The sequence below is a fragment of the Variovorax sp. GW460-12-1-14-LB1 genome (assembly GCF_059423605.1).
In genome coordinates, this window is record NZ_JBWKYF010000016.1 from 1 (window position 1) to 55,942 (window position 55,942).

General features: G+C 68.8%; 55 protein-coding genes and 2 pseudogenes (1 of these 57 cut by a window edge). 35 read left to right on the forward strand and 22 right to left on the reverse strand.

Features of this window, described 5'->3' with window-relative positions; all coding sequences use genetic code 11:
- The 5 genes and pseudogenes from AC07Y4_RS10770 to AC07Y4_RS10790 form a co-directional block, all read left to right on the forward strand.
- Positions 1-297, forward strand: a pseudogene (locus AC07Y4_RS10770) (methyl-accepting chemotaxis protein); the annotation flags it as partial.
- Positions 298-422: 125 nt separating this feature from the next.
- Positions 423-2,375, forward strand: a complete 1,953-nt coding sequence (gene flgK, locus AC07Y4_RS10775) for a flagellar hook-associated protein FlgK (RefSeq protein WP_487863329.1) — start codon at positions 423-425, stop codon at positions 2,373-2,375.
- A 33-nt stretch (positions 2,376-2,408) separates the two neighbouring features.
- On the forward strand, positions 2,409-3,620 hold the full coding sequence (flgL, locus tag AC07Y4_RS10780; protein WP_487850302.1) for a flagellar hook-associated protein FlgL: 1,212 nt from the start codon (positions 2,409-2,411) through the stop codon (positions 3,618-3,620).
- Positions 3,621-3,768: 148 nt separating this feature from the next.
- Positions 3,769-4,392, forward strand: a complete 624-nt coding sequence (locus tag AC07Y4_RS10785) for a pentapeptide repeat-containing protein (RefSeq protein ID WP_487850303.1) — start codon at positions 3,769-3,771, stop codon at positions 4,390-4,392.
- Positions 4,393-4,576: 184 nt separating this feature from the next.
- Positions 4,577-5,635 (forward strand): hypothetical protein, encoded by a 1,059-nt coding sequence (locus tag AC07Y4_RS10790; RefSeq protein WP_487850304.1) that lies wholly within the window; start codon positions 4,577-4,579, stop codon positions 5,633-5,635.
- A 23-nt stretch (positions 5,636-5,658) separates the two neighbouring features.
- Here the strand turns inward: AC07Y4_RS10790 and kdsA are convergent, their stop codons facing one another.
- A complete protein-coding gene (gene kdsA / locus AC07Y4_RS10795; RefSeq protein ID WP_487850305.1) occupies positions 5,659-6,510 on the reverse strand; it encodes a 3-deoxy-8-phosphooctulonate synthase in 852 nt (283 codons plus the stop codon).
- 104 nt (positions 6,511-6,614) lie between these two features.
- Between kdsA and AC07Y4_RS10800 the strand changes: the two genes are divergently transcribed.
- Positions 6,615-7,151 (forward strand): GNAT family N-acetyltransferase, encoded by a 537-nt coding sequence (locus tag AC07Y4_RS10800; protein ID WP_487850306.1) that lies wholly within the window; start codon positions 6,615-6,617, stop codon positions 7,149-7,151.
- 61 nt (positions 7,152-7,212) lie between these two features.
- Positions 7,213-7,815: an SMI1/KNR4 family protein gene (locus AC07Y4_RS10805; RefSeq protein ID WP_354343142.1), complete on the forward strand. Its 603-nt coding sequence runs from the start codon at positions 7,213-7,215 to the stop codon at positions 7,813-7,815.
- A 10-nt stretch (positions 7,816-7,825) separates the two neighbouring features.
- On the opposite strand, the gene AC07Y4_RS10810 is transcribed toward AC07Y4_RS10805, so the two are convergent.
- Entirely contained in the window at positions 7,826-8,683 is an 858-nt protein-coding gene (locus tag AC07Y4_RS10810; protein ID WP_487850307.1) for a LysR family transcriptional regulator, read from the reverse strand.
- A gap of 83 nt (positions 8,684-8,766) precedes the next feature.
- Between AC07Y4_RS10810 and AC07Y4_RS10815 the strand changes: the two are divergent.
- Positions 8,767-9,141, forward strand: a pseudogene (locus tag AC07Y4_RS10815) (tautomerase family protein); the annotation flags it as partial.
- Positions 9,142-9,279: 138 nt separating this feature from the next.
- Here AC07Y4_RS10815 and AC07Y4_RS10820 read toward each other — a convergent pair.
- Complete coding sequence (locus AC07Y4_RS10820; RefSeq protein WP_487850308.1) at positions 9,280-10,464, reverse strand: alpha/beta fold hydrolase; 1,185 nt, start codon at positions 10,462-10,464, stop codon at positions 9,280-9,282.
- Between the two features lie 238 nt (positions 10,465-10,702).
- On the opposite strand from AC07Y4_RS10820, the gene AC07Y4_RS10825 reads away from it, so the two are divergent.
- Entirely contained in the window at positions 10,703-11,758 is a 1,056-nt protein-coding gene (locus tag AC07Y4_RS10825) for a sensor histidine kinase (protein WP_487850309.1), read from the forward strand.
- Positions 11,755-12,549, forward strand: a complete 795-nt coding sequence (locus AC07Y4_RS10830) for a LytR/AlgR family response regulator transcription factor (protein WP_487850310.1) — start codon at positions 11,755-11,757, stop codon at positions 12,547-12,549. The genes AC07Y4_RS10825 and AC07Y4_RS10830 overlap by 4 nt, the downstream gene beginning before the upstream one ends.
- Positions 12,550-12,582: 33 nt before the next feature.
- Here the strand turns inward: AC07Y4_RS10830 and AC07Y4_RS10835 are convergent, their stop codons facing one another.
- The 14 genes from AC07Y4_RS10835 to fliF all read right to left on the reverse strand — a co-directional run bounded on the left by AC07Y4_RS10835 (position 12,583) and on the right by fliF (position 24,591).
- Complete coding sequence (locus AC07Y4_RS10835; protein WP_487850311.1) at positions 12,583-13,461, reverse strand: hypothetical protein; 879 nt, start codon at positions 13,459-13,461, stop codon at positions 12,583-12,585.
- 57 nt (positions 13,462-13,518) lie between these two features.
- Positions 13,519-14,316, reverse strand: a complete 798-nt coding sequence (fliR, locus tag AC07Y4_RS10840) for a flagellar biosynthetic protein FliR (protein WP_159278082.1) — start codon at positions 14,314-14,316, stop codon at positions 13,519-13,521.
- Complete coding sequence (gene fliQ / locus AC07Y4_RS10845) at positions 14,313-14,582, reverse strand: flagellar biosynthesis protein FliQ (RefSeq protein ID WP_062469313.1); 270 nt, start codon at positions 14,580-14,582, stop codon at positions 14,313-14,315. The genes fliR and fliQ overlap by 4 nt, the downstream gene beginning before the upstream one ends.
- The gene (gene fliP, locus AC07Y4_RS10850; protein ID WP_062469318.1) at positions 14,579-15,337 is read right to left on the reverse strand and encodes a flagellar type III secretion system pore protein FliP; all 759 of its coding nucleotides are present in this window, start codon (positions 15,335-15,337) and stop codon (positions 14,579-14,581) included. The genes fliQ and fliP overlap by 4 nt, the downstream gene beginning before the upstream one ends.
- On the reverse strand, positions 15,334-15,816 hold the full coding sequence (fliO, locus tag AC07Y4_RS10855) for a flagellar biosynthetic protein FliO (protein ID WP_487850312.1): 483 nt from the start codon (positions 15,814-15,816) through the stop codon (positions 15,334-15,336). Before fliO ends, fliP begins: the two co-directional genes overlap by 4 nt.
- Positions 15,813-16,241 (reverse strand): flagellar motor switch protein FliN, encoded by a 429-nt coding sequence (gene fliN, locus AC07Y4_RS10860; protein ID WP_062469325.1) that lies wholly within the window; start codon positions 16,239-16,241, stop codon positions 15,813-15,815. Before fliN ends, fliO begins: the two co-directional genes overlap by 4 nt.
- Entirely contained in the window at positions 16,234-17,235 is a 1,002-nt protein-coding gene (gene fliM, locus AC07Y4_RS10865) for a flagellar motor switch protein FliM (protein ID WP_062469328.1), read from the reverse strand. Before fliM ends, fliN begins: the two co-directional genes overlap by 8 nt.
- Before the next feature lie 30 nt (positions 17,236-17,265).
- Entirely contained in the window at positions 17,266-17,781 is a 516-nt protein-coding gene (fliL, locus tag AC07Y4_RS10870; protein ID WP_159274388.1) for a flagellar basal body-associated protein FliL, read from the reverse strand.
- Positions 17,782-17,898: 117 nt separating this feature from the next.
- Positions 17,899-19,233 carry a flagellar hook-length control protein FliK gene (locus AC07Y4_RS10875; protein ID WP_487850313.1) on the reverse strand — a complete coding sequence of 445 codons (1,335 nt, stop codon included), beginning with the start codon at positions 19,231-19,233 and terminating at the stop codon, positions 17,899-17,901.
- 19 nt (positions 19,234-19,252) lie between these two features.
- The gene (gene fliJ, locus AC07Y4_RS10880; protein WP_495274522.1) at positions 19,253-19,711 is read right to left on the reverse strand and encodes a flagellar export protein FliJ; all 459 of its coding nucleotides are present in this window, start codon (positions 19,709-19,711) and stop codon (positions 19,253-19,255) included.
- The gene (gene fliI / locus AC07Y4_RS10885) at positions 19,708-21,135 is read right to left on the reverse strand and encodes a flagellar protein export ATPase FliI (protein WP_487850314.1); all 1,428 of its coding nucleotides are present in this window, start codon (positions 21,133-21,135) and stop codon (positions 19,708-19,710) included. The genes fliJ and fliI overlap by 4 nt, the downstream gene beginning before the upstream one ends.
- Before the next feature lie 4 nt (positions 21,136-21,139).
- Positions 21,140-21,913, reverse strand: coding sequence for a flagellar assembly protein FliH (gene fliH / locus AC07Y4_RS10890; protein WP_487850315.1), 774 nt, complete (start codon positions 21,911-21,913; stop codon positions 21,140-21,142).
- On the reverse strand, positions 21,900-22,901 hold the full coding sequence (gene fliG / locus AC07Y4_RS10895) for a flagellar motor switch protein FliG (RefSeq protein WP_062469343.1): 1,002 nt from the start codon (positions 22,899-22,901) through the stop codon (positions 21,900-21,902). The genes fliH and fliG overlap by 14 nt, the downstream gene beginning before the upstream one ends.
- Positions 22,894-24,591 (reverse strand): flagellar basal-body MS-ring/collar protein FliF, encoded by a 1,698-nt coding sequence (gene fliF / locus AC07Y4_RS10900; protein WP_487850316.1) that lies wholly within the window; start codon positions 24,589-24,591, stop codon positions 22,894-22,896. The genes fliG and fliF overlap by 8 nt, the downstream gene beginning before the upstream one ends.
- Before the next feature lie 280 nt (positions 24,592-24,871).
- Between fliF and fliE the strand changes: the two genes are divergently transcribed.
- From fliE to AC07Y4_RS11020, 24 genes are all read left to right on the forward strand, one after another.
- Positions 24,872-25,189 carry a flagellar hook-basal body complex protein FliE gene (gene fliE / locus AC07Y4_RS10905; protein WP_159274393.1) on the forward strand — a complete coding sequence of 106 codons (318 nt, stop codon included), beginning with the start codon at positions 24,872-24,874 and terminating at the stop codon, positions 25,187-25,189.
- A gap of 166 nt (positions 25,190-25,355) precedes the next feature.
- Positions 25,356-27,002 (forward strand): FliC/FljB family flagellin, encoded by a 1,647-nt coding sequence (locus AC07Y4_RS10910; RefSeq protein ID WP_487850317.1) that lies wholly within the window; start codon positions 25,356-25,358, stop codon positions 27,000-27,002.
- A gap of 162 nt (positions 27,003-27,164) precedes the next feature.
- A complete protein-coding gene (locus AC07Y4_RS10915; RefSeq protein WP_487850318.1) occupies positions 27,165-27,524 on the forward strand; it encodes a flagellar protein FlaG in 360 nt (119 codons plus the stop codon).
- A gap of 54 nt (positions 27,525-27,578) precedes the next feature.
- Entirely contained in the window at positions 27,579-29,027 is a 1,449-nt protein-coding gene (gene fliD, locus AC07Y4_RS10920; protein WP_487850319.1) for a flagellar filament capping protein FliD, read from the forward strand.
- A gap of 14 nt (positions 29,028-29,041) precedes the next feature.
- Complete coding sequence (gene fliS, locus AC07Y4_RS10925) at positions 29,042-29,461, forward strand: flagellar export chaperone FliS (RefSeq protein ID WP_070061560.1); 420 nt, start codon at positions 29,042-29,044, stop codon at positions 29,459-29,461.
- Positions 29,461-29,826 carry a flagellar protein FliT gene (locus AC07Y4_RS10930; protein ID WP_223301366.1) on the forward strand — a complete coding sequence of 122 codons (366 nt, stop codon included), beginning with the start codon at positions 29,461-29,463 and terminating at the stop codon, positions 29,824-29,826. The genes fliS and AC07Y4_RS10930 overlap by 1 nt, the downstream gene beginning before the upstream one ends.
- Positions 29,827-29,857: 31 nt before the next feature.
- Positions 29,858-31,087, forward strand: coding sequence for a flagellar hook-length control protein FliK (gene fliK, locus AC07Y4_RS10935; protein ID WP_487850381.1), 1,230 nt, complete (start codon positions 29,858-29,860; stop codon positions 31,085-31,087).
- A complete protein-coding gene (locus tag AC07Y4_RS10940) occupies positions 31,084-31,368 on the forward strand; it encodes an EscU/YscU/HrcU family type III secretion system export apparatus switch protein (protein ID WP_062469365.1) in 285 nt (94 codons plus the stop codon). Before fliK ends, AC07Y4_RS10940 begins: the two co-directional genes overlap by 4 nt.
- 350 nt (positions 31,369-31,718) lie before the next feature.
- Positions 31,719-32,087, forward strand: coding sequence for a flagellar transcriptional regulator FlhD (gene flhD, locus AC07Y4_RS10945; protein ID WP_370680118.1), 369 nt, complete (start codon positions 31,719-31,721; stop codon positions 32,085-32,087).
- Complete coding sequence (flhC, locus tag AC07Y4_RS10950) at positions 32,084-32,674, forward strand: flagellar transcriptional regulator FlhC (protein ID WP_070061562.1); 591 nt, start codon at positions 32,084-32,086, stop codon at positions 32,672-32,674. The genes flhD and flhC overlap by 4 nt, the downstream gene beginning before the upstream one ends.
- A gap of 62 nt (positions 32,675-32,736) precedes the next feature.
- The gene (gene motA, locus AC07Y4_RS10955) at positions 32,737-33,597 is read left to right on the forward strand and encodes a flagellar motor stator protein MotA (RefSeq protein WP_070061563.1); all 861 of its coding nucleotides are present in this window, start codon (positions 32,737-32,739) and stop codon (positions 33,595-33,597) included.
- Positions 33,598-33,610: 13 nt separating this feature from the next.
- Positions 33,611-34,519, forward strand: a complete 909-nt coding sequence (motB, locus tag AC07Y4_RS10960) for a flagellar motor protein MotB (protein ID WP_487850320.1) — start codon at positions 33,611-33,613, stop codon at positions 34,517-34,519.
- Positions 34,520-34,571: 52 nt separating this feature from the next.
- A complete protein-coding gene (gene cheA / locus AC07Y4_RS10965; protein WP_487850321.1) occupies positions 34,572-36,593 on the forward strand; it encodes a chemotaxis protein CheA in 2,022 nt (673 codons plus the stop codon).
- Positions 36,594-36,615: 22 nt separating this feature from the next.
- Entirely contained in the window at positions 36,616-37,902 is a 1,287-nt protein-coding gene (locus AC07Y4_RS10970; RefSeq protein WP_487850322.1) for an EAL and HDOD domain-containing protein, read from the forward strand.
- A gap of 91 nt (positions 37,903-37,993) precedes the next feature.
- Complete coding sequence (locus AC07Y4_RS10975) at positions 37,994-38,821, forward strand: CheR family methyltransferase (protein WP_139704680.1); 828 nt, start codon at positions 37,994-37,996, stop codon at positions 38,819-38,821.
- A complete protein-coding gene (gene cheD / locus AC07Y4_RS10980; RefSeq protein ID WP_062469392.1) occupies positions 38,818-39,411 on the forward strand; it encodes a chemoreceptor glutamine deamidase CheD in 594 nt (197 codons plus the stop codon). Before AC07Y4_RS10975 ends, cheD begins: the two co-directional genes overlap by 4 nt.
- A gap of 2 nt (positions 39,412-39,413) precedes the next feature.
- Entirely contained in the window at positions 39,414-40,505 is a 1,092-nt protein-coding gene (locus tag AC07Y4_RS10985) for a protein-glutamate methylesterase/protein-glutamine glutaminase (protein WP_487850382.1), read from the forward strand.
- A 37-nt stretch (positions 40,506-40,542) separates the two neighbouring features.
- Positions 40,543-40,935 (forward strand): chemotaxis response regulator CheY, encoded by a 393-nt coding sequence (cheY, locus tag AC07Y4_RS10990; RefSeq protein ID WP_056582361.1) that lies wholly within the window; start codon positions 40,543-40,545, stop codon positions 40,933-40,935.
- A complete protein-coding gene (cheZ, locus tag AC07Y4_RS10995; protein WP_487850323.1) occupies positions 40,932-41,576 on the forward strand; it encodes a protein phosphatase CheZ in 645 nt (214 codons plus the stop codon). Before cheY ends, cheZ begins: the two co-directional genes overlap by 4 nt.
- Positions 41,577-41,710: 134 nt before the next feature.
- Complete coding sequence (flhB, locus tag AC07Y4_RS11000) at positions 41,711-42,853, forward strand: flagellar biosynthesis protein FlhB (RefSeq protein WP_487850324.1); 1,143 nt, start codon at positions 41,711-41,713, stop codon at positions 42,851-42,853.
- Complete coding sequence (flhA, locus tag AC07Y4_RS11005) at positions 42,850-44,958, forward strand: flagellar biosynthesis protein FlhA (protein WP_159274400.1); 2,109 nt, start codon at positions 42,850-42,852, stop codon at positions 44,956-44,958. Before flhB ends, flhA begins: the two co-directional genes overlap by 4 nt.
- On the forward strand, positions 44,955-47,279 hold the full coding sequence (gene flhF / locus AC07Y4_RS11010) for a flagellar biosynthesis GTPase FlhF (RefSeq protein ID WP_487850325.1): 2,325 nt from the start codon (positions 44,955-44,957) through the stop codon (positions 47,277-47,279). The genes flhA and flhF overlap by 4 nt, the downstream gene beginning before the upstream one ends.
- A gap of 5 nt (positions 47,280-47,284) precedes the next feature.
- Positions 47,285-48,088 carry a MinD/ParA family ATP-binding protein gene (locus tag AC07Y4_RS11015; protein ID WP_487850326.1) on the forward strand — a complete coding sequence of 268 codons (804 nt, stop codon included), beginning with the start codon at positions 47,285-47,287 and terminating at the stop codon, positions 48,086-48,088.
- 25 nt (positions 48,089-48,113) lie between these two features.
- Entirely contained in the window at positions 48,114-48,848 is a 735-nt protein-coding gene (locus AC07Y4_RS11020) for an RNA polymerase sigma factor FliA (protein ID WP_487850327.1), read from the forward strand.
- A 6-nt stretch (positions 48,849-48,854) separates the two neighbouring features.
- Here AC07Y4_RS11020 and AC07Y4_RS11025 read toward each other — a convergent pair whose 3' ends face one another.
- Genes AC07Y4_RS11025 through AC07Y4_RS11045 form a run of 5 tightly spaced genes read right to left on the reverse strand, consistent with a single transcriptional unit; the run spans position 48,855 to position 55,160 of the window.
- Positions 48,855-49,718: an isocitrate lyase/PEP mutase family protein gene (locus tag AC07Y4_RS11025; RefSeq protein WP_487850328.1), complete on the reverse strand. Its 864-nt coding sequence runs from the start codon at positions 49,716-49,718 to the stop codon at positions 48,855-48,857.
- A gap of 29 nt (positions 49,719-49,747) precedes the next feature.
- Positions 49,748-50,938 carry a 2-methylaconitate cis-trans isomerase PrpF gene (gene prpF / locus AC07Y4_RS11030; protein WP_487850329.1) on the reverse strand — a complete coding sequence of 397 codons (1,191 nt, stop codon included), beginning with the start codon at positions 50,936-50,938 and terminating at the stop codon, positions 49,748-49,750.
- 2 nt (positions 50,939-50,940) lie between these two features.
- Positions 50,941-53,535: a Fe/S-dependent 2-methylisocitrate dehydratase AcnD gene (acnD, locus tag AC07Y4_RS11035; RefSeq protein WP_487850330.1), complete on the reverse strand. Its 2,595-nt coding sequence runs from the start codon at positions 53,533-53,535 to the stop codon at positions 50,941-50,943.
- A 60-nt stretch (positions 53,536-53,595) separates the two neighbouring features.
- Positions 53,596-54,753: a bifunctional 2-methylcitrate synthase/citrate synthase gene (gene prpC, locus AC07Y4_RS11040; protein WP_487850331.1), complete on the reverse strand. Its 1,158-nt coding sequence runs from the start codon at positions 54,751-54,753 to the stop codon at positions 53,596-53,598.
- Positions 54,750-55,160, reverse strand: a complete 411-nt coding sequence (locus AC07Y4_RS11045) for an acyl-CoA thioesterase (protein WP_354343194.1) — start codon at positions 55,158-55,160, stop codon at positions 54,750-54,752. Before AC07Y4_RS11045 ends, prpC begins: the two co-directional genes overlap by 4 nt.
- 120 nt (positions 55,161-55,280) lie before the next feature.
- Between AC07Y4_RS11045 and AC07Y4_RS11050 the strand changes: the two genes are divergently transcribed.
- Positions 55,281-55,942, forward strand: the 5' end (the start) of a protein-coding gene (locus AC07Y4_RS11050; RefSeq protein WP_487850332.1) for a short-chain fatty acyl-CoA regulator family protein. It continues 766 nt past the right edge of the window; only the first 662 of its 1,428 coding nucleotides appear in the window; it begins with the start codon at positions 55,281-55,283; the stop codon falls past the right edge of the window.

The window sequence follows — 55,942 nt, forward strand, 5'->3', positions numbered from 1 at the left end:
ACGCAGATGGACCAGGTGACGCAGCAGAACGCGGCGCTGGTCGAAGAAGCTTCGGCCGCCGCGCAGTCGCTGCAGGAACAGGCCGGCGCCCTCGTGCAGGCCGTGAGCGTCTTCAAGCTCGACGCGAACGCGGTCGCAACGACCCGCGCCAGCTTCACGCGCATCACGCCGATCCCCAAGCCGCCGAAGCCGACGCCCAAGCCGCGCGCCAAGGCGCTGCCCACGCGCCGTGAACCGAGTGGCGCACCGCAGCTCGCCATGGCCGGCGATGCCAAGGGCGACTGGTCGGAGTTCTGAGCAAGTCGGTATGAGCGCACACGCCCTCAACTTTGGGCGCGCGCTGCCGATAACCAGCGAGAGGCATCGCGCGCGATGCCACTCCCCCACACCCCTTTGACAGGTAAAGCCTTATGTCCGGAAGCATGTTCTACACAGGTCTGAGCGGCCTCGCGGTCGCCCGCACCGCGCTGATGACCACGGCCCACAACACCGCCAACGTGTACACGGCCGGCTACAGCCGCCAGATCGCGCAGATCGCCTCCGCCGGCGGCATTGCCAGCGGCTCGGGCTTCATCGGTTCGGGCGCCAACGTGACGACCGTGTCGCGCAGCTACGACCGCTACCTCACGGCGCAGCTGGCCACCGCGCAGTCGCAGTCGGCCGCGCTGGCCACCAACGGCGTGCAGGTCAACCGCATCGACCAGCTGCTGGCCGACAAGACCTCGGGCATCGCGCCGCTGATGCAGAGCTTCTTCACCAGCGTGCAGGGCGCGGCCAACACGCCGGCCGACCCGGCCGCGCGCCAGCAGATGATCAGCGCGGCGCAGTCGCTGGCCAGCAAGTTCCGCGCGACCGACCAGTACCTGTCGGACCTGGACACCTCGGTCAACGAGCAGATCGTGGGCAGCGTGAGCCAGATCAACACCTACGCCGCCAAGATCGCCAGCCTGAACCAGCAGATCAGCCAGATGAGCGCGGTGGCCGGCGGCCAGGCGCCGAACGACCTGCTCGACCAGCGCGACCAGCTCGTGAGCGAGCTGAGCCAGGTGGTCGACGTGCGCGTGCTGCAGCAGGACGACGGCAAGTACAACGTGTTCATCGCCACCGGCCAGTCGCTGGTGGTGGGCGACCATGCCTCGAAGATGGCGGCGGTGACGTCGTCGGCCGACCCCACGCGCCAGGTGGTGGCGCTGTCGGGCTTTGCCGGCAACACCGTCGAGCTCGACGACAGCGCCTTCACCGGCGGCGTGCTCGGCGGCCTCATGGCCTTCCGCAAGGACACGCTGATCCCCACGCAGAACGCCATCGGCCGGCTCGCCATGTCGGTGGCCGACGCGGTGAACGCGCAGCACAAGCTGGGCGTGGACCTGAACGGCGCGCTGGGCCAGAACTTCTTCTCGCAGGCCGTGCCGGGCACGATCGCGAACGCTGGTAACACGGGCAACCTCGAGCTCGGCGCCACGCTGACCGATGCGTCCAAGCTCACCACGAGCGACTACAACGTGAGCGTCACCGACGTGGGGGGCACGCTCACCTACACGGTCACGCGGCTGTCGGACAAGACGCCGATGGGCAGCTTCACCACCTTCCCGATCAGCTTCGACGGCGTGAGCCTCACGGCCGCGAGCGGCACGGCGCAGGCCGGCGATTCGTTCCTGGTGCAGCCCACGCGCACCGGCGCGCGCGACCTCGAGGTGCTGGTGCGCGACCCGGCCAAGGTGGCCGCCGCCTCGCCCGTGATCACCGGCAACACGGCGGGCAACAAGGGCAGCGGCGCACTGGGCGCCGCCACGGTCGATGCCGCCTACCCGGGCTCGCCGCTGGCCGGCAATGTCACGCTGAGCTTCAACGCGGGCACCGGCACGCTGTCGGGCTTTCCGGCCGGCTCGGCCGTGACCGTCACGCGCGCCGACGGCACCGCCACCAGCTACCCGGCCGGCACGCCCGTGCCCTACACGGCCGGCGCGAAGATGAGCTTCGACGGCATCACCGTCGCCATGACGGGCGCGCCCGCGCAGGGCGACACCTTCACCATCGGCAAGAACACGGGCGGTGTCTCCGACGGCGGCAACGCGCTGCTGCTGGGCGCGCTGCAGCGCAAGACCACGATGTCGAACGGCACCGCGACCTTCAACGGCGCCTACTCGCAGCTGGTGAGCGACGTCGGCAATCGGGCCATGTCGATCAAGGTGGCCGCCGTCACGCAGGACAGCGTGACCGGCCAGATCAAGGCCAGCCAGCGCGCGATTTCCGGCGTGGTGCAGGACGAGGAAACCGGCAACCTGCTGATGTTCCAGCAGATGTACCAGGCCAATGCCAAGGTGATCCAGACCGCCTCGGCCATGTTCGACGCCATCCTCGGCATCCGCAGCTAATCGTTCACCTCCGCACAGATTCCAGGACCCGCGATGCGCATCAGCACCCAATCCTTCTACGAACAGAGCCTGCAGTCGATGGGCCTGCAGCAGCAAAAGCTGTTCAAGGTCCAGCAGCAGCTGGCGACCAACTCCAAGTTCCTGACGGCCGGCGACGATCCGGTGGGCGCGGCGCGCGCGCTCGGCGTGAGCCAGACGCTGGCGGAGGGCGCCCAGTTCACCACCAGCCGCCAGCGCGCGGCGCTGGCGCTGTCGACCGAAGAGAACGCGCTCGACTCGGTAACGTCGATCCTGCAGCACGTGAAGACCCTGGTCGTGCAGGCCGGCGGCGGAGGCCTGTCGGACGCCGATCGCGGCTCGCTTGCCACGGCCATCCAGAGCAGCCTGGAGCAACTGGTGGGCGTGGCCAACAGCGACAACGGCAGCGGCCAGTACCTGTTCGCCGGCTACAAGAGCGGCAGCCCGCCCTTCGTGATGGCTGCCGGCGGCGGCGTGCAGTACGTGGGTGACCAGGGCGAGCGGCTGATGCAGATCGACGTGGCGCGCCAGATGTCGACCTCGGACGACGGCCGCAGCATCTTCCAGTCGGTGCAGGGCGGTGCGGGCTACGTGACCTCGGGCTCACCTGCCAACACCGGCTCCGGCGTGTTCGGCGCCGTGAGCATCACCGACGCCACCGCACCGAATTACGGCAAGGACTTCACCATCCGCTTCACCGGCACCGACTACACGGTGATGACCAAGGACACGCCGCCCGTGGTGGCCGCGAGCGGCCCGTTCACCGCCGGCACCCCGATCTCGTTCGGCGGCGTGCAGATCGCCATCAGCGGCACGCCGGCCAACGGCGACAGCTTCGACGTGTCGACCGCGCAGAACGCCGGCACCGACATCTTCGCGGCCCTGGGCGAACTGGTGACGGCGTTGCGCGCACCGCTGAACGGCGGCGGCGCGGCGGCCCAGGCGCAGTTGCGCAACGCCTTGAGCACCGCCAACGTGAAGGTCACGAACGCACACGACAACGTGCTCACGGTGCTGTCGTCGGTGGGCTCGCGCCAGGTCGAGCTGCAGGCGCTCGACAGCGCGGGTGCGATGAACAAGCTGCAGGAAGAAAGCTACCTGTCGTCGATCGAGGACCTCGATCCGTACACGGCGATTTCCGAGTTCTATCAGCGGCAGTCGTCGCTGCAGGCGACGCAGATGACGTTTGCCAAGCTGAACAGCATTTCGCTCTTCAACTACCTGTGAGGGTGGGGTGGCCAGCGGCTGCGTGCTGGCCACTGGAGGGGGAAAGCCGATCGTCGCGATGGACGCGGGCAGAATGCGTCGGCTGGCTGCCGTCGATCGTCCGCCTGGCAGCCGCGCACCACACCCACCTTCCTCGGAGAATCGATCCATGGCCGAACGTGCATATGGGGCACCGGCACCTGCGACCCAGACCACGCTGGCTGGAGAGCGCTGGTACGGGAAAGACATCGACCGGCAAACCTACACCGCCGTCCTGTTCAACGATCTGGACATGACGGAGGCCAGGAACACCGGCTCGGTGTTCACCGACTGCACGTTCCGGAGCGCGCGCTTCAATTCGTCGGTCCACACGGAGGCGGCCTTCGTCAATTGCACGTTTGTCGCCTGCAAGTTCTTCGATGCCAGCTTCATCGATTGCAAGTTCATCGGCAGCATGTTCGATGGCTGCATGTTTGAGGTGATGAAAGTGGTCGGCGGCGACTGGTCGTTTGCCGGCCTCCCGGGGGCGGACCTGCGCAAGGCGTCGTTCCATGGCACACGGATGCGAGAGGTCGACCTCACGGGCGCACGATGCGACGGCGGCGTGCTTCGCGATGTCGATCTGTCGGGGGCCTGGCTGCACAGCGCCAACTTCTCGCGGTGCGACCTGCGTGGCAGTGACCTGAGCGCACTCGAACCGCAGCACGTACAGCTCCAAGGCGCAGTCATCACCGCCGTGCAAGCCTTGACCATCGCCGAGGCGCTGGGAATGGACGTCAGGCCGGAGGAATAGAAACGAGACAGCGCGGGTACGATGAACACGACGCAGGGAGCAAGCTAGCTGCCGTTGGCGCGTGATTGCTTCTCCACTTGCGTTTTGCGAGGCGGGCCACCGGTTCCCGTGGCCTCCCACAAAAGCGGTATTTCGTTTGCGAATCGGCCGGCTAGATTCAGGCGCCATCCTGGAGGAGAAAAGCATGCGGATCGTTCGCACCCTGGCCCTGAGCGTCTTCCTGCTGGGCACGGCCTTGCCCGCCCTGGCTGCGAACGACGGCACCGACAGCCATTGCGTCATCGGCAAGGACAGCACGCTTTTCAACCAATGCAACTACAGCGTCGACGTCGGCTTCTGTGTCGAGAACCCGCGACAGACCAAGCACTTCTTCGACAGCTCCGAGGCCTTCCAGTGCCCCAACGGCGGACTCAGCACGCTGGGCCCCGGCAAGAAGGAGGGCAACCTCCTGCACGGCACCGTGCACTGGTGGGCCTGCGCGACCAAGCACCGGGGCACGGGCCGGTGGCGGTACGTGGAAGGACGTGGCTACCGGGGGTACTGCTTCTCCGAGAAGGAGGCGAAGGCAGGAAATACAGCGCCCTCGCAGCGAACGCGCGCCTCCTCCGAAGAATGCAAGGCGCTGCAGCAACGCGCCACGCAGGCCTCGGGCCCCGGCGCGGACCGGGTCCACAACTACACGATGATTGAGTACCTCGATCGCAGCTGCGGCAACCTGACACCCGAAGACCGCGCGGCCACGCGCAAGGTCTATCAGCAGGAGTACGTGCGGCTCGTCTCGGAATGCAGGCATTCGGGCGCCAGGAACTGCGACTCGGCCGCCATGCCGAACGAGGCCGCGGCGCCGGAGCGCCCGACGGTCCAGGCGGGCAGCGTCCCCGCAGCGAGAGCATCCTCGCGCAGCGAACCCTCCGTGGACATGCTGATGTCGCGCTGCTCGGACGCCCTGCGGACCGCCATCGACACCTTCTACCAATCAGAGGTGGAGGCCGACCGCTACTACCGCCGCACGCACACCGGGTCGCGCGAGCGCGTGCAGGGCTGGATGACGGAAAAAGCCAGGGTCGAATACGCCGCAGGCGCGCTGGCGGTTCCGCCCCAGTCGCTGGCCGAGTACCACGCCGGGGCGCTGCAGGAGGCGGCGAGCCGGACCCGGCCGATGGGCAATGGCCTGCACGATCCCCATCGCGAACAGGCGCTCCTGCGGGCCTGCTACATGAAGGCCCGGCTCGACAGCCGCTAGAGGCCCGTGCGGGAGCGTCCTGTTCAGGCGCGGATGTGAAGGGGCGCGAACGACTTCACCAGGTCGTCCAATGCCTTCAGCTGCGTGAGGAAGGGCTCCAGCTGGTCCAGCGGCAGGGCGCTGGGACCGTCGCATTTCGCCTGCGCCGGGTCGGGGTGCGCTTCGAGAAAGAGGCCCGCCAGGCCCACCGCCAGGCCCGCGCGCGCCAGCTCGGCCACCTGCTCGCGACGTCCGCCCGAGGCGATGGCGTTGGCCTCGCGTTGCTGGAGCGAATGCGTCACGTCGAAGATGACCGGCAGGTTCCCGGTGACCTTCTTCATGGTGCCGAAGCCGAGCATGTCGACCACGAGGTTGTCGTAGCCGAAGCAGGTGCCGCGGTCGCACAGGATGACGGAGGAATTCCCCGCCTCCTTGAGCTTCTCCACGATGTTGAGCACCTGCGTCGGGCTCAGGAACTGGGGCTTCTTGACGTTGATGACCTTGCCGGTTTGGGCGAGCGCGACGACCAGGTCGGTCTGGCGGGCGAGAAACGCAGGCAGCTGCAGGACGTCGACCACTTCGGCGACGGGTTTCGCCTGCCAGGGCTCGTGCACGTCGGTGAGAACGGGCACGCCGAACGCCGCCTTCACGGCCTCGAAGATCTTCAGGCCCTCTTCCAGGCCGGGGCCCCGGTAGGAATGGATGGACGAGCGATTGGCCTTGTCGAAACTCGCCTTGAAGACATAGGGAATGCCGAGCTTCTGCGTGACCCGGACGTACTCTTCCGCGGCACGCAGGGCCATGTCTTTCGACTCGAGGACGTTCACGCCGCCGAACAGGACAAAGCCCTTGCTGTTGCTGACGTGGATGGCGGGGGTGATGGCGACGGTGGTCAAGGCGAGCTCCTCTGAAGTGTCTGTTGCCCCGCATTCTCGCGGTTCGGCTTCTGGCCCAGAATGACCCCCTGGCCACGCCAGCGACGTTGAATCCGAACCCCGCCATGCAACCTCAGCTCCGAACCTCCCGTCTCGTCCTGCGCCCGTTCGATCCCGACGACGCCGATGACGTGCAACGCATCGCGGGCGATGTGCGCGTCGCCGAGCCGACCGCGCACGTGCCTCACCCCTATCCGGATGGTGTGGCCAGCGAATGGATCGCCTCGCACGCTCCCGCCTTCCACGCGGGAACCGACGTCATCTATGCCGTGACCAGCGCCGACACGGGCGAGCTGCTGGGCGCGGTGCAGCTGGCCCACATGTCCACGCTTCATCGCCGCGCCGAGCTGGGCTACTGGGTCGCCTTTGCGCATTGGTCGAGCGGCATCTGCTCCGAGGCGGTCGGCGCCGTGATCCGCTACGCACACGGCGAGCTCGGCATCAGCCGCATCGTCTGCAGCTGCCTGCCGCGCAACATCGGCTCCGAGCGCGTCATGCAGAAGGCGGGGTTCCTCCCGGAGGGGCGTCTGGTGAAGCACGTGAACCATCGGGGCGTCTTCGAGGACATGCTGACCTACGGCCTGAACCTGCCTGGCCGATAGGGGGCGGTGCGCGAACTGCGGGGCCGAGCGGCGTGAACCACGTTACGCTGCAGCGCACGCCATGAAAGTACTTTTCCCCAATCCCTTTGGCCGCGCGCCAGCCTCCGCGCAGGCGGTCGACGCGCTGCAGCGCCGCCTCGGTTTCTCCGACGCCTACGCCACCTTCCTGCGAACCCAGAACGGCTTCTCGCTGTACGAGATGGAACAGGCCGGCGACATCGCGGCCTATGTGCAGCCAGACGGCACGGCGAGCAGCGCGTCGCACGCCAACTTCCGCGTGCTCAACAGCTTCGGCGCCTCGGACCCCCACTGCGACCTGGAGACGCTGCAGGCCGAGAGCCTGCTGGCCGACTGGTTTCTGGACATCGGCAGCGACCCTGCGGGCAATCCGTTCGTGGAGGTGCTGCACGGCCGGCACAAGGGCAGGATCGCCAGCCTCGACCACGACCTCTTTGCAGGCAAGCTGGACACGCAGGAGTTCCTGGCGGACATGGAACTGGCCCACCTCCCATCGCTCAGCCTGGACGCGCAGGCCGATGCGCTGTGCGACGAGGCGCAGGGCCTGGTGTGGTTCCACGCCAGCGACATGCAATCCTTCCTGGACCACTGCATCCACTGTGACGACGATTTCTGGGGCTTCGTGGTGGACGAACGCGCGCCCTGACGCGGTCGGATCAGTTTCTTGCCACGCTCCTGAACGCCGCAGACAGGGCGTCCACGGCCTCCCGCGCCCGACCCTCCCGGACCCGGGAGTGCAGCAGGACCGGCAGGCGCGGCAGGTCGGGCAGACCCAGCTTCGGCCCCACGTCGACGCAGCCCAGGGGCAGCATGCGCGGCGCCAACGCAGCGACCCCCAGTCCGGCCACCACCGCCGCCGCCACGGCCGCGACGCCGCCCCCCACAAACACCTCGGTCCACGGGATGCCGGCCGTGTCCAAAAGCTGCTCCGCCAGCGCGCGCACGCCGCAGGGCTGCGCCATCGTGGCCAGCGGCAGGGGCTCACCCACGCGGTGCAGCCAGCCCGCGGCAGCGAACCAGCCGAAGCGCTCCTGCGTCAGAAGCTTCCCGTCCGTGCGTCCGGCATGCAGCCGGACGATGACCGTGTCGAGTTCGCGTCGGTCGTAGCTCTGGAGCAGGTCGCCTGACGAACCGATCCGGATATCGATCAGCAGCTGCGCGTCTTGCGCGTTCATGCGGGCGATCAGCGCGGGCAACTCCGGGCCTGCCACGTGGTCGCTGATGCCGATGGTCAGCCGCTGGCGGGCGCTCGCAAAGGCCGCCAGCGTGCGATCGTGGACCGCCAGGAGTTCCCGGGCATGTCCCAGGAAGGCGGCACCGCGCGCTGACAGCTCCACGTGCCGCGGTGTGCGCTCCAGGAGCCGGCAGCCCAGCCTGTCTTCCAGGCGTTTGAGTTTCAGGCTGATCCCTGCCTGCGTGGTCTGCATGACTTCTGCGGCGCGCGTGAAGCTGCCCAGCTCGGTGATGCGAACGAAGGCCTGAACGGCATCGAGATCCAGCGGGCGATCAGTCATGACAAAAGATTGTTATTGAGATAAGTATCAATAGCAAATCTAAATACATAGCATCCGCTGTTCCACCATGACCCGGAGCAGCGATGCCCACCATTCACATCTCGATGCGCGCGGGAAAGCCAGAGGCGTACCGGCAGGCGATCTTCGACAGTCTCTATCGCGCCCTGCGTGACACGTTGAACGTGCCGCAAGACGACCAGTTCATGACGATCACCGAGCACGAGGCCGCCAACTTCCGATATGGAGGCGCCTTCGGCGTCGCGCGCAGCGACGATCTCCTGTACATCCAGATCACCGTTTTCAACACGCGCACCGCGCAGCAGAAGAAGGCGCTGTTCCAGCGCATCGCGCAGCTACTGGCCGAGAGTCCGGGGATACGCCCGGAGGATGTGTTCGTGACCCTGGCCGATGCACCCAGGGAGAACTGGTCCGTCGGGCATGGGCTGGCGCAATTTGCCTGCGGAATGGCTGCTTCAGCCTCCAAAAGAAAGCCTGCATCCATCGCGCGATTCCAGAAAACTGGCGGACGGAATTTGAAAGAGGCCGGCGTCCTCTTCCCGACCGGACGCTTGCTGACAACGCCACAGACCGCGCGTCTACTTCGCCAGGAGCGACGCAATCGCCGGCCCGGCCAGGCCGATGGTGGCACCCAGTGCATCGGCATGGCCGTTGGGACTGTTCATCTCGACATACTCTGCCGGCGTGCCTTGCGCCTTGAGGATCTCCACGGCGCGTTTGGACAGGAGCGGCGGAAAGATCTGGTCCGAGCTGATGCCCACGAACAGCGACCTGGCCTTGATGCGTTCTGGTTTGGCGCTGGGCAACTGCAAGGCCTTCAGCGTGTACAGCCAGCTGTTGGCGTCCATGCCCTTGGCACGCGCTTCGCCGATCTTCTCGAGGGTGGCATCGACCGCAAACTGGTTCGCGGCCGCTTCGCCGGGGTTCTTGCCCGGGTCGGCCCACTTCTGGCCGAAGGCCTTGTCGGCCCAGGCGAAGCTGAGCGCGTCGAGCGTGACCAGCCGCATGGCCTGCGTCATGCCGGCCAGCGGCTCGGCCTTGCCGTGGTAGTCGCCGTGGGCCCAGTTCGGGTCCAGCCGCACGGCCGCGCCCCACGAGCTCATCTTGGCGATGGCGTAGGCCGGGCTGTCGACGCCAGGCCCCACGATGGACACCAGGCGCTGCACGCGCTCCGGGTAGGCCGAGGCCCATTCCACCGACATCCAGGCGCCGGCCGACGCGCCCGCCACGGCGTAGAGGGTTCGAATGCCCAACGCATCGAGCAGGGCCTTCTGCACCTCCACCGTGTCCCGCGCCGCCAGCACCGGGAAGCGCGGGCCATACGGTTTGCCGGTGGCGGCGTCGATGCTGGCCGGGCCGGTGCTGACGACGGTGGCCGATGCGCGATTGGGGTTGGACAACGCGTCGGTCGCGATGACGAAGAACCGATCGGTGTCGATCGGCAGGCCGGCGCCGATGATCGTGTCCCAGTAACCCGGCGCGGCGTCGCTCGCCGCATACCGGCCGGCGGCGTGCGAGGTGCCGGTGATGAAGTGATTGATGAGGATCACGTTGTCTCGCGCCGCATTCAGGCGGCCATAGGTTTCATAGCCGATGCGCACGCCCTTGATGACCTGGCCGTTCACGGTCGTGTAGGTGGGCAGGTTGAACACCTGCTTTTCCACGATGCCGTCGAAGGCCTGTGCGTTCGTCGTGACGAGGGCCGCACAGACGGCGGCCGCGGCGCAAAGCAGCGTGTTCGAAAGAGAAGAAGATCGTTGCATGGGGACTCCCGGGTGGTGAGGCCCGCACTGTCGGCGGCCGCTGCCAGGCGCGCATCCGGTTTGGCGCCCAAACGCCCGGTGGAGGGCATCAACGGTCGTGAGGCGGCATCGAGCGGTCGCCGTTCGGTCCCCTCAAACGACGGTTCGAGGACAAACTCGCCCCCACGGGCCTTCGATCGGTGGCGGCATGGCGTGCCAACCTCTAAAGTGGCGCGATGCATGCAGCCGACGGCCACCCGTGATCCGCGTTGATTCACCCATTCCCGCCCGCTGGCTGGGCGCCGCGCGGCTGACGGCCAGTTCGTTCCTGCTGTGCGCGATCGCGGCCGGGCTGCTCTTCTGGGCCGCTCCTGCACTCGAAACGCCAGCGCGCCTGTTCGTCTTCGTCGAATGTGTCGGCATGGTGTTCATCGCGTGCGTCGCGGTGCTTGGCCGCTTTGGACGACTGCGGCGAATGCAGGCGCTGCCCCGTTGGCTTCTGACCGGCGCGATCGCCATCCCGACGGGGTACTTCGGGGGGCACCTGGTCGCGCTCCTGATCCTGGGCGAACCGATCGGCCGCGTCGTGGGTCATGACCGCGACTACATGGTGGCGTTCGCCTTCGGCCTGGTGCTGGCCATGTTCGTCCTCTACGTCGCTGCGACGCGTGACCAGCTTGCCAAGGAGGCGGTCGCCCGATCCGACGCCCAGCGCCTGGCCACCGAATCGGAACTGCGGCTGCTGCGTGCGCAACTCGAGCCCCACATGCTGTTCAACACGCTGGCGACTCTGCGCTCGCTCGTCGACGAAGACCCGCGACAGGCCGAGCGCATGATCGACCAGCTGATCGTCTACCTGCGCAGCACGCATGCAGCGTCACGCGACGAGGTGACGACACTGCAGTCGGAGTTCGCCCAACTGAGGGCGTACCTCGACATCATGTCCTTGCGCATGGGGCCCAGGCTGGCCTATCGGCTCGACTTGCCCGCCGAGCTGGAGCGGATCGCCATCCCGCCGATGCTGTTGCAGCCGCTGGTCGAGAACGCCATCAGGCACGGCCTGGAGCCGAAGTTGGGCGCAGGTGGCGTCGAAGTGCTGGCACGTTCGATCGAGGGCGGCATCGAGGTCGCTGTGGACGATTCCGGTCTGGGCTTGTCGCCGCACCCGCCCGCTTCGGGTGGCGACGAGGTCTGCGGGGCCGGACTGAAAAATGTGCGTGATCGCCTCCAGACCCGCTATGGCTTGCGTGCGTCCCTGTCTCTGCAAGCCCGATCGCCGTGCGGCGTTCGCGCGGTCGTGAGGATTCCATCGTGAGCACGTGGCGCGGCGTGATTGCCGAAGATGAACCGGTGCTGTCCAGAACGCTGCAGCGCTTGTTGCACGAAGCCTGGCCCGAGCTGGAGATCGTGGGCGTTGCCGACGATGGCCTGAAGGCGATCGAACTGGCACAGACCCTGGCGCCCGATGTGATGTTCCTGGACATCAAGATGCCGGGCAAGACTGGCCTGGAAGTCGCCGAGGCCGTCGCTGACGAGTGGCCCGACGACCAGGCCGAACCGCTCTTCGTCTTCATCACCGCGTACGACAATTTCGCGATCTCGGCGTTCGAGCATGCGGCGATGGACTACATGCTCAAGCCGGCGACGCTCGAACGCCTGCAGGTCTGCGTGCAACGCCTGAAGCAAAGGTTGCGCGAGCGCGCCCGGACACCGGCTGCCGGTGGCATGGCGGCCCTGATGGAGCGCGTGCAGTCGATCACCGATCCGGCCGATGTGCCTGAAAAGATCAAGGTCATCCGCGCCGGCGTCGGCAACACCGTGCGGATGATTCCGGTCTCGGAGGTGATCTGCCTGGAAGCCGCCGAGAAGTACGTCAATGTCGTCACGGCCCAGGGCGAGGCGCTGGTGCGCATGAGCCTGCGCGATCTGGTGTCGCGCATCGACGCCGCCGACTTCACGCAGGTGCATCGCGGCGTGCTCGTCAACACCCACTGCGTCGTGAGCGCCACCCGCGACGAGAACGGGCGCTACAGCCTGTCGGTGCGGGGCCTGGCGCGATCGCTCAAGGTCAGCCGGGCGTTCGGGCACCTGTTTCGCGCGATGTAGCGGGAGCAGGCTTGTTGATGGCCAGGGCCGGGGTCATCGCCTCGGGGCGCGCAGCCTCGCAATGCCGAAGCCCAATGCCACGGCGACGCACAAGAATGCCAGCACGGCCAGCCAGGTGGATTGGGTGAAGTAATAGGCGCCCAAGGCCGCACCCGCCGCCACGAAGGCGCCCAGCCATTCCAGGGCGGGGTCGATCCAGCTCTTGGCAGCGTGCGCCTTGGGTTCCGCGAACGCGCGATCGTGTTCGTCGATCTGCTGTGGGGTCGGCGGTCTGCGGGCCTTCCTTTGTCGCGGGTCGGGGAAGTGTTCTCGCAACGCCGGTGTGGGCCAGGCGCCATCGCTGGATGACGCGAGGCCGCTCAATGTCCAGACCGGGTCCGCGTCGTGCCTCGCAAGATCCGACATCAGGCTTTCGAGCGCCTTGCTGTTGTGGAGACCGTCGATGTCCTCAAGATCGGCGCGCAGCCATGGCTCGGCGTCGGCCGCATCTGGCAAGCCGGAGGTGCGCAGCAGGAGGTAGTCCCCGAAGTGCTGCGCAATCAGTGCTTCAAAGGACGCGTAGATCGGGCGGTAGCGCTCTCCGACAGCGCCGAGGACCGCTTCACGCCGCTCCGTCAGCCGCGCAGCCGCCGCGGCCTTGTCGATGACGAGGTAGGGGTAGGTCGCGTCGGCGCCGAAATCCTCGATGCATTCCTCGCGGTCGACGGCCGAGGCTTCGTCGTCCATGTCGTATTCGTCGATGAAGCGCGCGTACCGGATGTCGCTGGGGCTGAAGAGTGCCCGCCAGAACAGCGGAAAGAACGCGTTGGCCTCCAGCTCGGCGCCATGGCCGAAGAAGCTGCGCCATTCGTTGCGGCTGCCTTCCGGCATCCGGGGCAGGGAGGAGCTGGACAGATAAATGGGGTGTGACATGCGCGATCTTCCGTGTTGCGGCCGGAATCATCTTAGTGGGAGCGGCGTGCCATCCCCTCAGCGCCGCAACCCCTGCGTGAACCGCAGCATGTTCGAGAGCGACTCCGCAAACCGCGGCTCCAGGAACGCCGCCAGGTGCGGCATCAGCAGCTGCAGCATCACCAGCCCCGCCAGCAGCGTGAGCGGAAAGCCCACCGCGAAGATGCTGAACTGCGGCGACGCGCGGTTCAGGATGCCCATGGCGAGGTTGAGCGTGAGCAGCGCGGTGATCAGCGGCAGTGCCAGCAGCAGGCCGCTCGCGAAGATGTCACCGCCCGCGAGCACGAGGAACATCCAGCCGCCGGCCGCCAGCGGTGCGTCGGCGATGGGCAGCGTGTGAAAGCTCGCGGCCAGCGCCTCCAGCATGAGCAGGTGGCCGTCCAGCGCCATGAAGATCAGCATCGCCAGCATGTTCAGCAACCGCGACACCACCATCGTGCTGCCGTGACTCATCGGGTCGAAGAAGGACGCGAACGACAGGCCCATCTGCAGGCCGATGTACTCGCCCGCGGCCAGCACGGCCGTGAACACCAGCCGCATCGAGAAGCCCATGGCGGCGCCGATCAGCACTTGCTGCACGATGATCCAGAGGCCGCCTGCCGACACCACGGGCACTGCGGGCAGCGGCCCGATCGTGGGCGAGATCACCAGCGTCAGCACGGCGGCGATGCCGACCTTCACCTGCCGCGTGGCCCAGGGCTCGCCGAAAACGGGCGCCGTGGAGACCATGGCCAGCATGCGCACGAAGGGCCAGAGGAAGGCCACCAGCCAGGCCTCGAGCTGGCCCGAGGTGACGGAAAAAACCGAGGGCGTCACGCCAGCATCTGCGGGATGCTGGCGAACAGGGCGCGCATGTAGTCGAGCATGCGGTCGAGCATCCACGGCCCGGCGATGACCAGCGTCGCGAACACCGCGAGCAGCTTGGGAATGAAGGACAGCGTGGCCTCGTTGATCTGCGTGGCCGCCTGGAAGATGCTGACCACCAGGCCGATCACCAGCGCCACCAGCAGGAGCGGCGCGCCCAGCAGCAGCGAGATTTCCATGGCCCGGTGGCCCATGGTCATGACGGATTCGGGCGTCATAAGTAGAAGCTCTGCGAGAGCGCACCGATCAGCAGTTGCCAGCCGTCGGCCAGCACGAACAGCATCAGCTTGAAGGGCAGCGCGATGGACGCGGGCGGCACCATCATCATGCCCATCGACATCAGCACGCTCGCCACCACGAGGTCGATGATGAGAAAGGGAATGAAGATGGTGAAGCCGATCTGGAACGCGGTCTTCAGCTCGCTGATGACGAAGGCCGGCAGCAGGATGCGCAGCGGCACGTCTTCGGGCCCCTGCATCTCGGGCGCCTTGGCGAGCCGTGCGAACAAGGCCAGGTCGGTCTCGCGCGTCTGCTTGAGCATGAAGGTCTTGAAGGGCGCGATGCCGCGCTCCAGGGCCTTCTCGGCGCTGAGCTTGCTTTCCGAGAACGGCACATAGGCCTCGGTGTAAGCCTTGTCGAACACCGGCGACATCACGAAGAAGGTGAGGAACAGCGACAACCCCACCAGGATCTGGTTGGGCGGCGAGGTCTGCGTGCCGATGGCGGTGCGCAGCAGGCCCAGCACGATGAGGATGCGCGTGAAGCTGGTCATCGACAGCAGCAGCGCGGGCAGGAAGGTGAGCGAGGTCAGCAGCACCAGCGTCTGCACGCTCAGCGACCAGGTCTGGCTGCCGCCGGGGCCCGGCGTGCTGGTGAGGCCGGGCAGGCCCTGGGTCCATGCGGCGGCGGGCAGCGTGGCGGCGAGCAGCAGCAAGGCGGTGCGCAGGCCGCGGTGCAGGGCGGGGCGCGTCATGGCGCGGTGCGCGTCTTGCCCGCGAGGGAATCGCGCAGCTTCTGGGCGAACAGGCCCACCGGGTTCTGTGGCGACAGGGGTGTGACTGCCGCAGGGGTTGCCTGTGCCGGCAGCGTGTGCAGCGTGCGGACCTGGCTGCTGGTCACGCCCAGCACCAGCCACTGGCCGGCCACTTCCACCACGACCACGCGCTCGCGCGGGCCGACCATGGCGGTGGACACCACCTTCACCACCTGGCCGCCGCCCAGCCGCTGCAGGCCGAAGCGCCGCGCCAGCCACGCGCACAGGAAGATCAGGCCGACGACCGCCGCCATGCCGAAGCCCGCCTGCAGCAGGCCCGCGCCACCGACTGCAGGGGGCTGCGCAGCGTCACGCACCGGCGTGGGCACGGTGGGCAAGGCCGCATGCGCCGCATGCAAGCCCAGCGCCAGCAGCGCGGCGCCCCGCGCGAGCAGCGAAGACACCCGCGCCAGGTTCATGCGCGCGCGAGCTTCTGCATGCGCTCGGAGGGCGTGACGATGTCGGTCAGGCGGATGCCGTACTTCTCGTTCACCACCACCACCTCGCCCTGCGCAATGAGGTAGCCGTTGATCAGCACGTCCAGCGGCTGGCCGGCCAGGCCGTCGAGTTCCACCACCGAGCCCTGCGAAAGCTGCAGCAGGTTCTTGATGGTGATGCGCGTGCGGCCGATCTCGGCGGTGAGCTGCACGGGCACGTCGAGCACGCGCGCGATGTCCACGGGCGTGGCGGACGATGCAGCCGGCGCGTCCTGGATCTGCTGGAAGACCTGCGCGGTGGCCGGCGCCACGGCCGGGTCGGGCGCGGGCGCGCTGGCCGCGGTCTGCTCGGCCAGTGCGCTGGCCCAGTCGTCCGCGTCGCTGGCGGCAGAGGTGTTGTCAGTCATGGTCGTTCTTCGAATCGCTGTCTTGGTGGGAGATCATGTGTTGCACGCGCAGGGCGTAGCGCTCGTTGGAGGTGCCGTAGCCGCAGGCCATCACGGGCACGCCGCCGACCTTGGCGACCACCGTCGCCGGCAGCTCGATGGGAATCACGTCGCCCACGCGCAGCTTCATCACCTCGCCCAGCGTCGAGGGCATGGTCACGAAGTCGGCGGTGAGCTCGACGTCGGCGGCCTGCATCTGGCGCGACATCTGCGTGACCCAGCGCTTGTCGACCTCGACCTCGTCCTGGATCGGGTTGGACAGCAGGTCGCGGATCGGCTCGATCATCGAGTAGGGCAGGCACACATGCAGGAAGCCGCCGATGGGGCCGAACTCGATCTGCAGCGTGGTGTTGATCACCACCTCGTTGGGCGCCACGATGTTGGCGAGCTTGCCGTGCATCTCGGCGCGCACGTAGTCGAAGGCCAGCGGAAACACCGGCTGCCACGCGTCGCCGTAGCACTGCAGCGACAGGTCGAGCAGGCGCTTGATGATGCGTTGCTCGGTGCGCGTGAAGTCGCGCCCTTCCACGCGCACGTGGTAGCGCCCGTCGCTGCCGAACAGGTTGTCCACCACGAGGAACACCAGCTTCGGGTCGAACACGAAGAGGGCGGTGCCGCGCAGCGGCTTCATGTGGACCATGTTGATGTTCGCGGGCACCGGCAGGTGCCGCACGAACTCGCCGAACTGCTGGATCTGCACGGGCCCCACCGAGATGTCGGGGCTGCGGCGCATGAAGTTCAGCAGCGCGCTGCGCAGGCCGCGCGCAAAGCGGTCGTTGATGACCTCCAGCGTGTGCATGCGGTTGCGCACCACGCGGTCGGGCGCACCGAGGTCGTAGGCCGGCAGGCCGTCGGGCGGCGGCGCGGGCGCGGCGGCCTGGTCGAGGTCGCCGCCGGTGACGCCTTGCAGCAGCGCATCGACCTCGTCCTGGGAGAGCACCTGTTCATACGCCATGGATCGCGGGTCCGCAAACGGGCATCGTCGTCACTGCACGACGAAGGAGTTGAAGGACACGCTCGCAATGCCCAGCTCGGGCAGGCCTTCGGCCAGCGGTGCGTTCAGCGCGCTGTGGATCTCCGTGGCCAGCCGGGCCTTGTCTTCCGAGGTGACCAGCGATTCGGGTGGGCGGTTCGACAGCAGCACCAGCAGGCGGCTGCGCAGCTCGGGCATGAACTCGACGATCTGCGCCTTGGCCTGCTCGTCGCGCACCTTCAGCGCCATGCCGATCTGCAGGAAGCGCGAGCGGCCTTCGGACTGCAGGTTGACGGTCAGCGGCTCCAGCAGCAGGAAGATGGGTTTCTCGGGCACCGGCGCCTTGGCCGTCTCGGCGGCGGCGTGCTCGGTGAAGCGGGGCAGCACGAAGACGTACGCCGCCGCGCCGGCTGCGGCCAGGCCGAGGACGGCCACGAGCCCGATCAGCAGTTTCGAGGTGCGGCGCGAGGCCGGCGGGTCGGTCGCGACCGACGCAGCCGCGGTGGCGGCGGGAGAAGAGGTAGCCATGGTGAAACGGTGGACGGGTCCGATCTATTCTTTGCGAAGTCGCCCGCCGGCGAACGGCCGAACAAGCGCACAAAGGCGCTTCACATCCGTTCATTGCGGGAGGCGGGTGGGGCGGTTTCAGGCGAAGGTGTCGACGCCCGGGCCCGTGCGTGGGGTGGCAACGGGGCGGGGTGCCGCCGTGGCCGTGCGGGCGATGTCGGTCGTGGCAGATGTGCCCTGTGGTCGCCATGCGCCCTGTCGTTGGTGTTGCTGCTGTTGCTGCTGCGCGAACGCCGCGTCCTGGCCGAACGGCGCGCGCGTGTCCGCGCCCACCGAGGTCTGGCCCAGCGTGATGCCCTGCTCCGACAGGCTGGTGCGCAGCTGCGGCAGCGCGGCCTCGACGGCCTTGCGCACGCTCTCGTGCGCCGACACGAACGCGGCCTGCGCCTGGTGCTCGCCGACCGACAGCGTGACCTTCAGCGGGCCGAGGCCGGCGGGGTTGAGGTTCAACTCGGCCGTGTGCGTACCGCCGAGGCTCATGCGCGCGAGCTGCTGGCCGAGTGCGGGCGCCCATTTCTCGCTGCCGACTTCGGGCGCGAGCGTGTGCACGGCGGGGCGTGCGGCGGGGCTTTCGGTCGTGCGCTCAGTGGAGACGGTCGCGGGCTGTTGAAGCGCGAACGGGGTGGTGGACGGAGTCGTCGCGTCGTCGCCCGAGGTGCCGGTCGACACTGCTGCGACGGGCACGGCTTCTGTCGTCGAAGGCTTCGCATCGCCGGCAGGCTGGGCTTGCGCTGCGGCTGCGAGCTGTTCGGTGGTGGTGGCGCTCACGGTGCGCGGTGCGCCCGCGCGGCCCGGTGCGGCGGTGCCGACGGGCGGGCCTGCGGGTGCGGCGGCCGGCTTCTTGCCATCGACAGCCATCGGCTGCGCGGCCACGGCGGCGCGCACGATCTCGTACAGCGAGGGCGGTGCGGCGTCGTCGGCTTCAGGCGCTGCGCCCTGTACGGCGGCGGTTGCAGTGGGAGCGGAAGCGTCTTCGGTGGCGATGGCGGGCGCGGGCGTGGCGGCGGCTTCGCTGCTCAAACGCACCGTGCCTGCAGGCAGTCCGGCTTGCGCGTCAGGCGTGACCGGCGCCAGTGAAGTTTCTGGCGCGCTGCTGCCCTGTGTGGCCGCACCTCCCGCAAGCACCAGTGCCTGTTGCGGCGTGACGGCTGCTGCAAGAAAAGCGAGATCCGGCTCCGCAGGCTGTGCGTCCCGCATTTCTTCAGAGAGCTCTGCCTTGCGCAGCGGCTTGGCATCCGCGACCACGGTGTCGGCATCCGACGCCTTCTCGGCCTGGCTCGTGCGCGAACGTTCGAGCGCAGCACCGAACGCGCGGCCCTGCGCCTCGTCGGCGTTGCTGCGGCCACGTGCGCCGCCCTGCGCGACCGGCGAGGAGGCGGCAGGCGTGACGGTCGGCGGGATCATGGGAGGCATGTCGGTTCCTGGAGGAGATTCAGTGGGTGGGGTGCGAGGCGCGGTCGAAGAACTGGCGGGCGGCGCGTTCGTCGCTGTCGCGCTGTTCGCGCTTGGCCTGCGCCATCAGCTCCTGCGCGCGCACGCGATCGGCCAGCGTGTCGAACGAGCTGAGGCGGCGCTTCTCGCGCTGCCAGTCGGTGCGGCCCCGGTCGAGATGGTGCCCGGCCCGCTCGGCGATGGCGCGCTGCTGCGCGATCGCGTGGTCGAGCGTGCCGAGGAAGTTGCGGTAGTTGCGCCACTGCGACGACGGCAGGCCGCCGCGCATCAGCGTGTCGAGCTGCGCGTGGTAGTCCTGGCGGTACTGCAGCAGCAGCTCGAGCTTCTGCTGCGCGCTCAGGTGCGCGCTCTGCAAGGCGCCCAGGCGGCGCGCGGCGTCGTCGGTCTGGCTCTGCGCCAGGTCGATGAGCATGCCGAGGGGGAGCTTGCTGCTGCTCATGGGCGTCCTGGGGAAAGTGTGTTCGTGAACAGGCTGTCCATGTGGGCGATGGCCTCCTCGTAGCCGGTGCGTTCGTGCATCGACTGCTGCAGGAAGGCCTCGATGCGCGGGTACATCGCGATCGCCTGGTCCAGCTGCAGGTCGTGCCCCGGCGCGTAGGCGCCGACGCTGATCAGGTCGCGGTTGCGCTGGTAGCGCGACAGCATCTGCTTGAAGCGGCGCACGGTGTCGAACTGCGCGGGCGCGATCAGCGACGTCATCGCGCGGCTGATCGAGGCCTCGATGTCGATGGCCGGGTAGTGCCCCGCTTCGGCCAGCGTGCGCGAGAGCACGACGTGGCCGTCGAGGATCGCGCGCGCCGAATCGGCGATCGGGTCCTGCTGGTCGTCGCCTTCCGAGAGCACGGTGTAGAAGGCCGTGATCGAGCCGCCGCGCCCCTGCGCGTCGCGCGCGCCGTTGCCGGCACGTTCGACCAGCGCCGGCAGCCGCGCGAACACCGAGGGCGGGTAGCCCTTGGTGGCGGGCGGCTCGCCCACGGCCAGCGCGATCTCGCGCTGCGCCATCGCATAGCGCGTGAGCGAATCCATGATGAGCAGCACGTCCTTGCCCTGGTCGCGAAAGTACTCGGCCAGGCAGGTGGCGTAGGCCGCGCCTTGCAAGCGCAGCAGCGGTGAGTTGTCGGCCGGCGCGGCCACCACCACGGCGCGGGCCAGGCCTTCCTCGCCCAGCGTGTTCTCGATGAAGTCCTTCACCTCGCGACCGCGCTCGCCGATGAGACCGACCACGATCACCTCGGCGCTGGTGTAGCGCGCCATCATGCCCAGCAGCACGCTCTTGCCCACGCCCGAGCCGGCAAACAGACCCATGCGCTGGCCGCGGCCGACGGTGAGCATCGCGTTGATGGCGCGCACGCCCACGTCGAGCACCGAGTCGATGGCCGCGCGCGACAGCGGGTTGATCGGCGGCGCTGCCAGCGGCACCTGGCGCGCCACGTCGAGCGGGCCCAGGCCATCGAGCGGTCGACCGGCCGCATCGACCACGCGCCCCAGCATGCCTTCGCCCACGGGCAGGCGCTTGGTGTGGGCGTCGCCGGTCGCACCGGGCTCGCGCAGGCCGGGCCGCGCGAACACGCGCGCGCCGGGCAGCAGGCCCGCCACCTCGGTCTGCGACATGAGAAAGAGACGGTCGCCCGCGAAGCCCACCACTTCGGCCTCGGCATAGCGCTGCGGATGGCCGGGCGGCAGTTCGATGAGGCAGTCGCTGCCCACGGGCAGTTGCAGGCCCACGGCTTCGAGCACGAGGCCGACGGCGCGCGTGAGGCGGCCCGAGGCGGTGGTGGTCGTGCTGCGGGCGACGTCGGCGCGCGCCTGTTCCAGCACGGCGCGCACGCTGTTCAGATGAGGGTTGGTGGGCGCGGTCTGCATCGGCTCAGGAAGCGTCGCCACGCAGCGCCGCACCCACACGCTCCCAGCGCGTGGCCAGGCTGGCGTCCAGCTCGCCCGTGGCCGACTGCACGCGGCAGCCGCCGCGCGCCAGGCTGTCGTCGGCGCGCAACTGCCAGCCGGCCGCCTCGATCTCGTTGCCCAGGCTGTTCTTCACCAGCGCGAGGTCGTCGGGGTGCAGCAGCAGGCGCGGTTCGCCGCGCAGCGCGGGTTCGGCATGCAGCAGGTCGCGCACCAGCGGCAGCACCCACTCGGGCTCGGCCTGGTAGGTGCGGTGCACCACCTGGCGCGCCACGTCGAGTGCGAGCGCGAGCACTGCTTCGGCCAGTTCGGCCTCGGCGCCGCGCAAGGCTTCGGGCAGCGAGCGGGCCAGCGCGCGCAGGCGTTCGGCGTGCACGCTGGCGGCGGCGAGGCCGGTGGCCAGGCCTTCGGTGTGGCCGACCTGGCGGCCTTCGGCCAGCCCGGCGGCGCGGCCCTCGGCTTCACCCGCGGCGCGCGCTTCCTTGCGGATGCGGGCCAGCTCGGCGAGGTCGACCTTGGGCGCGGGAGGTGCAGGCGGTGGAGAAGGGCGCTGCGCCGTGTGGCGCGAGAGGGCCGTGCCCGACGGCGCCTTGCCATCGAGCGTGCCCATCTCCCAGCGCTCCCACGCCGACAGCGCGGGCGTGCCGGCGCCGGCCTGGCGCGCGGCCGCGTGGATGGCGGCGAGGCGCTCGCGCGAACTGTTGGAGGCGCCGAAGGCGCCGGGGTCAGACGAAGTCATCGGTGCCAGGCGCCGCGATCACGATCTCGCCGGCGTCCGCCAGACGGCGGGCGACCTGCAGGATGGCCTTCTGTTCGGTCTCGACCTGCGACACGCGCACGGGACCGCGCAGCTCCATGTCCTCGCGCAGCGTCTCGGCCGCGCGCTGCGACATGTTGCTGAGGAACTTGTCGCGCAGCTCCAGCGGCGCACCCTTGAGCGCGATGATGAGCGAGTCGCTCTCGATGTCCTTGAGCAGGCGCTGGATGCTGCGGTCTTCCAGGCCCAGCAGGTTCTCGAACACGAACATCTCGTCGACGATGCGCTGGGCCAGCGCCTCGTCCTGCTCGCGCACATGGGCAATGGCTTCTTCTTCCACCGTGGTGCTCATCAGGTTGACGATCTCGGCCGCGGTGCGCACGCCGCCCAGGCGGCTGCGGCGCAGGCCCTGGCCCGCGAGCATCTCGGTCAGCACCTCGGTGAGCTCGTTCAGCGCCGAAGGCTGCACGCCGCCGAAGGTGGCCACGCGCATGATCACGTCGTGGCGCAGGCGCGCGGGCAGCTTCTCGAGCACTTCCGAGGCCTTCATGCGGTCCAGGTGCACCAAGAGCGTCGCAAGGATCTGCGGGTGCTCGTCGCGGATGAGCTCGGCCACCTCGCCGGCCTCGAGTTCGTTCAGGCGCTCGATGCCGCCGTGCGGCTCGTCGGGCTGCAGGATGTCTTCCAGCAGGTTGCTCGCGCGGTCGTCGCCCAGCGCCTTCTTGAGCACGGCGCGGATGTAGCTGGTGGAGCCCAGGTGCAGCGCCGACAGCTGCTCGGTCTCCTGGCGGAACTCGGCCAGCACCGAGGCCAGCTCGTCGCGCGACACCGCGCTCAGCTTGGACATCGCCAGGCCCAGCGCCTGCACCTCCGAGGTGGGCAGCAGATGCAGCGCGGCGGCGGCGCGGTCTTCGCCCAGCGCCATGAGCAGGATGGCGCTCTTGCGGGTGCCTGCTTCGCTGCTAGTCATCGGAGTGCATCCAGTGCTGGATCAGGGCGGCCACGAGCTTGGGGTCCTTGTCGGCGGTCTGCTGGGCGTAGTCCATGTCGGCCTTCTGGCGTGCGGACTCGCGCTGCTGCAGGGTTTCTTCGGGCTCGGCCGGGGCCGTGCCGGTGGGGGGCACGGTGCTCGCATCGGCCACGGGCTGCGCGGGTGGCGGCGCGGCCAGGTGGCGGCGCATCAGCGGACGCCCCACGGCGAACCAGGCGAACAGCGCGAGCAGGCCGATGAGCAGGTAGGGGACCAGCGTCTTGCCGAACGCGAGGTTGTCGCGGTCGCGCCAGAACGGCACGTCGGGCGCGGGGCCGGCCTCGCCGTCGCCATCGCGGGCGAAGGCGCTGTTGACCACGTTGAGCGAGTCGCCGCGTTCCTGGCTGAAGCCCATCGCTTCCTTGGCGAGGTTGCGGATCTGCTCCAGCTCGGCCGGCGCGAGTGCGCGGGGGCTGGTCTTGCCGGCGGCATCGACCGTGTCGCGGTGGTTCACCACCACGGCGACCGACAGGCGCTTCACGCCGCCGGCGGCCTGCTGCACGTGGCGGATGGTGCGGTCGAGCTCGTAGTTGGTCGTGACGTCCTTGCGCGTGTTGCTCGGGCCGGCCGGTGCGGCGGCGGGCGCGGCGGGCGTGTTCGGTGCGCCCGGCGCGTTCGGCGGCTTGGGCGCGGTGATCGGCGCCGTCGGGTTCACCGGCGGCTGGTTCGACAGCGCGCCCGGCACGCCACCGGGTGGCGCGCCGTTGTGCTGCGCCGATTCGCTGGACTGCTGGCTGCGGATCGCGGCCTGCGCCGGGTCCTGGTTGGGCCGGTACTTCTCGTCGGTGTGTTCCACCACCGAGAAGTCGATCTCGGCCGCGACCTGCGCGCGCACGTTGCTCGCGCCCACCAGCGGCTGAAGAATGGCTTCGATGCGGCGCACGTAGCCCTGCTCGATCTCCTGCGCGTACTTGAGCTGGCTCACGTCGAGGCCCTGGCTGGTGCCGCGCGCCGACGACAGCAGGTTGCCGCGCTGGTCGACCACCGTGACGCTCTTGGCGTCCAGGTCGGGCACGCTGGCGGACACCATGTGCACGATGGCGCTCACCTGGCCTTCATCGATGCTGCGCCCGCGCATCAGCGTGAGCACCACCGAGGCCGAAGGCTTCTTCTGGTCGCGCACGAAGAGCGACGGTTTGGGCAGCGCCAGGTGCACGCGCGCGGCCTCGATGCTGCCGATCGATTCGATGGAGCGCGCCAGCTCGCCTTCGAGCCCGCGCTGGTAGTTGACCTGCTCGGCGAACTGGCTGGTGCCGAACTTCTGGTTGTCCATCAGTTCGAAGCCCACGCCGCCGGCCTTGGGCAGGCCCTGCGCCGCGAGCTTCAGGCGCGTCTCGGCCACCTTGTCGCCCGCGATCAGGATCGCGCCGCCGCCCTCGGCGAACTTGTAGGGCACGTTCATCTGCTGCAGCGACGCGATGATCGCGCCGCCGTCGCGGTCCGACACGTTGGTGTAGAGCACCTTGTAGTCGGGCCCGCGGCTCCACAGGAAGAAAGCGGCCGCCACCGTCGCCAGCGCCGCGGCGCCGATGATCAGCGGCAGCCGGGGCTGCGCGCGCATGCGCTCCAGCATCGGGGGCAGGCCGTTGGCGCCCGCCGCCAGGCCGCCCGTGGGCGCGGCCGTGCTCATCGGCGCGCCTTCGCCGGGGCCGTTGCGCCGCGCAGGGCCGGCGCCGGTGTGAGAGAGGGAATTCGGTGTTGGGATGTCATGCCGGTGGCCGGCGACGTCGTGCGCGGCCTGTGGTTTCGCGAACGATTGTCAGCAGGCGATGTGGAATTCGATCGGTCGAACAGCCGGGGGTTTTGCCCTCAGTTGCGCGTTTGAATGGGGGTCTTCCCTTGATACGCTGCCTGCCGGTTGGAGCGCTCGCGCGCTCCGTGTCAAGTCAGCTGGAAGTGAACTTTTCCCCATGTCCATCAATGCCATCGAATCCGTCCTGCAGCAGATGCGCGCCACCGCGCTCGCCAGCGGCATGGGGCCCGCGACGACTGCGCCGGCCGGCGCGGGCGGCTTCGCGGCCGAGCTGCAGCGCTCGCTCGCCAACATCAGCGGCGCGCAGCAGCAGGCCTATGCGCAGGCCGAATCCTTCGAGCTGGGCAAACCCGGCGTGGCGCTCAACGACGTGATGGTCGACCTGCAGAAGGCCAACGTGGCGTTCCAGACCGGGCTGCAGGTGCGCAACCGGCTGGTGACGGCCTACCAGGAAATCATGAGCATGCAGGCATGACGAGGCAGGGGGCGGCAACGTAGAACTTTTTTCGTTGCGGCCCTAAAGGTTTGCGGACACCCGCCGATATCCCCTTCAACGATGGCTTGAGTCTCACCGTGGAAGCGGGTCCAGCGTTACGGCCGATGGCCGGAGTCCACAACCTTTTGTCAATCAGGAGTCGAACATGGCGCAAGTCATCAATACGAACAGCCTTTCTCTTCTCACGCAGAACAACCTCAACAAGTCGCAATCGGCCCTGAACACGGCCATCGAGCGCCTGTCTTCCGGCATGCGCATCAACAGCGCCAAGGACGACGCCGCCGGCCAGGCCATCGCCAACCGCTTCACCGCCAACATCAAGGGCCTGACGCAAGCCGCGCGCAACGCCAACGACGGCATCTCGATCGCGCAGACCACCGAAGGCGCGCTGACCGAAGTCAACAACAACCTGCAGCGCATCCGCGACCTGTCGGTGCAGGCCGCCACCGGCACCAACTCGGCCACCGACCTGGACTCGATCCAGTCGGAAATCGGCCAGCGCCTGGACGAAATCAACCGCGTGTCGGAGCAGACCCAGTTCAACGGCGTGAAGGTCCTGTCGGCCAACGCCGGCAAGCTGACGGTGCAAGTGGGTGCGAACGATGGCGAAACCATCGACATCGACCTGCAGGAAATCAGCGCCAAGACCCTGGGTCTGGAAAGCTTCAACGTGAACGGCACGGGCACGCTGAACAAGGCCGCCACCAAGGACGACCTGACGCTGGCTGGCGCTGTCGCCAACGGCGCACCGGTCAACGGCACGCAGAAGTACGACGTCACGGCCACCAACACGCTGGCCACGCGCAGCCAGCTGCTGGCGGGCGCCAAGGCGGGCGACTCGGTCGTCGCCGGTGGCTCCACCTACACCTACAACGCTGCGAAGTCCGCCTTCACCTTCGGTGAAACGGGCCGCACGAACGCCGCCACGATCGCTTCGCTCCAGCCCGCAGCGGGCGCGAGCAAGACCGCCACGGTCACCATCGGCGGCAACTCGCTGGACGTGAAGATCGACAGCGCTGGCACCATCACGGCGACCGACGGCTCCGCGCTGTGGGTGGACACGGCTGGCAACCTGACGCAGAACAACGCAGGCGGTACGGGTACGGCAGCCACGCTGACCAGCCTGACCACGAGCATGGCGGCTGCTGCCGGCACGGGCGGCACCATCAAGGTCGGCGGCACGACCTACACGGCCACTGCCGGTGCAGCCAACTTCGACGTGACCGGCGACGAAATCTCGGCCGCTGCGCTGAACGACAAGCTGGCCGCAGGTGCTGGTATCGCCGTGGGGGCATCGACCATCGGCGGCGTGGCAGGTGTCACGATCACTGCTGGCGGCACGGTGACCGGCGCCTACGTGGGCGCGGACGGCTCGTTCGGCAACTCCGCCACCACCGTGTCGACCTACAGCGTGCACAGCAACGGCGCAGTGACCGACGGCGCTGGCAATGCGGTCTACGCCGATTCGGCCAAGGCTGGCGCCTTCACGCTGAACGCCCGCAGCGGCAAGACCTCGACGGTCGACCCGCTCAAGGCCCTGGACGCCGCCCTGTCGAAGGTCGACAAGCTGCGCTCCTCGCTGGGTGCGGTGCAGAACCGTTTCGACTCGGTGATCGCCAACCTCGGCACCACCATCACCAACCTGTCGTCGTCGCGTTCGCGCATCGAAGACTCGGACTACGCCGTGGAAGTGTCGAACATGACGCGCGCGCAGATCCTGCAGCAAGCCGGTACCTCGGTGCTGGCACAGGCGAACCAGACCACGCAAGGCGTGCTGTCGCTGCTGCGTTGATTCGCTGAGACCGCCGGGCGCCCCTCGCGAGGGTGGCGCCCGGTGTCTTGCTTTTTGCTCGCAGGCCTTCGGGGCGACCCGAAGCCGCCTGCGTTGTCCTGTGCGGCCACGTTCGTGGCGAGGCCGCACAGGACAACGAACTCCAGAAGAAGAACGCAGACCATGTCCCAGCCCGTCCCCGCCGCCTCCGCCGTGGAAAGCCCCTGGCTGCAGCAACTGCTCGCCGGCCGCACCGGTGGCGCCGCTGCGGCCGCCGCCGAGGCCGCCGCACTGCGCAAGGCCGAGGTCGAAGAGGCGACGCCGGTGCAGATCGAGATGGCGGTGAAGTCCGTCAATGCCTCGCTGGAAAGCCGCTCGATCAGCCTGCAGTTCGAGGTCGACCGCGACACCGACAAGCTCATCGTCAAGGTGGTCGACCGCAGCAACGGCGAAGTCATTCGCCAGATTCCGACCGAAGAGGTCGTTCGCATCGCCAAGGTCATGGACCGGCAGGCCGGGCTTCTGGTGAGCCAGCAAGCCTGATCACGACCCGCTCCAGACCTCTTCATTTCATTCGCATTTCAGGACACCCCCGACATGGCATCGATCAGCAGCATCGGCGTTGGCGCCAACCTTGACCTGGGCGCATTGCTCACCCAGCTGCAGACCGCGGAGAACCAGCCGCTGGTGGCCCTGAAGGCCAAGCAGACCAGCTACAACAGCAAGCTCTCGGCCTACGGCACGCTGCAAAGCGCGCTCACCGGCATCCAGGCGGCTGCCAAGAAGCTGGGCGACCCGGCGCTGTTCCAGGCCATCACCGGCACACCGAGCGTGAGCGGCATCCTGGCGGCGAGCGGCACCGACCCGCGGTCGGTCGGCACCTATGCCATCGACATCTCGCAGCTCGCGCAGGCGCAGTCGGTCATCGCGAAGGGGCAGGCCAGCACCACCACCGCGATCGGGAGCGGCAAGATCACCATCGACTTCGGCAAGGTCTCCGGCGGCACGCTGGACCCGGCCACCGGCCAGTACACCGGCGCCACCTTCGACAAGGACGCCACGCGCACGGCCAAGCCGATCACCATCGATGCGACCAACAACACGCTGGGCGGCATCCGCGATGCGATCAACGCGGCCAACGCGGGCGTGTCGGCCACCATCGTGAACGACGGCAGCGGCACGCCCAACCGGCTGGTGCTCACCTCCACGCAGACCGGCGAGGCCTCGGCCATGCGCATCTCGGTGGACGGCGACGCCGCGCTGCAGAACCTGCTGGGCAACGACCCCGCCGGCACGCAGAACCTGAAGCAGACCGCCGCGGCGCAGAACGCCAAGCTCACCGTCAACAACATCGCCGTCACCAGCACGAGCAACTCGGTGACCGACGCCATCCAGGGCACCACGCTCACGCTGGTGCAGACCGGCAAGCTCAACCTGGTGATGAAGGCCAACACGGCGTCGGTGAAGACGGCCATCACCGATTTCGTGAAGGCCTACAACGCGCTGCAGAGCACCGCGAAGTCGCTCACGGCCTTCGACACCGACGCCAAGGCCGCCGCGCCGCTGGTGGGCGACTCGACCTTGCGCAACCTGCAGACGCGCATCCGCCAGGCGCTGGTCGCACCGCAGGTGGGCGGCCCGAACGACCTGAAGGTGCTCACGTCCATCGGCATCTCGTTCCAGAAGGACGGCACGCTGGCGATCGACAACGACAAGCTCGACAAGGCCATCGACACCAACCTGGAGGGCGTGGCGAAGCTGTTCTCCAGCGGCACCGGCAGCACCGCCGGCTACGGCAAGCAGCTGACGGCGCTGGTCGACGACCTCACCGGCACCAAGGGCGCGCTCAAGGTCGCCACCGACGGCGTGACGAGCTCGCTCAAGCAGCTCGACACCCAGTACACCGCGATGAAGGAGCGTGCCGACGCGACGGTGGAGCGCTATCGCAAGCAGTTCGTGCAGCTGGACGTGGCAATGAACAAGATGAACGGCACGCTGAAATACCTCGCGCAGCAGTTCGATGCGATGAACGCCAGCAAGGGCTGAGGACAGGACGCGACATGTACAGCTCTCACCACTCCCGCACCGGTGCCGGCGTCTACGCGCGCGTCGGCGTGGAGACGCGCGCCATGAGCGCGTCGCCGCTGCAACTGATCCACATGCTGTTCGACGGCGCGAAGACCGCCATCGGCGCGGCGCGCCTGCACATGACGGCCGGCGACATCGGCGCCAAGGGGCAGGCGATTTCGAAGGCCATCAACATCGTCGACAACGGCCTGAAGGCCAGCCTCGATGCCGAAGCGGCCGGCGAGGCCGGCGGCGACATCGTCGGCAACCTCTCGTCGCTGTACGACTACGTGGTGCAACGCCTGCTGCTGGCCAACCTGCGCAACGACGTGCAGGCGCTGGACGAGGCCGACCGCCTGCTCGACCACCTGGCGTCCGCCTGGCGCGAGATCGACGACAGGCCCTCCAACTGATGATGCAGAGCGTGACCTGGGGGCAGGAACAGATGGCCGTGCGCAGCGAGATCGTTCATTGCTACGAGCAGCTGGCCGCGTGCATCTCGACGATGCTGGCGCTGGCCCGTGCCAAGGAATGGGGGCAGCTGCCCGAGCTGGAAGCGCGGTGCTCGGCGTCGGTCGAGCGCCTGAAGGCGATCCAGCCGCTGGCGTCGCTGGAGCCCGCGCAGCGCGATCTCGTGCTGCGCCTGCTCGAACGCATCTGCACCGAGCAGGCCGAGCTGTCGGGGCTCATCAAGCCGCAACTCGACGACCTGATCCGCCGCATGGATTCGCTCAACCACCAGAAGAACCTGGGCAAGGCCTACGGCCTCGCGCACTGACGCACGCCGACAGGACGACACCACCGTGGCCATGCTGGGACTCACCGGACTGATCGATGCACTGAGGGCCGCGCGCCTGACGCCGCCGCTCGACCTGCTCGGCCTGCGGCCGGAGACCACGGTGGGCGCGCCCGGTGCGGCGGTGGCCGTGCCGAAGACGGCGAACGACGTGCGCCTGCCGTCGCGCGCGGCGCTGGACCGGCTGGTGCCCTCGGGCGCGTCCGGTGGCGAGGTGGCTGCGCCTTCCGCCGGCGGCGCGCCGCCTTCGATCGACACCCGCCTGTCGCTGGCCGCGCGCGTGATCGGCGCGGTGCTGGCCGACCTGCAGGCCGCGCCGGGGCCGGTGCGGGGCGAGGCGCCGTTGCTGCTGCCCGTCGCGCGCCAGGGAACGAGCACCGCAGCACTCGCGGGCACGCTGGCGCAGACGGTGGCGGACAGCGGGCTGTTTTACGAATCGCACCTGGCCGAATTCGCGGCCGGCACGCGCACGCTCGCGCAGATGGCGCGGGAGCCGCAGGCGCGCTGGGCGAGTCCGGTGATGGTGGCGATGACGACGACAACGGCGGCGGCAGGGCAGGGCGTGGTGGCTGCGGCGACGGCGTTGGCTGCGGTCGATGTTGCGACGCCGCCCGCGCCGAATGCACCGGCGCAGGCCCCGCAGGCCGACGCGCCCCAAGCAGAGATCGCACAAGCTCCGCGTGGGGTCGCGCGCAGCGAAACCGCCGCCGCGCCCGCACCGGATGCAGCGCGCGTGCAGGCGGCCTACGGCCTCTCCGATGCCGTGCCGGAAATGCCCGCGCCCCGCCTCGCAGAACACGCACGCGCTGCGGTTGACCTCGCCAGCACGCCGGCCCCGCGCAGCACTGAAGTGATCCATCCGCAAGCCGTCACTGTCGTGCACCAGCAGCTCGACCTGCTGGCCAGCGCCGCCTTCCGCTGGAGCGGCCACGCCTGGCCCGAGGTGCCGATGGCGTGGACCATCGAGGAAGAGCCCGCCAACCCAAGCGCACGCGAAGGCGAACCCGCCGAGGAAGAAGCCGCGCGCCGCTGGTCGACCACCGTGTCGCTCGTGCTGCCACGCCTGGGCGAAGTCGACCTGCGCCTGAGCCTCAGCGGCCCGACCGTGCAGGCGCAGCTGCAGGCGCGCGAGCACGCCACCGTGGCCCGCCTGCGCAGCGACGCCGGCCGGCTCGCGCAACGCTTCGAGGCTGTCGGGCTTCAACTGCAGCAGTTGCAGGTCACGGAGAAGGCGGCGGCATGACCGATGACCTTCGCAACCGCCACAGCGCCGTCGTGCTCTCGCATGCGGACACGCGCAAGGCCCCCGTCGTCGTCGCCAAGGGCTACGGCGTGGTGGCCGAATCGATCCTGCGCGAGGCGCGCGCGCACGGGCTGTATGTGCATGCGTCGGCCGACCTCGTGAAGCTGTTGATGCAGATCGACCTCGACCGCCAGATCCCGCCGCAGCTGTACCAGGCGGTCGCGGAAGTGATGGCCTGGATTCACCGGCTGGAAGGCGGCGCCGAGGCGGCGGCGCCTTGATCGGCGGTTGTTCTATGGAAAGTCATTGACCTATTGAAAGACCCTGAATAAAGCCGCCGATTAATGCTCGGCTGCGCTCGATAGTCTTTGTAAATTCAATTGGCGAGGGGATTGCCAATTGCAGGAATACGCACGCTCGTAACAATTGCTTGCGCTCCGTGACCGCGCGCCGGTGCCAGGACTGAAACCGCTTCCTCAGAGGGAGGCCTGAAGCCTTCCGTCGGAAACTGCGTCAAAACCCTTTTACTTTTTGGTCTACTTTGTCTTCGAAGTGTAAATAAGTGTGTATATAATGTATACATGTTGGATGGACGTGCGGAGTCGACATGGAATCGGAAATGGAAGTAGACGTGGAAAATTGCAATGTCAACGCAGGCGGCGTGATTTCGAAGGAAATCGGCGAGATCAATCTGGCCTACATGCTGCTCGCGCAGAAGCTCGTGAAGCGGGACCGGGCGGAAGCCATGTTCCGTCTCGGCGTGGGGCGCGAGCTGGCCGATCTGCTCATGAACATGTCGCTCAGCCAGATCGTGAAGCTGGCCGCGTCCAACTTCCTGCTGTGCAGCTTCCGCCTGGACGACCGGCCGATGTTCGCGGTGGTCGGCGAGGGCAAGGAGCCCGCGCTGCAGCAGGCCCACATGTCGATCCTGATGAGCGCGCGCCAGGCACAGGCCCAAGCCCAGCCGCAGATGCGCAAAGCAGGTTCGGCCAGCGCATGACTGCCAAGAGCATCCTGGGCGAGGTCCGGCAGGTGCAGCTCGCGGTCGAGCTGATCGGCCTGGGTGCCCGCCTGCAGTTCCTGGAGGCCGTGGTCGCGCTCAGCCGCGAGCGGTTGATCCGCCTGTACAAGGAACTCAAGGGCGTCTCGCCGCCCAAGGGCCTGCTGCCGTTCTCCACCGACTGGTACATGACCTGGCTGGCCAACATCCACTCGTCGATGTTCTACAACATCTACCGCTTCATGCGCGACGAGGCCGGCGAGGGCGAGCTGCCCGCGCTCATCAAGGCCTATCGCCTGTACGCCGAGCAGGTCGAGTCGCAGGGCAGCGAGGTCGTGCTCGACTTCACGCGCGCCGAGACCATGGTGCGTTTCTTCGACAGCGACATGCTGCAGCTGAGCCCGTGCAGCCGCTGCGGCGGCCACTTCGTGGCGCATGCCCACGACCACAAGCACGGCTATGTGTGCGTGCTGTGCCGCCCGCCCTCGCGCGCGGGCAAGGCGCGCAAGCCCAAGCTCGAACCGGTGCGCCGCGGCGGCCTCATTGCCGGCGGCCCGGTGCTCGACATCGGCGGCGCCGTCTCGTGAAAGTGCCCCGGCGCCCGGCGCGGGTTTTTTGTTTTGGACGCCTCAGGGCATAGGGGAAGCGCGTGCTGGTTCTGGTGGGATATCTGGTGGTGATCGGCGCCGTCTTCGGCGGCTACGGCCTCATGGGTGGGCATTTCGGCGTGCTGTTCCAGCCCGTGGAGCTGCTCATGATCGGCGGCTCCGCGCTCGGCGCGTTCATCGCGGGCAACAACGGCAAGACCATCAAGGCGACCATCCGGGAGCTGCCGCTCCTGCTGCGTTCCTCGAAGCACAACCGCCAGCTTTACATGGACCTTCTGGCGCTCCTGTACGAGCTGCTCGCCAAGGCCCGCAAGGAGGGCATGATGAAGCTCGAGTCCGACGTGGAAGCGCCGGAGCAAAGCGAGATCTTCGGCCGCTACCCGACCATCCTGGCGCACGAGGGCATCACCGTGTTCCTGTGCGACTACCTGCGCCTGGTCATCAGCGGCAACACCGACGCGCACGAGATCGAGGCCCTCATGGACCACGAGATCGACACCATCCGCCACGAGGCCGCCGTGCCCGGCCACAGCCTCTCGCGCGTGGGCGACGCACTGCCCGCGCTGGGCATCGTCGCGGCCGTGATGGGCGTGGTGCATGCGCTGGGCTCGGCGCACCTGCCGCCGTCGGAGATGGGCGCGCTCATCGCGCACGCCATGGTCGGCACCTTCCTGGGCGTGCTGCTGGCCTACGGCTTCGTGTCGCCGCTGGCCTCGCTGATCGAGCAGAAGGTCGAGGAGGGCATGAAGATCTACCAGTGCGCCAAGGTCACGCTGCTGGCCAGCCTGAACGGCTACGCGCCGCAGCTGGCCGTGGAGTTCGGCCGCAAGGTGCTGTTCTCGACCGAGCGCCCCTCGTTCACCGAGCTGGACGACCACGTGCGCGAAGTCAAGGCACGCTGATTCCCCGACGGCCATGAGCGACGCGAAGCCCCGCATCATCATCAAGCGCGCCCACGGCGGCGGGCACGGCGGCGGCCATGCGGGCGGCGGCTGGAAGATCGCCTACGCCGACTTCATGACGGCCATGATGGCCTTCTTCCTCGTGATGTGGCTGCTGTCGATCTCCAGCCCCAAGCAGCGCGAAGGCATTGCCGAGCACTTTCGCATGCCGCTGCGCGTGGCGCTGGCCGGCGGCGACAAGAGCAGCATGAGCACCAGCATGATTCCCGGCGGCGGCGCCGACGTGATGCATGCCGAGGGCGAGGTGCGCCACACCGAGGCCGACAGCGAAGACGCGGCCGACGCCAGCCGCCTGGCCGAGACGAAGAAGAAGCTCGACGAGCTGATCGAGAAGAGCCCGGTGTTCCAACAGTTCCGCTCGCAGATCCTCATCGACATCACCACCGAAGGCCTGCGCCTGCAGATCGTGGACAGCGAGAACCGCCCGATGTTCGAGCTGGCCAGCGCCCGCGTGGTGCCGCACATGCGCGCCATTCTTCGCGAGCTGGCGCCGGTGCTCAACGGCCTGCCGAACAAGCTCACGCTGTCGGGCCACACCGACGCCATCGTCTACACCAACGACCGTTCGTACGGCAACTGGGAGCTCTCGGCCGACCGCGCCAATGCCTCGCGCCGCGAGCTGGTCACGGGCGGCATGACCGAGGACAAGGTGCTGCGCGTGATCGGCCTGGCCGACAGCATGCACCTGGACCGCGCCGACCCGCGCAACCCCATCAACCGCCGCATCAGCATCATCCTGCTGAACCACCGCACGCAGGAGCGCATCGAGCGCGAGAACAGCAACGACGCCGGCGCCACGCGCATCGGCCTGCCGCCACCGGCCGCGCAGGCGCGCACCGCGGCGGGACACACGGCGGGATAACAAGAACAAGGAAGCGGCCGCGCGCGAGAGTGCGGGCCCCGGAGCACCACAGATGGACCTCAGTCAATTCACCCAGGCCTTCTTCGTCGAAGCCATCGAGCTGCTGGCGGAGATGGAGCAGCTCTTGCTCGACCTCGACGTCGAGGCGCCCGACGGCGAGCAGCTCAACGCCATCTTCCGCGCGGCGCATTCCATCAAGGGCGGCGCGGCCACGTTCGGTTTCACCGCCTTGACCCACACCACGCACGTGCTCGAAACGCTGCTGGACAGGGCCCGCCACGGGCAGCTGCACCTGAGCGCTCCGATGATCGATGCCTTTCTGGAAACGAAGGACGCCTTGCAAGAACAACTCACCGCCTACCAGGCCGGCAAGGAGCCGGACGCCGAGAGGGTCGCCCACATCTGCGGCGTGCTGCAGCAGCTGGCGATGGAGAACAATGCTGCCGCGCCCGTGCCGGCACCCGCGCCCGCACCGGCGCCTGTCGTGCAAGCCGCTGCGCCGGCCGATGAAGGCAGCAGCGGCGACGGCGTGCTGGTCGTGCGCTTCGCGCGCCTGTCCGACAGCGAATGCGAGCTGCTCGCCGGCGAGCTGGCCAACCTGGGCACCGTGCTGACGCGCACGCGCAGCAACGACCAGCTGACCGTGCGGCTGGCCACCACCTGCGACCCCGACGACATCGTGGCCGTGTGCTGCTTCGTCATCGACGAATCGCAGATCGACATCACGCACGAGGTGACGCAAGAAGCGGCGCAGGAGGCCGCGCCCGTGGCCGCCATCGCCGAGCCGGTGGTGCCACCGCCCGCCGCACCAGCCCCCGCGCCGGCCGCGGCTGCGCCCGCCAGCGCCAAGGAATCCAGCTCCATCCGCGTCGACGTCGAGAAGGTCGACCAGCTCATCAACCTCGTGGGCGAGCTCGTCATTACGCAGTCGATGCTCACGCAGGCCGCGACCGTGCTCGACCCCGTGGCCTACGAGCGCTTCCTGAGCGGCCTGGGCCACCTGGAGCGCAATGCGCGCGACCTGCAGGAGTCGGTGATGTCCATCCGCATGATGCCGATGGACTACGTGTTCAGTCGCTTCCCGCGCGTGATCCGCGACGTGAGCGCCAAGCTCGGCAAGCAGGTGCGCCTGGACACCTACGGCAAGGAGACCGAGCTCGACAAGGGGCTCATCGAACGCATCGTCGATCCGCTCACGCACCTAGTGCGCAACAGCCTGGACCACGGCATCGAGGCCCCCGAGGTGCGCCTGGCCAAGGGCAAGGACGCCACCGGCCAGCTGCTGCTGTCGGCACAGCACCACGGCGGCAACATCGTGATCGAGGTGAGCGACGACGGCGCGGGCCTGAACCGCGAGCGCATCCTCGACAAGGCGCGCCAGCAGGGCCTGCCGGTGAGCGACGCCATGCCCGACGAGGAGGTGTGGCAGCTGATCTTCGCGCCCGGCTTCTCCACGGCCGAGCAGGTGACCGACATCTCGGGGCGCGGCGTGGGCATGGACGTGGTCAAGCGCAACATCCAGGAGATGGGCGGCCATGTGGAGATCCATTCGCGCGGCGGCCAGGGCACGTCCACGCGCATCGTGCTGCCGCTCACGCTGGCCATCCTCAACGGCATGTCGGTGCGCGTGGGCAGCGAGGCGTACATCCTGCCGCTGAGCTACGTCATCGAGTCGCTGCAGCCGCTGCCCGAGCACCTGCATTCGATCACCGCCGACGGCCATGTGATCCGCGTGCGCGGCGAGTACCTGCCGCTCATCGAGCTGCACCGCGTGTTCGACGTGGCCGGCGCGCAGACGCAGCCCACGCAGGGCATCCTGGTGATCGTGCAGGCCGACGACAGCCGCTTCGCGCTGCTGGTCGACGAGCTGCTCGGCCAGCACCAGGTGGTGGTGAAGAACCTGGAGACCAACTACCGCAAGGTGCCCGGCATTTCGGCCGCCACCATCGTGGGCGACGGCAGCGTGGCCTTCATCGTCGACGTGGGCGCGATGCCGCGCATCCAGCGCGCACAGGCCGCCAGCGCGGCGGCCCTGGCGGGCGCCGCGCGCCGCACCGACGCATTGGCGTCCTGATCCCGACGCGAGGGACGGCCGCATGAGGTTCGATTTCTTCCGGCGCCCCGGCGTCGAAGGCAACGGCGCGCAAGCCGACGCAACGCCCGCCATCACGCCCGCCGTGGGCGCCGACGGCCACGTGGCCTACGCCATGCTGCTCGACGGCAAGCGCCGCGTGGTCGGCTACCGCATGGCCTGGCGCGCAGCCGGGCAGGGCACCGACGCGGGTGCGGCAGCCGGCGTCAAGGCGCTCATGGACACGCTGGGCCTGCACCTGAACCCCGGCGGCCACGGCTGGCTGCTGGGCGGGCAGATGGTGTTCGTCGACGTCACGGTCGATGCGCTGTTCCAGAGCGAGCTGCAGTCGCTGCCGCCGCGCAACGTCGTGCTGTGCATGAAGGCCGACGAGTTGATGGACGCCGACATGCGCTCCATCCTGCTGTTCCTGCGCGAGCAGGGCTTCGGCTTCATGCTGTGCGGCGGCGTCGCGCTGCCGGACGACGACGAGCTGCGCACCATCGTCACGCACCGCGAGGTGTTGCCCTCCCAGCTGGCGGACGTGTCGCCCGCCGGCCCGGCGCCCATCGCCGCGCGCGTGGCGAACTGGGCCGAGTTCGAGGCCTGCGCCGCGCGCGGCGTGCAAGTGTTCGTCGACGGCGCCGTGCGCCTGCCACCGGCGCGCGACAGCGCCGATGCGCTGCAGCCCGAGTCGCAGCTCATCGTGCACCTGATGCAGATGATCCTGCGCAACGAGGACGTGCGCGCCATCGAGGGCGCGCTCAAGCACGACGCCGCGCTCACCTACCGGCTGCTGCGCTACATCAACTCGCCCTCGGTCGGGCTGGCGGTGGAGATCCACTCGCTGCGCCATGCCGTCGCCATGCTCGGCTACTCGCCGCTGTACCGCTGGCTGTCGCTGCTGCTGGCCACCAGCAACAAGGTCAGCTCGCCCTTCATGATGAAGAAGGCCATCCTGCGCGGGCGTTTCGTCGAGCTGATGGGGCAGGGCATGCTGCCACCCAGCGAGGCCGACAACCTGTTCGTTGCCGGCATGTTCTCGCTGCTCGATCAGCTGCTGGGCGTGCCGATGGAAGGCGTGCTGCGCAAGGTGCAGCTCACTGAAGCGGTGCAGCAGGCGATTCTGTCGCGCAGCGGCGTCTACGGCCCCTTCGTGGCGCTGGCCGAAAGCTGCGAGACCGACGACGGCCGTGCGGCGCGCCTGTCGGAGGCGCTCTTCCTGAGCGCCGCGCAGGTCAATGCCGCGCAGCTGTCGGCGCTGGTGTGGGCGCTCGACGCCGGCCCGGCCGTGACCGCACCGCCTGCCTGACCCCCGGAAATGCAAGGCTTTTGCGCGTCTGATCGGCCGATTGGAAACGGTGGTTTCCGTGACCATTGAAAGTCACGCTTCCAGGCTGGCTGTGACGACCGAGTTCCACTTTACCGACCACGACTTCTCCAGAATCCGGACCCTCATCCATCGCCGCGCCGGCATCGCCCTGGGCGAGCAGAAGCGGCAGATGGTGTACAGCCGGCTGTCGCGGCGCCTGCGCGAGCTGCAGCTGCCGGCGTTCGCGCCGTACCTGGACCAGCTCGAGGCGCGCCACGACGGCGACGAGTGGCAGCTGTTCATCAACGCGCTCACCACCAACCTGACCTCGTTCTTTCGCGAGGCGCACCACTTTCCCACGCTGGCCGACCATGTGCGCAAGCGGCCGGGCCCGGTCACCGTGTGGTGCGCCGCCGCCTCGACGGGCGAGGAGCCGTACTCGATCGCCATCACGCTGATGGAAGCGCTGGGCGAGCGCGCGGGCTCGGCCCGCGTCATCGCCAGCGACATCGACACGGCGGTGCTGGCCAAGGCCGCCACCGGCGTCTTCACCACCGAGCAGGTGCGGCGCCTGTCGCCCGAGCGGCTACGGCGCTTCTTCAACAAGGGCACCGGCACCAACGCCGGCAAGGTGCGCGTGCGCCCCGAAGTGGCCACGCTGGTGAAGTTCTCGCGCGTGAACCTGCTGGACAGCGCCTGGTCGGTGAAGGAGCCGGTGGACGCGATCTTCTGCCGCAACGTGATGATCTATTTCGACAAGCCGACGCAGAAGAAGGTGCTCGACCGCTTCGCGCCGCTGCTCAAGCCGGGCGGCCTGCTGTTCGCCGGGCATTCCGAGAACGCCTCGCTCGTCAACCCGGCCTTCCGCCCGCTGGGGCAGACGGTGTACGAGCTGTCGCGCACGCCGGGCCTCGCATGAGCCTGGCGAGCCACCACTACTTCGACCGCGATGTCGGGCGCATGGCCGTCAAGCTGCTGCCCTCCGAGTACTACGTGACCACCGACCACACCGTGCTGAGCACCGTGCTCGGCTCTTGCGTGGCCGCCTGCCTGCACGACGCGCAGGCGGGCGTGGCCGGCATGAACCACTTCATGCTGCCCGACGACGGCGAGCCCGGTGGCGGCTCGATGCGCTACGGCGCCTTCGCCATGGACGTGCTGGTGCGCGAACTGGTGCGCGCGGGCGCGCGGCGCGAGCGGCTGCAGGCCAAGGTGTTCGGCGGCGGCGCCGTGCTGGCCGGCATGACCACGCTCAACATCGGCGACCGCAACGCCGACTTCGTGCTGCGCTACCTGGAGGCGGAACGCATCGAAGTGGCGGCGCAGGACCTGCGCGGACCGCACGCGCGCCGCGTGTGCTTCCTGCCCGAGAGCGGCAAGGCCGTGGTGCGCCGCCTGCGCGCGCAGACCGAGGTGCTGCGGGTGCGCCGCGACGAAGGCGAGCTGCTGCGCCGGCTGTCGGTGCCCGCCGCGCCGCACGAGATCGACAGAACCAAAGGAAGCCGGTGAGCCTGCCAAGCAAGAAAAAGATCAAGGTGCTCTGCGTCGACGATTCGGCGCTGATCCGCAGCGTGATGAGCGAGATCATCAACAGCCAGAGCGACATGACCGTGGTCGGCACCGCGGCCGACCCGCTGGTGGCGCGCGACCTCATCAAGGTGACGAACCCCGACGTGCTCACGCTCGACGTGGAAATGCCGCGCATGGACGGCCTGGAGTTTCTCGAGAAGCTCATGCGCCTGCGGCCGATGCCGGTGGTCATGGTGTCCTCGCTCACCGAGCGCGGCTCGGAGATCGCGCTGCGCGCGCTGGAGCTGGGCGCCATCGACTTCGTGACCAAGCCGCGCCTGGGCGTGCGCGACGGCCTGCTCAACTACACCGAGCTCATCGCCGGCAAGATCCGCACGGCCGCCAGTGCGCGGTTGCTGCCTGCGCGCCCAGCGGCCACGGCGACGCGGCCCGCCCACGAGGCGGCGCCCGAGGCGCTGCTGCGCAGCCCGCTGCTGAGCACCGAGAAGCTGCTCATCATCGGCGCCTCCACCGGCGGCACCGAGGCCATCCGCGAGGTGCTGCAGCCGCTGCCGCCCGATGCGCCCGCGGTGCTCATCGCGCAGCACATGCCGGCCGGCTTCACGCGCTCCTTCGCGCAGCGGCTGGACGGCCTGTGCCGCATCCGCGTGAAGGAGGCGGAGCAGGGCGAGCGCGTGCTGCCGGGCCATGCCTACATCGCGCCGGGCGGCTTTCACCTGTCGCTGGCGCGCAGCGGCGCCAACTACGTGGCGCATCTGGACCAGGAGCCGCCCGTGAACCGCCACCGGCCGTCGATCGACGTGCTGTTCGATTCGGCGGCCAAGCACGCGGGCAAGAACGCCATCGGGATCATCCTCACCGGCATGGGCAAGGACGGCGCCGAGGGCCTGCTGCGCATGCGGCGCGCGGGCGCGCACACGCTGGCGCAGGACGAGGCCAGCTGCGTGGTCTTCGGCATGCCGCGCGAAGCGGTGGCGCTGGGCGCGGTGGACGAGGTGTCGCCGCTGAACGAGATCAGTCGCCGCGTGATGGCGCACCTTCGCACGTTCGGTGAACGTGCGAACCGGGTATGACGAGTTTGAACAACGACCTGTGGAGCTGGAAAAAATCGTGATCGACAAGAGCATCAAGATCCTGGTGGTGGATGACTTCCCGACCATGCGGCGCATCGTGCGCAACCTGTTGAAGGAACTGGAGTTCCTCAACGTCGACGAGGCCGAGGACGGCGTGGCCGGCCTGGAGAAGCTGCGCGGCGGCAGCTTCGGCTTCGTGGTGTCCGACTGGAACATGCCCAACATGGACGGCCTGACCATGCTGCAGACCATCCGCGCCGACCCCGAGCTGAAGACGCTGCCGGTGCTGATGGTCACGGCCGAGGCCAAGAAGGAAAACATCGTCGCGGCCGCGCAGGCCGGCGCCAACGGCTACGTGGTGAAGCCTTTCACCGCGGCGACGCTGGAAGAGAAGATCACCAAGATCTTCGAGAAGCTGGCCAAGGCATGAGCCAGGACACCGCCGGCGCGGCAGACGCCACCAACAACACCACCGAGGAACTGCTGGGCCGCATCGGCCACCTCACGCGCCAGCTGCGCGAAGGCCTGCGCGAGCTGGGCCTGGACAAGCAGGTGGCCAAGGCCGCGCAGGCCATCCCCGATGCACGCGATCGCCTCAACTACGTGGCGGCCACCACCGAACGCGCGGCGCACCGCGCACTCAACGCCATCGACGTGGCGCAGCCGCTGCAGGAAGCCCTGGCCACCGACGCCAAGGCCCTGACGCGGCGCTGGGACCAGTGGTTCGAGAACCCGATCGAACTCGACCAGGCGCGCGAGCTCGTGCTGGACACGCGCGGCTACCTGAACGACGTGCCCCAGCGCGCCAGCGCCATCAACACGCAGCTCATGGAGATCCTGATGGCGCAGGACTTCCAGGACCTCACGGGCCAGGTCATCAAGAAGATGATGGAAGTCGTCAACGACGTCGAGACGCAGCTGCTGCAGGTGCTGATCGACAACTCGCCGCCCGAGAAGCGCCACGAGGCCGTGCAGAGCCTGCAGAACGGACCGCAGGTCAAGCCCGGCAACCCCGACGCCGTGACCGATCAGGCGCAGGTCGACGACCTGCTCGAAAGCCTGGGTTTCTGAGCCGCTTGCAGCCTGCTTGATTGGCCGAATTGCAGGGCGATACCGGCCCTGATCGGCAGATTGTTCCGCACCACCGGATCCAATAATTTGGTTCTGGGCAAGGCGTACTTCGCCAGTGCTGGTTCGGAGCATGAATGGCTGAGGAAAGCGATCTCGAGAAAACGGAACCCGCCTCCGAGCGGCGCCTGGAGAAGGCGCGCGAGGAGGGCAACGTGGCCCGTTCGCGCGAGCTCACCACCTTCGTCATGCTCGCCACCGCGAGCGCCGGCCTGTGGCTGGCGGCCGAGTCGCTCGGCGCGAGCCTGAGCGGCGCGCTGCGCCGCGGCCTGCAGTTCGAACGCGCCAGCGCCTTCGATCCCGCGCACATGCTCTCGCAGAGCGGGCTCATGGTGCTGCATGCACTCATGGCCATCGGGCCGCTGTTCGCCATGATGGTCGTCGCGGCCGTGGCGGCGCCGCTGATGCTCGGCGGCTGGATGTTCTCCGGCAAGGCCGTTGCACCGAACTTCGGCAAGCTCAACCCCCTGGCCGGCATCGGCCGCATGGTCTCGGCGCAGGCGTTGGCCGAGCTCGTGAAGGCGCTGGCCAAGTCGGCGCTGATCGGCGGTGTGGCGTGGTGGGTCATCGTGGACGACATCGAGGCCGTGATGGCGCTCATGTCGCAGCCCGCGCACGAGGCGCTGCCGCATGCACTGGTGCTGGTGGCCAAGCACTGCGCGCTGATCGCCGCCACGCTCTTCCTCGTCGCGCTCGTCGACGTGCCGTTTCAACTCTGGAACTACTACCGCAAGCTGCGCATGTCGCGCGAGGACGTGCGCCAGGAGCACAAGGAAAGCGAAGGCGATCCGCACATCAAGGCGCAGATCCGCCGGCAACAGCAGCAGATGGCACGCCGCCGCATGATGGCCGAGGTGCCCAAGGCCGACATCGTGCTCACCAACCCGACGCACTTCGCCGTCGCGCTGCAGTACCTGGACAGCGACATGCGCGCCCCGCGCGTGGTCGCCAAGGGCACCGAGCTGGTGGCCGCGCGCATCCGCGAGATGGCGAAGGAACACAAGGTCGCGATCCTGGAGGCGCCGCCGCTCACGCGCGCGCTGTACCGCCACACGAAGCTGGGCGAAGAGATTCCGGCCGGGCTGTACACCGCCGTGGCCGAGGTGCTGGCCTGGGTGTACCAGCTCAAGCGCTGGAACAGCGAAGGCGGCGAGGCGCCGCGCACGCCGACCGACCTGCCGGTGCCGGCCGACCTCCAGTACTCGCCGGCGCTCGCATGAACGGACTGAACGACCTGATGCGCCTGCCGGCGCGGATCTTCTCCGGCTCGCAGTTCAAGGGGCTGGCGGGCCCGATCCTCATCATCCTCATCCTGAGCATGATGGTGCTGCCGCTGCCGCCCTTCCTGCTCGACCTGCTGTTCACCTTCAACATCGCGCTGTCGGTGATGGTGCTGCTGGTGAGCATGTACACCATGAAGGCGCTGGACTTCGCGGCCTTCCCGGCGGTGCTGCTGTTCTCGACCCTGCTGCGCCTGTCGCTCAACGTGGCCTCCACGCGCGTGGTGCTCATGCACGGCCACACCGGGCCCGACGCGGCCGGCAAGGTGATCGAGGCCTTCGGCCACTTCCTGGTGGGCGGCAACTTCGCAGTGGGCGTGATGGTGTTCATCATCCTCGTGCTCATCAACTTCATGGTGATCACCAAGGGCGCGGGCCGCATCGCCGAGGTGGGCGCGCGCTTCATGCTCGACGCGATGCCGGGCAAGCAGATGGCGATCGACGCCGACCTCAACGCCGGCCTGATCGGCGAGGAGATCGCCCGCAAGCGCCGCGCCGAGGTGGCGCAGGAGGCCGACTTCTACGGCTCGATGGACGGCGCCAGCAAGTTCGTGCGCGGCGACGCGATCGCGGGCCTGCTCATCATGGTGATCAACATCATCGGCGGGCTCGTGGTCGGCATGCTGCAGCACGGGCTCGACTTCTCCACGGCCGGCAAGACCTACACGCTGCTGGCCATCGGCGACGGTCTGGTGGCGCAGATTCCGGCGCTGGTGATCTCCACCGCCGCCGGCGTGATCGTCTCGCGCGTGACCACCGACGAAGACGTGGGCAGCCAGCTGACGGGCCAGCTCTTTTCCAACCCGCAGGTGCTGTTCCTCACGGCCGGCATCGTCGGCCTGCTGGGCATGATCCCCGGCATGCCGAACCTGGCCTTCCTGCTGATCGCGGGCGGCCTGGTGTGGCTCGGCAAGCGGCTGGTGCAGCGCAAGCCGCAGGCGGCCGCGCAGCAGGCTGCCGCTGCCGCCGCCACGCAAGGGGCGGGCGTGCCCGCCTCGGCCGAGCAGGCCGAAGCCACCTGGGACGACGTGGCCATGGTCGATCCGCTGGGCATGCAGGTCGGCTACCGGCTGATCCCGCTGGTGGACCAGTCGCAGCAGGGCGAGCTGCTGGGCCGCATCAAGAGCATCCGCAAGAAGATCGCGCAGGAGCTGGGCTTTCTCGTGCCGGTGGTCCACATCCGCGACAACCTGGAGATCAAGCCCAACGCCTACGTCATCAGCCTGAAGGACGTGGAGATCGGCCGCGGCGAAGCTTTTCCCAACCAGTGGATGGCGATCAACCCCGGCCAGGTGACGGGCACGCTGACCGGCACGCCCACGCGCGACCCGGCCTTCGGCCTGGAGGCCACCTGGATCGACGCCAGCCTGCGCCAGCAGGCGCAGGTGTACGGCTACACCGTGGTCGATGCCTGCACCGTGATGGCCACGCACCTGAACCACCTGATCCACACCCACGCGGCCGAGCTGCTGGGCCGCCAGGAAGTGCAGCAGCTGCTCGACCAGATCGCCAAGACCGCGCCCAAGCTCACGGAAGACCTGGTGCCCAAGGTGCTGTCGCTGAGCACGCTGCACAAGGTGCTGCAGAACCTGCTCGACGAAGAGGTGCCGATCCGCGACATGCGCACCATCCTCGACGTGATGGCCGAGCACGCGCCCACGGTGAAAGACCCGACCGAGCTCACCACGCTCACGCGCCTGGCGCTGGGCCGCGCCATCACGCAGCAGCTGTTCCCGGGCGACGAGGAGATGCAGGTGATCGGCCTGGACGGCTCGCTCGACAGCGTGCTGCAGCAGGCCCTGAACAACAGCAGCGGCATCGAGCCGGGCATTGCCGACAACCTGCTCAAGCAGGCGCAGGCCGCCATGGTGCGCCAGGAGCAGATGGGGCTGGCGCCGGTGCTCGTCGTGCAGCACGCGCTGCGCGTGCTGCTGTCGCGCTTTTTGCGGCGCAGCCTGCCGCAGCTCAAGGTGCTCTCGCACGCCGAGATCCCTGACGCCCGGACCATCAAGATCACCGCCGCCATTGGAGGACGAGCCGTTTGAATCCCCAGACCGACGTGCGCACCACCGCACGCAAATTCGTCGCCGCCACCGGCCGCGAGGCCCTGCGCCTGGTGCGCGAATCGCTCGGCGCCGAGGCCATCGTGCTCACGCACCGCGCCACGGCGCAAGGCGTCGAGATCGTCGCCATGGCCGAGGGCGACGTGCAGGAGACGGTGCAGGCCGCGGTGCCCGCGGTCGCGCCTGCCACGGCCGCACCCGCCGACCCCACCGTGCTCAGCGAACTCCATTCGATGCGCGGCATGATCGAGGAACAGCTCGCCAGCGTGGTCTGGAGCGACAGCCAGCGCCGCGACCCCGTGCGCGGTCGCCTGCTGCGCACGCTGCTGGGCGCCGGCTTCAGCGCGCGCCTGTCGAAGGCCATGCTCGAGAAGCTGCCCACGGGCCAGAGCTATGCCGACGGCATGGCCTTCGTGCGTTCCGAACTCGTGCGCGCGGTGCCGGTGCATGAAGACGAAGACGCGCTGTTCGCGCAGGGCGGCGTCTATGCCTTGATGGGCCCGACCGGCGTCGGCAAGACCACCACCACCGCCAAGCTGGCGGCGCGCTGCGTGATGCGCTTCGGCGCCGAAAAGCTCGCGCTCGTCACCACCGACAGCTACCGCATCGGCGCCTACGAGCAGCTGCGCATCTACGGCCAGATCCTCAACGTGCCGGTGCATGCCGTGAAGGACGCGGCCGACCTGCAGCTGGTGCTGCACGACCTGCGCGACCGCCACATGGTGCTCATCGACACCGTCGGCATGAGCCAGCGCGACCGCGCCGTGCCCGAGCAGATCGCCATGCTGGGCAGCAGCCAGCGGCCGGTGAAGCGGCTGCTGCTGCTCAACGCCACCAGCCACGGCGACACGCTCAACGAGGTGGTGCACGCCTACCGCCAGGGCCATGCGCTGGCGGGTTGCATCTTCACCAAGGTCGACGAGGCCACGCACCCGGGCGCGTTGATCGACACCGTGATCCGCCACCGCCTGCCGGTGCACTACATCTCGGGCGGCCAGAAGGTGCCCGAGAACCTGGTGCGCGCCGACCGCGCGCAGCTGATCGACAGCGTGTTCCAGCCGCGCCAGCACAGCCCGCTCTTCGTGCCGGCCGAGGCCGACCTGCCGGACGAGGCCGCGCCTTCGCCGCAGGCGCAGGGCGAGACCGATCGCCTGCGCTTGCGCTATCAGAGCCTGATCCGCGCGATGGCGCATGACGCGCAGGAGCTGGCGACGACCGCTGGCGCGCTGGCCGGTGCGCACATCGGCTTCGATGGCGCGCGCACGCTGTGGCGCCAGGCCGGTGACGAGGCCGTCGATGCCAGGGCCGTGCTGCACGACCTGTCGGCGTTCGCGCGCGGCGAGGTGACTGCGGGATGCGACACCCACGTCCTCGCGCTGGCCGGGCAGGTGGGCCTGCGTGCGACCGACAGCGGCGACGCCTACGTGTGCCACGGCAGCCTGCTGTTGTCCGACCGCAGCGGCCTGCCGCTGGCGGCGCCGAACCAGTGGCTTTCGACCGCTGCGGCGCGCCAGTCGGCCGCGCCGGGCCAGCGTCAGGCGCAGTGGCTGCAGCAACAGGATTTCGGCAAGCGCCTCGTGCATGTGCTGGGCAAGCCGCCGGCGGTCGAACAGATGCTGGCGTGGCAGGCCGAGGGCACGCAGTGGTTGGCGCGCGCGCCCGGCAGCACGGCCGTGACGGATGCGCACACCGGCGCCGCGACCACGCTCGCGCGCCTGGCCTTCGCGTTCGACGACACGACCGAGCGGCCCGTGCGCTATCGCGGCAAGGCCGCGCTGCAATGCGAGGCGCAGGTCGAGGTGTTGCCGCGCACCGCCATCGACCGCGACACCCTGCCCACGCTGCGCTGCATCTCTGTGCGCGTGGTCGATGCGCGCAGCCGCAAGATGCTGTCGCAGACCTGCGTGCTCACCAACCTGGGCGACGAAGTGGGCGCGTCGCAACTCGCGCAATGGCAGGGCTGGGCCGCCGACGCCGAGCCGTGCTTCCGCCTGCTGCGCGATGGCGTGCAGCTCGTGGGCGGCATGGGCGAGCCCGGCGATCCGCACATGATGAAGCGCCTGCTCGTCGCCGGCCAGGTCACGACCACCGTGTGGCGCCTGCTGCAGGCCGAAGGCGAATGGGCCGACCGCACGCGCCTGCTGCTGGGCCAGCTCACGGGCCGCGCCACGCGCGCCGGCCGCGCGCTGACGGGCGGCGCGCTGTACGCGGGCGTGGGCAAGCTGTTCCTGCTGCTCGATGCGCTGGGCACCGAATCGGCAGGGCCCGCGCAAGCGCCGCGCGCGCTGGAACGCCTGGGCTGAAGGCGATGAGCGCACGCGTCACGGACCAGGCCGACGGGCTGCGCCGGCTGCTCGGGCAGGCGCCGGTGCGCGTCGTCGCCGTCGCGGGCATGGGCCCCGGCGCGGGCGCGACCACGGCCGCGATGAGCCTGGGCGCGGCGCTGGCGCAGCAGGGCAAGGACGTGCTGCTGCTCGATGAACATCACGCCAAGGTGCGCTCGGTGTGCGACGTGTGGGCGCTCGGCCCACGCGGCACGCTGGCCGATGTGGCGAGTCGGCGGTTGCGCATCGACCAGGCCGCAGCGAGCGCGGTGTGCGGCGTGCAGGTGCTGCCCGCATCGCCCGGCGCGAGCATCGACCCGCGCACGCTGTGGCCGCGCGGCATCGTGCTCGTCGATGCGGCCTTCGACGACGAGGGTTGCCTGTCGCCGCTGGCGCAGGGCGCCGATGAACTGCTGCTCGTGCTGCAGCCGCACCCGGCGGCCATCACTTCGGCCTATGCGGGCATCAAGCGCCTGCATCGCGCGCATGCGCTGAAGCAGCTGCGCTTTCTGCTCAACGGCGTGGCCGATGCGGGCACGGCGCAGCAGGTCATGCACAACCTCGCGCAAGCCGCCAGCCGCTACCTCGCGCTGTCGCTGCTGCCCGTGGGCTGGGTGCGCACCGACCCGTGGCTGGCCGATGCGGCGCGGCTGCGCCAGACCGTGGTCGAGGCCTTTCCGGCCAGCGCGGCGGCGGTCGATTTCCGCGCCATCGCCGACGACATGGGCCGCTGGACCTGGCGCACGCCCGCGCGGCCGGCCGTGTTCCCGCAGGCGCTCGCCGCCTGAGGCACGACGACGAGGACGGACGGCCGTGTACACCGCGCAGGGCACCATCGAGAAATCGCATCTGCTGGAACAGCACCAGCCGCTGGTGCGCCGCATCGCGCTGCAGATGATGGCGCGGCTGCCAGCCAGCGTGGAGCTGGACGACCTGATCCAGGCCGGCATGCTCGGCCTGCTCGATGCGTCGAGCCGCTACCAGGACCACCGCGGCGCGCAGTTCGAGACCTTCGTCAGCCAGCGCATCCGCGGCGCCATGCTCGACGAGCTGCGCGCCAGCGACTGGGGCTCGCGCGGGCTGCGCCAGTCGGCGCGCGGCATCGAGAAAGCGATCCAGGCACTGGGCCACCGGCTGGGCCGCGCGCCCACCGAAGGCGAGATTGCGAAGGAGCTGAAGGTCGACCTGGAAACCTACCAGTCGATGCTGCAGGACATCCAGGGCTGCCAGCTGCTGTACGTGGAAGACTTCGCCAAGGGCGACCCCGACAACCCCTTTCTCGACCTGCATGCGCAGGATGCGCGCAGGGGCCGGGGCCAGTTCGACGACCCGCTGGCGCGCCTGCTCGAGAGCGGCTTTCGCCACCAGCTGGTGGACGCGATTGGCGCGCTGCCTGAGCGCGACCAGTTGCTGCTCAAGCTCTACTACGAAGAAGAGCTGAACCTGCGTGAGATCGGCGCGGTGCTCGAGGTGAGCCAGTCGCGCGTCTGCCAGCTGCACGGCCAGGCGGTGAGCCGGCTGCGTGCGAAGCTCAAAGACGCGCTGTAGAAAAAGTCAATTGGCGTAGCGCGTGTCGAGCGCATCGAGCTCGGGCTTGCGCACCAGCCGCTGCCGCTCGGCGAAGGGCGCGACCAGCGACGGGTCTTCGTCCATGCGCCGTGTGTCGCGCAGCACCGTGAGCGCCTTCTGCATGCCAGCCAGCGCGCCTTGCAATGCGGCGTTGGCGTACAGCACGATGCCGTAGCCGAGGCCGCCGAGTTCCTCGGCACCGAAGATCGGTGTCTTGCCGCCGATCACCATGTTCATGAGTTGCGGCTTGTGCAGGCGCTGCGGCAGCGCGCGAATCTCGTCGGCCGTGGTGACGGCTTCGACGAACAGGATGTCGGCGCCGGCCTCGCTGAACTTTTGCGCGCGCTCGATCGCGGCCTCGAAGCCCAGCGTCGCCGCCGCGTCGGTGCGGGCCATGATGAGCAGGTCGGGGTCGGTGCGCGCATCGACGGCGGCCTTGATCTTGTTGACGGCTTCCTCGGTGGAGATCACCTCCTTGCCCGCGAAATGGCCGCAGCGCTTGGGCGCGACCTGGTCCTCGAACTGGATGCAGTCGGCACCCGCGCGCTCCAGCACGCGCACCGTGTGGCGCACGTTCAGCGCGTTGCCGAAACCGGTGTCGGCATCGACGATCAGCGGCAGGTTCACGGCGTCGCGGATGCGTGCCGTGTGGTCGGCGATCTCGTGCAGGCCCATGAAGCCCTGGTCGGGCAGGCCGAACCACATGTTGGTGACGCCCGCGCCGGTGACGTAAATGGCCTCGAAGCCCAGGTCTTCGATGACACGCGCCGACAGCGCGTTGAAGGCGCCCGGCACCAGCACGCCGCGGCGGGCCTCGGCCAGGGAACGGAGGGTCTTGCGAGTCGACATCGGGATTTCCTGTGAATGGATCTGAAAGCTCAAAGGGTGTCGCCGGGCACACGGACCCAGCCTTCCATCAGCACGCGGGCGCTGCGGCTCATCACCGCCTTGGTCACCTGCCATTCGCCATCGACCTGGCTGGCTTGCGCACCCACGCGCAAGGTGCCCGAGGGGTGGCCGAAGCGCACGGTCTCGCGCGCGCCGCCGCCGGCCGCGAGGTTCACCAGCGTGCCGGGAATGGCGGCGGCCGTGCCGATGGCCACCGCTGCCGTGCCCATCATCGCGTGGTGCAGCTTGCCCATCGACAGCGCGCGCACGAGCAGGTCGACGTCGCCGGCCGCCACCGCCTTGCCGCTCGACGCGGTGTAGCCGGCAGGCTTGGCCACGAAGGCGACCTTGGGCGTGTGCTGGCGGCTGGCCGCTTCGTCGAGCGTGCGGATGAGGCCCATGCGCAGCGCACCTTGCGCGCGGATGGCTTCGAAGCGGGCGAGCGCCGCGGCATCGCCGTTGATCGCGTCCTGCAGCTCGGTGCCCGTGTAGCCGAGCGCCTCCGCGTTCACGAAGACGGTGGGGATGCCGGCGTTGATCATCGTGGCCTGCAGCGTGCCGAGGCCGGGCACGTCGAGGTCATCGACGAGCTTGCCGGTCGGGAACATCGCGCCGCCCGCGCCGTCTTCTTCGGCGGCAGGGTCCATGAACTCGAGCTGCACTTCGGCCGCGGGGAAGGTCACGCCGTCGAGTTCGAAATCGCCGGTCTCCTGCACCGCGCCGCCGGTCATCGGCACGTGCGCGATGATGGTCTTGCCGATGTTGGCCTGCCAGATGCGCACGACGGCCACGCCGTCGCGCGGCACGCGAGCCGCATCGATGAGGCCGTTGCTGATCGCGAACGGGCCCACGGCCGACGAGAGGTTGCCGCAGTTGCCGCTCCAGTCGACGAAAGGCCGGTCGATCGACACCTGTCCGAACAGGTAGTCCACGTCATGGCCGGGCCGCTCGCTCTTCGAGAGGATGACGGTCTTGCTCGTGCTCGACGTCGCGGCGCCCATGCCGTCGATCTGCTTGCCGTAGGGGTCGGGGCTGCCGATCACGCGCAGCAGCAGCGCGTCGCGCGCGGGGCCCGGCACCTGCGCGGCCTCGGGCAGGTCCTGCAGGCGGAAGAACACGCCCTTGCTGGTGCCGCCGCGCATGTACGTGGCGGGGATCTTGATCTGCGGAAGGTGCTGCATCGTCAGTCGGCTTTCGTGGCGGCGAGGAAGTCCTGCGCAAAGCGCTGCAGCACCCCGCCGGCTTCGTAGATGGAGACCTCTTCGGCGGTGTCGAGGCGGCAGGTCATGGGCACGTCGAGCCGTTCGCCATTGCGACGGTGCACGACCAGCACGAGGTCGGCGCGCGGGTTGCGCTCGCCGGTCACATCGTACGTTTCGGTGCCATCCAGGCCCAGCGTGAGGCGGTTGGTGCCGGGCTTGAATTCGAGCGGCAGCACGCCCATGCCGATGAGGTTGGTGCGGTGGATGCGCTCGAAGCCTTCGGCCGCGATCGCTTCCACGCCGGCCAGCCGCACGCCCTTGGCGGCCCAGTCGCGCGACGAGCCCTGGCCGTAGTCGGCGCCGGCCACGATGATCAGCGGCTGCTTGCGCCCCATGTAGGTCTCGATGGCCTCCCACATGCGCATCACCTTGCCCTCGGGCTCCACGCGCGCCAGCGATCCGGCACGCACCGTGCCGTCGGCCTTGCGCACCATCTCGTTCTTCAACGTCGGGTTGGCGAAGGTGGCGCGCTGCGCCGTGAGGTGGTCGCCGCGGTGGGTGGCGTAGGAGTTGAAATCGTCCTCGGGCAGGCCCATGCGCTGCAGGTACTGGCCGGCCGCGCTGTCCAGCAGGATCGCGTTCGACGGCGACAGGTGATCGGTCGTGATGTTGTCCGGCAGGATCGCCAGCGGGCGCATGCCCGTGAGCGTGCGTTCGCCCGCCAGCGCGCCTTCCCAGTACGGCGGGCGGCGGATGTAGGTGGAGGCGGGGCGCCAGTCGTACAGCGGCGCGACCTGCTCGCCCGTGTCGGGCTGGATCGCGAACATCGGTTCGTACACCTGCCGGAAGTGCGCAGGCTTCACGCTGGCCTTCACGATGGCGTCGATCTCTTCGTCGCTGGGCCAGAGGTCCTTCAGGCGGATCTCCTTGCCGTCGACGACGGTGAGCACGTCCTTCTCGATGTCGAAGCGCACCGTGCCCGCGATGGCGTAGGCCACCACCAGCGGCGGCGAGGCCAGGAAGGCCTGCTTCGCATACGGATGGATGCGGCCGTCGAAGTTGCGGTTGCCAGAAAGCACGGCCGTGGCGTACAGGTCGCGATCGACGATCTCCTGCTGGATGGCGGGATCGAGCGCGCCCGACATGCCGTTGCACGAGGTGCAGGCATAGGCCACCACGCCGAAGCCCAGCTGTTCGAGCTCGCGCATCAGGCCCGCATCTTCCAGGTACAGCGTGACCGCTTTCGAGCCGGGCGCGAGCGAGGTCTTGACCCACGGCTTGCGCGCCAGGCCCACGCGGTTGGCGTTGCGCGCGAGCAGGCCCGCGGCGATCACGTTGCGCGGGTTGCTGGTGTTGGTGCAGCTGGTGATGGCCGCGATGATCACGGCGCCGTCGGGCATCTGGCCGGGCACGTCGTCCCACGGGGCGGCGATGCCGCGCGCCGCAAGGTCGGCCGTGGCGACGCGCGCATGCGGGTTCGAGGGGCCGGCCATGTTGCGCACGACGCTCGAGAGGTCGAAGTGCAGCACGCGCTCGTACACGACCTCGGCGAGCGTGTCGGCCCACAGGCCCGCCTGCTTCGCATAGATCTCGACGAGGCGCACCTGCTCGTCGGCGCGGCCCGTGAGGCGCAGGTAATCGAGCGTCTGCGTGTCGATGGCGAACATCGCGGCGGTGGCGCCGTACTCGGGCGCCATGTTGGAGATGGTCGCGCGGTCGCCCAGCGTGAGGCTGGCCGCGCCTTCGCCATGGAACTCCAGGTACGCGCCCACCACCTTCGCCGCGCGCAGGAACTCGGTGAGCGCCAGCACGACGTCGGTGGCCGTGATGCCCGGTTGCGGCCGGCCGGCGAGGCGCACGCCGACGATGTCGGGCAGCCGCATCCACGAGGCGCGGCCGAGCATCACGTTCTCGGCCTCGAGCCCGCCCACGCCGACGGCGACCACGCCCAGCGCATCGACGTGCGGCGTGTGGCTGTCGGTGCCGACCAGCGTGTCGGGGTAGGCCACGCCGTCCTGCGCATGCACGACGGGCGACATCCGCTCCAGGTTGATCTGGTGCATGATCCCGTTCCCCGGCGGGATCACCTCCATGTTGCGGAAGGCCCGCTTCGTCCATTCGATGAAGTGAAAGCGGTCTTCGTTGCGCCGGTCCTCGATGGCGCGGTTCTTCGCGAAGGCATCGGGGTCGAAGCCGCCGCACTCCACCGCCAGCGAATGGTCGACGATGAGCTGCACCGGCACCACGGGGTTCACCTGCGAGGGGTCGCCGCCCTGTTCGGCGATGGCGTCGCGCAGGCCGGCGAGGTCGACCAGCGCGGTCTGGCCCAGGATGTCGTGGCAGACCACGCGTGCGGGGAACCACGGAAAGTCATGGTCGCGCCGGCGCTCGATGAGCTGCGTGAGGCTCTGCACGAGGATCGCCGGGTCGCAGCGGCGCACGAGGTTCTCTGCATGTACGCGCGCGGTGTAAGGCATCGTGGCCCAGGCGCCGGGGCGGATGGCTTCGACGGCTTCGCCTGCATCGAAGTAGTCCAGCGCGGTGCCGGGGAGGTTCTTGCGGTAGTCGGTGTTCATGGGGCGCTTGTCGCTCGGCACCCGCGCGCAGGCACGGGCGCTTTTCTTCTTCTCGTGTTTTTACTTCCGATCCTGGATCGGCGCGAACTTCAGGTCTTCGGGGCCCGTGTAGTTGGCGCTGGGCCGGATGATCTTGTTGTCGATGCGCTGCTCGATGATGTGCGCCGCCCAGCCCGAGGTGCGCGCAATGACGAACAGCGGCGTGAACATGGCCGTGGGCACGCCCATCATGTGGTAGCTCACGGCGCTGAACCAGTCGAGGTTGGGGAACATCTGCTTCACGTCCCACATCACGGCCTCGAGCCGCTCGGCAATGTCGAACATCTTGGTCGAGCCGGCCTCCTGCGACAGCGTGCGCGCCACGCCCTTGATGACCACGTTGCGCGGGTCGCTCACGGTGTAGACGGGGTGGCCGAAGCCGATCACGACTTCCTTGGCCGCGACGCGGCGGCGGATGTCGGCCTCGGCCTCGTCGGGCGCGTCGTAGCGCTTCTGGATCTCGAAGGCCACCTCGTTCGCGCCGCCGTGCTTGGGGCCGCGCAGCGCGCCGATGGCGCCGGTGATGGCCGAGTACACATCGGAGCCCGTGCCCGCGACCACGCGCGCCGTGAAGGTCGAGGCGTTGAACTCGTGCTCGGCATAGAGGTTGAGCGAGGTGTGCATCGCGCGCTCCCACTGCGCGCTGGGCTTGCGCCCGTGCAGCAGGTGCAGGAAGTGCGCGCCGATGGAGTCGTCGTCGGTTTCCACTTCGATGCGCCGGCCCTGCGTGGACCAGTGGTACCAGTACAGCAGCATCGAGCCGAGCGAGGCCATCAGGCGGTCGGCGATGTCGCGCGCGCCGGGCAGGTTGTGGTCTTCCTTCTCGGGCAGCAGGCAGCCCAGCGACGAGACGCCGGTGCGCATCACGTCCATCGGGTGGGCGCTGGCGGGCAGCTGCTCCAGCGCCTCCTTCAGGCTCGCGGGCAGGCCGCGCATGGCCTTGAGCTTGGCCTTGTAGGCGCGCAGCTCGGCGGACGTGGGCAGCTTGCCGTGCACCAAGAGGTGCGCGATTTCCTCGAACTCGCAGACCTCGGCGATGTCCAGGATGTCGTAGCCGCGGTAGTGCAGGTCGTTGCCGGTGCGGCCCACGGTGCACAGGGCGGTGTTGCCGGCGGTCACGCCCGACAGGGCGACGGATTTCTTGGGCTTGAAGCCGGTGGGGGTGGCGGTGTCGTTCATGCGGGTTCCTTGTCTGTAGGCACGGTGTGCAGGTAGGTGTTGCGCAGGCGCGCGGGACGGCCGCGGCCGTCGACGGCCACCATCTCGAACAGGCCTTTCAGCGACGGGCGTGCTTCGCCGTCGGGCGGCTCGGCCGCGCCGGTGACGCAGACCGTGAGCGAGCTGCGTCCGGCGCGCGTCACCCAGGCCCGCAGGCGCAGCACATGGCCGACGGGCACGGGCGCGAGGAACTGCGCGTCGCCCAGGCTGGCCATCACCACGTCGGACTTCGCGAAGGCGCGCGCGGCGAGGAACGCGGCCTTCGACATCAGCAGCAGGGCGTTGCCGCCGAACAGCGTGCCGTAGTGGTTGGCGTGCTCGGGGAACACGATGTCGGTCAGCTCGATGGCGGCGGATCGGTTTGTCATGCTTCGCAATTTACGCAATCGAACACTCATAATGAAGGCCTGAATTGGCGAATAGTTGCGAATGAAGACGGCTGATTTTGCAAATATTGCGAATATCGCAAAGACCCACGAGGTGACCCGATGAGCAAGACCTTCATGGGCGTGCGCCTGCGCACGCTGCGCGCCGAACGCGGCCTCACGCAGGTGGCACTGGCCCAGATGCTGGGCCTGTCGCCGAGCTACCTGAACCAGATCGAGCAGAACCAGCGCCCGCTCACCGTGGCGGTGCTGCTGCGCATCAGCAAGACGCTCGGCGTCGACGTGCAGCAGTTCTCCGAAGACGAGGAAGCGCGGCTCGTGGCGAGCATGCGCGAGGCGCTGGCGGACAACCCCGGCGGCGAGGCCGTGGCGCTGCCCGAGCTGCGCGAGGTGGCGTCGCAGATGCCGGCCGTGGCGCGCGCGCTGCTCGCCTTGCACCGCCGCCACCAGGAGGCGCAGGAGCGGCTGGAACTCATGGCCGCCGAACTCGGCGACGGGCGCGGCGACATCTCGCGCAGCCGGCCCATGCCCTTCGAGGTGGTGCGCGATTTCTTCTTTGCCCACCAGAACCATTTCGACCCGCTCGACACCGCCGCCGAATCGCTCGCGGCGCAGGCCCACGCGCAGGGCGGGCCGCTCGCCGAATGGCTCCAGCAGCGGCTTCTTTCGGCCCACGGCGTGCGCGTGGTGCCGGGCGACGAAGGGGAGGGCGCGCTCGACAGCCAGCGCCGCTACGACCCGGCCCGCCGCGTGCTGCGCCTGTC

What these genes read in the sequence shown, in the direction of transcription:
- flgK (WP_487863329.1), top strand. Translation starts at nt 423, where the DNA reads ATGTTCTACACAGGTCTGAGCGGCCTCGCGGTCGCCCGCACCGCGCTG.
- flgL (WP_487850302.1), top strand. Translation starts at nt 2,409, where the DNA reads ATGCGCATCAGCACCCAATCCTTCTACGAACAGAGCCTGCAGTCGATG.
- AC07Y4_RS10785 (WP_487850303.1), top strand. Translation starts at nt 3,769, where the DNA reads ATGGCCGAACGTGCATATGGGGCACCGGCACCTGCGACCCAGACCACG.
- AC07Y4_RS10790 (WP_487850304.1), top strand. Translation starts at nt 4,577, where the DNA reads ATGCGGATCGTTCGCACCCTGGCCCTGAGCGTCTTCCTGCTGGGCACG.
- AC07Y4_RS10800 (WP_487850306.1), top strand. Translation starts at nt 6,615, where the DNA reads ATGCAACCTCAGCTCCGAACCTCCCGTCTCGTCCTGCGCCCGTTCGAT.
- AC07Y4_RS10805 (WP_354343142.1), top strand. Translation starts at nt 7,213, where the DNA reads ATGAAAGTACTTTTCCCCAATCCCTTTGGCCGCGCGCCAGCCTCCGCG.
- AC07Y4_RS10810 (WP_487850307.1), bottom strand. Translation starts at nt 8,683, where the DNA reads ATGACTGATCGCCCGCTGGATCTCGATGCCGTTCAGGCCTTCGTTCGC.
- AC07Y4_RS10820 (WP_487850308.1), bottom strand. Translation starts at nt 10,464, where the DNA reads ATGCAACGATCTTCTTCTCTTTCGAACACGCTGCTTTGCGCCGCGGCC.
- AC07Y4_RS10835 (WP_487850311.1), bottom strand. Translation starts at nt 13,461, where the DNA reads ATGTCACACCCCATTTATCTGTCCAGCTCCTCCCTGCCCCGGATGCCG.
- fliQ (WP_062469313.1), bottom strand. Translation starts at nt 14,582, where the DNA reads ATGACGCCCGAATCCGTCATGACCATGGGCCACCGGGCCATGGAAATC.
- fliP (WP_062469318.1), bottom strand. Translation starts at nt 15,337, where the DNA reads ATGACGCGCCCCGCCCTGCACCGCGGCCTGCGCACCGCCTTGCTGCTG.
- fliO (WP_487850312.1), bottom strand. Translation starts at nt 15,816, where the DNA reads ATGAACCTGGCGCGGGTGTCTTCGCTGCTCGCGCGGGGCGCCGCGCTG.
- fliN (WP_062469325.1), bottom strand. Translation starts at nt 16,241, where the DNA reads ATGACTGACAACACCTCTGCCGCCAGCGACGCGGACGACTGGGCCAGC.
- fliM (WP_062469328.1), bottom strand. Translation starts at nt 17,235, where the DNA reads ATGGCGTATGAACAGGTGCTCTCCCAGGACGAGGTCGATGCGCTGCTG.
- fliL (WP_159274388.1), bottom strand. Translation starts at nt 17,781, where the DNA reads ATGGCTACCTCTTCTCCCGCCGCCACCGCGGCTGCGTCGGTCGCGACC.
- AC07Y4_RS10875 (WP_487850313.1), bottom strand. Translation starts at nt 19,233, where the DNA reads ATGCCTCCCATGATCCCGCCGACCGTCACGCCTGCCGCCTCCTCGCCG.
- fliJ (WP_495274522.1), bottom strand. Translation starts at nt 19,711, where the DNA reads ATGAGCAGCAGCAAGCTCCCCCTCGGCATGCTCATCGACCTGGCGCAG.
- fliI (WP_487850314.1), bottom strand. Translation starts at nt 21,135, where the DNA reads ATGCAGACCGCGCCCACCAACCCTCATCTGAACAGCGTGCGCGCCGTG.
- fliH (WP_487850315.1), bottom strand. Translation starts at nt 21,913, where the DNA reads ATGACTTCGTCTGACCCCGGCGCCTTCGGCGCCTCCAACAGTTCGCGC.
- fliG (WP_062469343.1), bottom strand. Translation starts at nt 22,901, where the DNA reads ATGACTAGCAGCGAAGCAGGCACCCGCAAGAGCGCCATCCTGCTCATG.
- fliF (WP_487850316.1), bottom strand. Translation starts at nt 24,591, where the DNA reads ATGAGCACGGCCGCGCCCACGGGCGGCCTGGCGGCGGGCGCCAACGGC.
- fliE (WP_159274393.1), top strand. Translation starts at nt 24,872, where the DNA reads ATGTCCATCAATGCCATCGAATCCGTCCTGCAGCAGATGCGCGCCACC.
- AC07Y4_RS10910 (WP_487850317.1), top strand. Translation starts at nt 25,356, where the DNA reads ATGGCGCAAGTCATCAATACGAACAGCCTTTCTCTTCTCACGCAGAAC.
- AC07Y4_RS10915 (WP_487850318.1), top strand. Translation starts at nt 27,165, where the DNA reads ATGTCCCAGCCCGTCCCCGCCGCCTCCGCCGTGGAAAGCCCCTGGCTG.
- fliD (WP_487850319.1), top strand. Translation starts at nt 27,579, where the DNA reads ATGGCATCGATCAGCAGCATCGGCGTTGGCGCCAACCTTGACCTGGGC.
- fliS (WP_070061560.1), top strand. Translation starts at nt 29,042, where the DNA reads ATGTACAGCTCTCACCACTCCCGCACCGGTGCCGGCGTCTACGCGCGC.
- AC07Y4_RS10930 (WP_223301366.1), top strand. Translation starts at nt 29,461, where the DNA reads ATGATGCAGAGCGTGACCTGGGGGCAGGAACAGATGGCCGTGCGCAGC.
- fliK (WP_487850381.1), top strand. Translation starts at nt 29,858, where the DNA reads ATGCTGGGACTCACCGGACTGATCGATGCACTGAGGGCCGCGCGCCTG.
- AC07Y4_RS10940 (WP_062469365.1), top strand. Translation starts at nt 31,084, where the DNA reads ATGACCGATGACCTTCGCAACCGCCACAGCGCCGTCGTGCTCTCGCAT.
- flhC (WP_070061562.1), top strand. Translation starts at nt 32,084, where the DNA reads ATGACTGCCAAGAGCATCCTGGGCGAGGTCCGGCAGGTGCAGCTCGCG.
- motB (WP_487850320.1), top strand. Translation starts at nt 33,611, where the DNA reads ATGAGCGACGCGAAGCCCCGCATCATCATCAAGCGCGCCCACGGCGGC.
- cheA (WP_487850321.1), top strand. Translation starts at nt 34,572, where the DNA reads ATGGACCTCAGTCAATTCACCCAGGCCTTCTTCGTCGAAGCCATCGAG.
- AC07Y4_RS10970 (WP_487850322.1), top strand. Translation starts at nt 36,616, where the DNA reads ATGAGGTTCGATTTCTTCCGGCGCCCCGGCGTCGAAGGCAACGGCGCG.
- cheD (WP_062469392.1), top strand. Translation starts at nt 38,818, where the DNA reads ATGAGCCTGGCGAGCCACCACTACTTCGACCGCGATGTCGGGCGCATG.
- cheZ (WP_487850323.1), top strand. Translation starts at nt 40,932, where the DNA reads ATGAGCCAGGACACCGCCGGCGCGGCAGACGCCACCAACAACACCACC.
- flhB (WP_487850324.1), top strand. Translation starts at nt 41,711, where the DNA reads ATGGCTGAGGAAAGCGATCTCGAGAAAACGGAACCCGCCTCCGAGCGG.
- flhA (WP_159274400.1), top strand. Translation starts at nt 42,850, where the DNA reads ATGAACGGACTGAACGACCTGATGCGCCTGCCGGCGCGGATCTTCTCC.
- AC07Y4_RS11015 (WP_487850326.1), top strand. Translation starts at nt 47,285, where the DNA reads ATGAGCGCACGCGTCACGGACCAGGCCGACGGGCTGCGCCGGCTGCTC.
- AC07Y4_RS11025 (WP_487850328.1), bottom strand. Translation starts at nt 49,718, where the DNA reads ATGTCGACTCGCAAGACCCTCCGTTCCCTGGCCGAGGCCCGCCGCGGC.
- prpF (WP_487850329.1), bottom strand. Translation starts at nt 50,938, where the DNA reads ATGCAGCACCTTCCGCAGATCAAGATCCCCGCCACGTACATGCGCGGC.
- acnD (WP_487850330.1), bottom strand. Translation starts at nt 53,535, where the DNA reads ATGAACACCGACTACCGCAAGAACCTCCCCGGCACCGCGCTGGACTAC.
- prpC (WP_487850331.1), bottom strand. Translation starts at nt 54,753, where the DNA reads ATGAACGACACCGCCACCCCCACCGGCTTCAAGCCCAAGAAATCCGTC.
- AC07Y4_RS11045 (WP_354343194.1), bottom strand. Translation starts at nt 55,160, where the DNA reads ATGACAAACCGATCCGCCGCCATCGAGCTGACCGACATCGTGTTCCCC.